Here is a 57,487-nt window from a genome sequence, read left to right as displayed (position 1 = left end):
CTGATTATATGGCGCCTCTATATGGAGGAATGGGCTATTTGCTGCTGACGATTGGCCTTGGGGCATTGTTAGTATGCTTTTGGTTTATCCATAAAATAATGAGCATTCGAGTATAGGAGCGAGCGCAAATGATAGCAATTCCGATTGTGCTCATGGCGGCATGGCTGTTCATTATTGGTGGAAAGCGTCTTCGAATAATCTTGGCTGTATCCCGCCAAAAACAACGCAAGCAGGATGCATTAAAGCATTTGCTTTTCATTGAGCCGTTCAGCGAGCTATTGGAAAGAAGCCGCTTCTATGAGTACATGGCACTTTCACTTAGCAGCTATCACGCTAAGCTCGTTATTTTACGGGGAATCCGGTGGCAGCTGCAGCAGACGAAAGAGCAGCTTGGCGGTGCTGCTGGTTACGGATATGGCGCAATGATAGGCTGCGCCTTACTGGCTTGTACAGCAGGCGAACCGCTGCTGCTGGCAATGGGGGCACTGCTTGGCTTGCTGCTGCCTGTTCGCCAGCTGCTGGAAGCAGGGAAGCTGATTAAGAAGCGGAAGCAGGAAATGATTTTAGAGCTGCCGGAAATGATCAGCAAGCTAATGCTTCTGGTCGGAGCGGGCGAAACCGTCTTGCAGGCGCTGGGGCGCTGCCTTGAAGGCAAGGATATTACGCAGCATCCGCTGTATAAAGAATGGAACAAAGTCGTATATTCGCTGCACAATGGCGAGTCGTTTAGTACAGCAGCGGAGAAATTCAATCGCAGCTGCGCAGTGCAGGAGGTTTCGATTTTTACGACAGTGCTGCTGCTGAATTATCGCCGAGGCGGGGAGCATTTTGTGCTGGCTCTGCGGGAGCTATCTTATACGTTGTGGGAGAAGCGCAAGGCTGTTGCGCGGGCGCGCGGTGAGGAGGCATCCTCGAAGCTTGTTTTCCCGCTGGTTGGCATTTTGCTCGTGTTGATGGTTTTTATCGCTGCTCCTGCCATGCTGTTAATGTCTTAAGCCTTAACAGGGCAATTGAAAATAGAGAGGAAGCTGGAACGATGACAACAGTAAAAAAAGCATGGAAAAGATTTTGGAAATCGGAGAGCGGCTTAGGTACGCTGGAAATTATTTTAATCATTGCCGTCGTTATCATTATTGCATTGCTGTTCAAGGATTGGATTATAGAACTCATTGAGCGTTTAATGGGCAAGGCCGATGACCAAGCAGACAAAATTTTCTCTTAGGTCGCTGGTTCGCAAGTGGCTGCACGGGGAGCAGGGCAGCTTTACGCTGGAATCAACGCTCGTTTTCCCGCTGCTGCTCACTGTTATTTTGTTGTTTCTCCTGCTTGGGATGTACATGTACCAGAAGACAGTGCTTTATTATTCGGCTTCCGTTACGACGGAGCGTACGGCCTTCGGTTGGGATAACAGCTTCCGTAATCCGCGGACGGGCCTATTGCCGGAAGGTGAATACGATAGCCTATACTGGCGAATGAATGAGGATCGGATGCTCAGCTCTTTGTTCGGCTTAGGCGCCGAATCAGCGGATCTGCAGTTAGTTTTGCCTTTGCAAGGGGCTGCTGGGGATAGCTTGCCTGAACAAAAAATGGCAGCGGCTGCAGGGTGGATGGATGCTGAGCGAGGGCTTCCTTTTGAGGGGAGCATTGGTTACCATCGTACGGTCCTTCAGCGCCATATTGAGACAAAGCTTTTACAGCCTGTGTCGCTTCAGCCGCTTGAGCGTATCTTAGGCATTCGGGAGCCTAAGACGGTTGCTTCCAGCCCGGTTACCGATCCTGTCGATTTTATTCGCGGCGTTGATTTGGTTAGATATTATACGGCTAAATTTGCTGGCAGCCCTCAGGGCGGCGGGAAGGAACAGGCTAGTCAGGTGCTATCCACCTATAGCAAACAAGACAGTAAGAATAACGCCAAAGGATCATGAAATGGAGGTGGAAAATGAAAGCAAGCCGATCTGAAAGGCTGAGTCAGCATTTAGCCAGAAAAAGCTGCTTACGCAAATGGCTGTGGCGGCGTGACGGTGCAGTTACTATATTTTCCGCTATGGTGCTGTCGTCGCTTTTGCTGTTCATGTCCATCCTTATTGATTACGCCAGAATAGCAGCTCTCCATAAAATAACCGAGGATGCAGCTAGAGCAGGTATACGATCCGTATTATCTGCCTTCGATAGTCAGCTTTATGAGCAATACGGTTTATTTGGGCGAGGCGGGACAAGTGCAGATACGATTTATAGCGAGGTTGTAAAAGCGAATGTGGAGCGTAGTGCATCATCCGCTGCTTTTTCTCGGCCAATTGATGCCAATGTAGTCCATTCACATACGGATCAGGCAGCGGTATTGGGCAGCCATAAGATGTTTGAAAGACAGGTGCTGGAAGAGATGAAATATAAAGCACCGATTGATTTCACACTGGAGCTGGCTTCGAAGTTTGCTCCTATGTCGGAGGCGATGAAGGAGTCGGCTGTGACAGTGGACCTGTTGGAGCAGCTGCGCAAGCTTTATGACAAACGTCAAGCAAGCCTCACTCGTATATTAGCCTTGCAAAAGCAGGCTGCTGATGCAATGGGAACAAGCGGCTTGAAGGCGCTGCTGCCGTATGGGGAGCTGGATATCTCAAGTGCAGGAGATGGGACAGCAGCATCGCTTAGTCGGCGTTATGAGGAATATGCCGGCTGGGTCATCGTTGACGAGCAATTAATAGCCGCAGGCAAAGCACCAAAATATACGCAGGAAAGAGCGGAATATAAATCAGAAGCAATTACGCTGATTAATGAGCTCAAGAAACTGAGCGCTAAGGTGATGCGTGAACATATAGAGCTGCAAAGCACGGCGAAGGACGAGCTGGAGCAAGCAAGGCTGTTGAATGAGGAAATGCGGCGGGTTGAAAGCAAGGCGAAACAGTCTCCCGCCTATAGCGGATATGACCGCGTATCTGGCAAACAAGTCGTAGGCTCGGATTTGCATTCTTTGCCGTCCAGAGCGGTCTCTGAACTGCAGGATGTACAAAAGACAGCGGACCAGCTGATTTTACCCGATGCTTGGTTTACAGAATATGGAGCTGAACTGGATGATCAGGCTCAGTCGTATACAGCTTTTCATAACGAAGCAAGTGGATTCACCTCAGCATTTACGGTGCTGCTTGATCTAATAGATCGCTACACAACCATACTCCATACTGGATTAGCGAAAATGACTATGCAGTCTGGACAATATGCAGGTCTGTATGTTCAGCCAGGTACTATTATTGCCAAGCGTCAGCAGGAGCTAGCAGATGAAGGACTCGAAAAGCAGCGCAAAGAGCAAGAAAAGCAGCTAGGCTCGTTATGGAAAAAGGCAGGCAACATGCTGGAGGGTTTTCAAAGCGTTGCTGGTTCAGAAGAACAGCAGGCAATATTTAATCAGCTGGAAGAGCGTTACAATGGAAATTTGCAATTTAATGCAGCCGCTGCGCAAGGTTCAAATGTTGAAACAAAAACGTTTGGCGACGATGCCCATGCTCAGGCTGAAGCTTCTGCGGAGCTTTCAAATGGCTTGTTCGGCGGGGTAGCCGATATGCTGGAGCAGGCTAGAGATACTGTATATTTTGGCGAGTATGTATTACAGCGATATTCGTTTTTTGCCCCGCAGCAATTGAAGATGATGCTTGAAAATGGGGATACCGCTGAGCTCACGCAGGCGCTGACCTTTCATAATCAAGAAGCCGAATATGTGATTTATGGTTTTCATAATCGCATAGGCAATGTGGCCGCAGCTTATGGCGAGCTGTTTAGCGTACGCATGGCAATACGCACTATGGAAGGGTTGTCTACTTGCCGACCTGCTGGACATCCCCTCTTGATTTTATCTTGCTCGCTTATTTATGGCTTGGAGAAGACGATGGAAGACATGCTCGCATTTGCCAATCGGGGATCGGCCCCGTTATCTAAATATGCCAATGTAGAAATTTCGTATATCGACTATTTGCGGCTTTTTATGCTTCTGCATGGCGGGGCTAACAAAGAAGCAGTTGTGTCTAGAATGATCGCGGTTATTGAGCAAAATAGCGGGGTTACTCTGTCTGGTGTTTCCACAGCTGTAACAGGAGAGGTGCGGACAACTGCACAGCTGTGGTTTTTGCCTGGTGTCATGCAGCTGCTAGGAAGCTATGGATTATTGCAGGGAAGGGTGACGAATGGCCGCTATGAAACGACGCAGACGATTGGCTGGTCATACTGATCGCCGTAAGGGGGAGCGCGGCAGCATCGTTATGGAAGCAGCGTTAGTTATGCCGATGCTCCTGCTTGTGCTGTTGGTATTCATTATTTTTATACGTGTGTGCGCACTTCAAATGGCGCTTCAAGCAGCAGCCTCGCATTCCGCCAGGCAAATTGCCGCTCATATATATCCTGTAGAGTTAACCTATCAGAAGTTTTCTGCATCTATCCCGGAATTTAGTGCTGCACAGCTGCCGCTCGCTGATTGGAGCGCTGCGACAGCTGATGCTGCCAAGTGGCTTCCTGATCCGGCAGGAACACTAGCTTCCTCTGCATTAAGCGGCGATTGGACACCGCTTATAGATATGGCAGCAACGGAACTCGGACGAGGAGCGATAGAACCGCTGCTCCGTCAACATGCAGACGAGGCTGTACTGGAGAAAGATAGAATCAGGCTTTCAAGGCTATCGCTGCCGGATTTGAAAAATAAGCAGCAGCCTTATCTGATTATCGAAGCGGAATATGAATTTCCAATGCAGCTGCCTTTCATGAGGCAAAAGCTGGTTTTAAGGGAGCAGGCTTCAGAGCGGGTATGGATAAGCGACGCTGTAGCGGCGCAAGATTCAGCAGCGCAAAATGATCCCGACCATATTCCACTGCAAATTATATCGATATCACCTGTGCCGCTCAGGCCGGGTCACAAAGCTACGGCTATTGTGTTAACAAAGCCGGGAGCAACTGCTTCATTAAAGGTAATGTACAAAAGTGGGCAAAGCCAGGCCAAGCATCTTGGTGAGGCGACAGCGGGCAGCGACGGATTTGTACAGTGGACATGGCTTGTATCGGGCAATACGACACCAGGCATGTGGGAGCTGACAGCTGGAGTGGGCAATCAGCAAGCATCCATGCATTTTCAGGTTGAGAAAAAATCAAATTAGAAATGTGCGAGCCTACAAGCATACAAGGAGAAAGGGGCAGAGTGTAATGCTCACCATACCGTTTGCAGCGGCAGCCGTGCTGCTCATCGCTGCGTTACTGACAGATTTGCGTTCCATGCTTATCCCAAATCGTTTGACCGTATCTTTTTTTGCAGCAGGCTGCCTATATCAGACTATCGTTGGCGGCTGGAGTGGATTATGGATAGGGTTAATTGGTGCTGCCGCAGGCTTTGTACCGCTGTTTATATTGCATATGGCGAGAGGAATTGGCGCAGGGGATGTTAAGCTGTTCGCTGCCCTTGGTGTATGGGTTGGCACAAGTACGGTGCTGCAAATGATGATGTATGCCATTTTATATGCAGGCATAATTGGCGTACTGCTTGTCCTGTTTAATAGGCCTTTTAGCAGAAGGGTTTTTAGCGGCTTGCTGCTGCTGTTGCACAGAGGCGCAGAGCCCAGACGCAAGGAGCTTGGAGGCTGGGCAGCGGGAGGGACTACCTTTCCATTTATGCTTGCAGTAGTACCCGGGGCATTAACTGCGTGGCTTATGCTTACATAACACTAACAGCGTGTTAGCTTTACTTAGTTGAGCTGTTCATAAAGAATCGAGCTGCAAGTAAAGGGGGAGAACCGATGGGGAACTTTATTGTAGATTATGCGATGAATCGTGGTCATGAGCTAATTATGGATCGTGAGGGAGGCATACGCAGACAGGAGCTCGACGATGTAGAGCTGCAAATGCTGCAAGGCGGCTCGATTCCACATATGCTGCCAGTGGAATGGTTTGAGCTTGATGGGCTCATTACGTTCAGATATCGAATAAGCGGCAAAAAATTGCTGCTTCATCGCTTGCAGATTCAATCACTGACAATGGAGAAGTTTTATGCCGTGCTGCTTGGTATTATAGAAGCGCTGGATGAGTGTCGCCATTATATGCTTCGCCCTGAAGGCTGCCTGCTGGAAGAGTCACATATATTTGTCGGCGAGCAGCTAAGCGATATTTTTCTGGTTTATATGCCTTTAAAACCGAGTAATTTAGGCCAGGCTGCTCCAAGCTGTACGAACTCCCTGCTAGCTCTGGCAGTACGCTGGTCCTCTTATATAGAAGAAATAAATGGCGAGGAGTTTCAGCATATATTGCGTTTGTTAAGCAGAGAAGATGCTACGGTTAGCATGATCCGTTCGCAATTGCTGGAACGCATCAGTAAAATGTATGAGGGTTCGTATCGCCGTCCTGCGTCCGCGTCCAGCACAAGCGGGCCAGATTATGCTGGCAGTACTAGTATTGCTAGCAATGCTAATGTTGCTGGCATTATGAGGCCAGACAAGCCTTCCGATGATAGCAGTTCTAAGCATCACGCAGAAGCTGGAGAGTTTGGCCACGATAGCGATGCGATCAAAAAAAGCGAAACGACTATGGATGATTCGCCAAATGAGCGTTTTTTTGCCGCAGGCAATTGGGAGATAGAAGCCGAGCCTCTGCCTCCATATAGTTTTAGTGAGGAGGAGCCTGCGCCAGCTCGAAAAGGAAAGTGGCTATTAAGCGCTTTAATCATTGTAATAGTGGCTTGTATATGGCGCTATATTTATTTGACGTCTCCTTCTAGCAGCAAGCTGTTTATATGCCTGGGTCTATCGCTTGGCGGTGTGGCTGGACTGCTAGCCATATGGCTCAAAAAAAGCGTTATTGCTGAATCGGAATTAGTAGAAGAAGAGAGAATGAAGGAAGAGAATATGGAAGAATCGTTTAGCCACTCACGTCATAAAGGAATAAATCAAAGATGGGAAGAGCTGGTTCATCCCCCTAAATCGGCTGTTGATAGGGAGGGAGCTGTGCCCGTGTTTAAAAAGACAGTTTCCTCGCAATCTGTATCAACTAGAAGAGAGGAAGCGACCGTGCTGCTAGGACAGCATAACAAAAAGCCTGCTGCCAATAGCGGACTCTCACTCCAGAGGGAGTGGGAAGGGCAAGGGCAGAGGCTCGATTGGGAGAAAGGCCGATTTACAATTGGCCGTATAGGCGAACAGGTCAGCTATGGTGACGAAGCGCAGGGAATATCTCGGCTGCACCTCGAATGTTATAGAGACGACAAAGGCTGCTTCATCAAGGATCTTGGCTCCCGAAATGGAAGCATGCTGAACGGACAAACGATGATTGCTTACAAAGCCTATCCATTTTCAGTAGGAGATATTGTCCAGCTAGCTGGAGTAAATGGTCCTAAATATGAATTGAAGCAAGGCAACTGATGGAAGGAGCAGGCTTAGGACTTTTTGTACATATGCTCCATTGCGCTCTCGACAGTCGGATATAGGAAAGTAAATCCATTGTCCAAGGCGACACGCGGAAGCGCCCGCTGTCCATCGAGCAGCAGCGTTGCAAGCTCGCCGACCGCAGCTTTCATCACAAAAGCGGGAACTGGGAACCAGTGTGGCCGATGCATTGCTTTGCCGATCGCTCTCCCAAAGCTGTCATTCGTAACAGGCTCTGGAGCAGAAGCGTTAACAGGACCATTCACATTTGGCTGATCCACGCAAAATATGATGAGGCGGACAATGTCCTCCAGATGAATCCAAGATATCCATTGCTGTCCGCTGCCCATCCGTCCACCGCCAAATAGCTTATAGGGAAGCGCCATTAATGGGAAAGCGCCGCCTGTTTTGTTCAAGACGACGCCTACTCTTAGTTTGATCAGACGTTCTACCTTAATCGCGTCAGCAGCTTTTTCCCATTGCTTGACCACCTCTGACAAAAAGTCTGTTACGGCAGTCGGGCTGTACTCATCAAAGGTTTCGGTAGTTGACAGCCCGTAGGCTGAAATGCCTGAAGCATTAACGACAACCTTTGGTTTGCCTTTTAGAGCTTGGACGATTTGGGCGATGCGTGCGGTTGCAGTCAGCCTGGAGTTAAGAATTCGCTGCTTGGCCTCGTTGCTCCATCTTTGATTGATGGATTCGCCAGCCAGGTTAATGATGGCGTCAATTCCCTCCAGCTTTTGAGGATGCTCGGCAAGCTCGCTCCATGTTATATAATGGAGGCCTTTTCCTACAGGCGAGTTTTGGCTCCGTCCAGAGCGCGAAATAATCCATACTTCATCACGCCGCTCCAGAAGAGCCTTGACCAATGCTTGTCCGACAAAACCAGTACCTCCTGCTACCGCGATCCGCATGCATCCACCAGCTTTCCATTATTGTTTCTCGATTTTCTCCGCCCACATTTGCGTGAAGCCGTCTAAATCCTTTTCAACATACTGGTATTTAATCTTACTTTTCTCTGGCAGTGTATTAATGACATCAAGCAGCTTATCATCTATTTGCAAAACAATGGTGCCGCTTGGCGTGTCTACTTCAATGGAGTGGGTGTCGATAATGCCATTGAATACACCTTCACCATTTTTTAGATCCGGGTTAGCAGTCGGCGTGTCTGTACCTGGGCTGCTTTCTGGCGACGCTTCGCCAGGCTCTGTTACGCTTCCGCCATCACTCGGTGATGGCGCAGGGCTTTCCTCTGGCGTTGGCGATACGGTAGCTGGCTGCTCGTCTGTGGCAACCGGGCTGCTGGATGCAGCGGGAGCATTATTGCTATTGCTTGAGCAAGCGGCGGTTGCGAGCATAATTGCTACTAATAGGGAGCTCGTCACCATCAAGCTGCTTTTTTTGGTTTTATTATTTTTTGTCATTGTGAAGCACCTCCTGGCAGTATAAACGAAATCTGATCGCAATAGGTTCCAAAAAAAGAGATCAGAGCGAGCCGTCGCCGTGCTCGTACATGTTCTTACACGGACGGAAGACTCATTAAACAGCCAGCGCCAGGCTAATCGTGAATGGTAAAACTAAGAAACGCTATTTGTTGAGCAGATGCTTGAAAGGGCTGTAATCAATGCCTTGCTTCTCGAGAAAGGTAACAAGTACTTTGTAGTCTCTTTTGGGTGTAGCCCGTATGTATCCTTCTACACAATGTGCTCGTGTGACCTCTTTGGCTTCATATTCAATAGCTACTTGACCGATCTTGGCAGCTATGGAGTGCTTCGCTATATCTCGGAACGCAGATGGGACAGGCGCAACCAGCTCATCGAGAAAAAGCTTCGATTCCTGGGTCCACATGCTGCGGCTTCTGTCCACCCAATAATTTTGCCAATCGAGCTTGGACTTGCCATCCCGCTGAGGGAGCACCTTCAAAAACTTGCGGAACATAAAGAAACCGCCGATTGCCATGAATACGACCATGACGATTGCCCAGAAAATGATGAAATACATAAACCAATCAGGAGCTGATTTCATATCCAATTTTCACCTCATGGATGAATTATAGCGTATTCCTAGATTTATTTCGACATTCCTTGTAAAATAGGTGTGATAAACCGAAAGGGGCGTTAAATAACGATGTTGAAAATCGGTTCCCATGTTTCATTTTCGGACAAAGGGCTGCAGACAGCGGCAACGGAGGCTATTTCTTATGGCTCCAGCACATTCATGATTTATACCGGCGCACCGCAGAATACGCGAAGAAAGCCGATTGACACGCTATATATTGAAGAAGGCAAAGCTTTAATGCAAACAGCAGGTATTGATGAGATCGTTGTTCATGCTCCGTACATTGTCAATCTCGGCTCCTACAAGGACAGCACCTATAACCTGGCTGTTGAATTTTTGCAGGAGGAAATCCGCCGTACGGCTGCTATTGGTGTGCAGAACATTGTGCTGCACCCAGGCGCTTACACTGACAAGGATGCTGAATATGGCATCGGCCGTATTGCCGAAGGGCTGAATGCAGTGCTGGAAGGCACGAAGGAAACGAATGTCAATATTGCGCTTGAGACGATGGCTGGCAAAGGCACGGAAATCGGCCGCAGCTTTGAAGAGCTGGCAGCAATTATTGATAAGGTTCAAAGCAACAACCGTCTGACGATTTGTATGGATACTTGCCATATGCATGATGCAGGCTACGATCTTGTTGATGATTTGGACGGCGTGCTGGACAAGTTTGACAAGCTCGTAGGACTTAACCGAGTTGCAGTAGTCCACGTGAATGACAGCAAAAATCCGCGTGGAGCGGCAAAGGACCGCCATACGCCGATAGGCTCGGGATATTTGGGTTATGATGCTATCCAAGCCATTGTCCATCATGAGGGACTTAAAGGTCGTCCATTTGTTTTGGAGACGCCATGGATCGGCAAGGATGCCAAAACCGAGCGTCCGATGTACGAAGTAGAAATCGCCTTGCTTCGCGGCGAAGTTCAGCAGCGGTTTGGCGACAGCTTCCTGGAGGATGTTGCGAAGCTCCAGCAGTTTTTTGCACCGCAAGGCATTGACCGTGCATTTGTACTGTCGACATGGGAGCTGCTTAAGGCGGATGCCAAAGCGAGAAAGGCTGATCCTCGCGAGCCAATGGAGCGGATTTATGACCTCGTTATTGAAGGCGGCGTATTGCCGGCGGCACTGACGGAAGAGCAAATTAATCAACGGATTACAGCATGGTTTGCAGGCAAAGCTGTGCTCTAAATATAAAGATTTATAAATGATGAATAGAATGAAGATAATAGTTGAAGGAAGGAAGTTTGAAATACATGTCATCACCATCTATATCGCAGCAGCCGTCCGCCAAGAGCGGACGGGCTCGCATGCTTATTTCCTGCCCGGACCGTTCTGGAATCGTGGCGGCCGTTTCCCATTTTCTATATGAGCATGGGGCAAATATTGTGCAGTCCGACCAGTACACAATGAACCCGGAGGGCGGAATGTTTTTTATCCGCTTTGAGTTCGATTTGACTGACCTCGACAAGGAGCTGCCTGTATTAGTGGAGGATTTTGCCCGCGTTGCCGACCGTTTCGATATGAAATGGCATACGTTCCGTGCAAGCCGCAAGAAGCGCCTGGCGATTTTCGTTTCCAAAGAAGATCATTGCCTGATGGAACTGCTGTGGCAGTGGAAAGCCGGCGATCTTGATGCCGATATTGCCATGGTCGTCAGCAATCATCCGGATATGCGCGAAATGGTGGAAGGCTTCGGTATTCCTTATCACCACATTCCGGTCACTGCGGATACGAAAGCGGAAGCGGAGCGCAAGCAGATGGAGGTTGTTGCGGATAAAGCAGACATTATCGTGCTTGCCCGTTACATGCAAATTATTTCGCCGAAATTTATCGAGCAATTCCCGAATCGCATCATTAATATCCACCACTCCTTTTTGCCTGCTTTCGTTGGCGGCAAGCCGTATGCGCAGGCTTACCAGCGCGGCGTGAAAATCATTGGCGCTACAGCGCATTATGTAACAGAGGAGCTGGACGGCGGACCAATTATCGAGCAGGACGTGCAGCGGGTCAGCCACAGGGATAATGTGGACGACTTGAAGCGGATTGGCCGCACGATTGAGCGTGTCGTTCTTGCCCGTGCAGTTAAATGGCATATTGAGGACCGGATTATCGTTCATCATAACAAGACGGTCGTATTTAATTAGGTTTTTCGCGGTTATTTATCAATATTTTTTAATAGGCAAACTGCTCTGGCGGGTGTTACAATGTTCAAAGCCATTGTGTTCATTTGCGCACGACCTATAAGCATGTTGAAAAATGCAGGCTTTCCGCCTTATATTTCATCGCAAAACGGAAGCTTTGCCATGCTTCTAAAGAGAGAGAGCAACACTTAAAACAAGAAGACCAGAATGGATTTTTAGGAGGAAACAAGCTAATGACAGTGACTCAAAAATCAGTTGACCAGCTTTCGATTGATACGATCCGTACGCTTGCGATCGATGCGATTGAGAAAGCAAAATCTGGACACCCAGGCATGCCAATGGGTGCAGCTCCAATGGGTTATCAGCTTTTCGCTAAAAGCATGGTTCACAACCCGTCTAACCCGACTTGGGTAAACCGCGACCGTTTCGTACTTTCCGCAGGACACGGCTCCATGCTGCTATACAGCCTGCTGCACCTCTCTGGCTACGATCTCCCAATTGAGGAACTGAAAAACTTCCGTCAATGGGGCTCCCTGACTCCGGGTCACCCTGAGTTTGGCCACACAGCTGGCGTTGACGCAACGACTGGTCCACTGGGACAAGGCGTGGCTATGGGCGTTGGTATGGCGCTTGCAGAAGCACAGCTTGCAGCTACTTATAATAAAGAAGGCTTTAACGTAATCGACCATTATACTTATGCGATTTGTGGCGACGGCGATTTGATGGAAGGTATTTCGCATGAAGCGGCTTCCATGGCTGGTCACATGCAGCTAGGCAAACTGGTTGTACTATATGATTCGAACGATATTTCCCTCGATGGCGAACTGAGCTTGTCCTTCTCGGAGAGCGTTCAGAAGCGTTTTGAAGGATACGGCTGGCAAGTGCTGCGCGTAGAAGACGGCAACGATCTGGATGCTTTGTCCAAAGCGGTTGCAGAAGCGCAAACAGACCATGCTAAACCGACTTTGATCGAAGTGAAGACGGTTATCGGTTACGGCAGCCCGAACAAAGGCGGCAAAGGCGGACATGCAGGTCCTCACGGATCGCCGCTGGGCGCTGAAGAAACGAAGCTGACTAAGCAGTTCTACGGATGGGAAGAAGACAATCAGTTCTTCGTGCCAGACGAAGTTCGCGCACACTTCGCAGAAGTGAAGAAGCAAGGCGAAGAGTCCAATGCGCAATGGGATGCTTTGTTTGCTGAATACAAAAAAGCAAATCCTGAGCTTGCTGCTCAATTCGAAATCGCAACTTCCGGTTCATTGCCAGCTGGCTGGGATGCAGACCTTCCTGTTTACACAACAGAAGACAAGCCTGTATCGACTCGCGTAGCTTCTGGTAATGCCCTGAACGGCCTAGCGAAAAATGTCCCTAGCCTTGTTGGTGGCTCCGCTGACCTTGAAAGCTCGACGATGACTCACCTGAAAGGCTTGCCAGTGTTCAAGCCAGGCAGCTACGATGGCCGTAATATTTATTTCGGCGTTCGCGAGTTCGGTATGGCTGCTGCAATGAACGGTATTGCTCTTCATACAGGTCTGAAAGTATTCGGCGGTACGTTCTTCGTATTTACCGACTACCTGCGTCCTGCTATTCGTCTGGCAGCGCTGATGAAGCTTCCTGTTGTATACGTACTTACCCATGACAGTATTGCAGTCGGCGAAGACGGTCCTACACATGAGCCAATCGAGCAGCTTGCTTCGATTCGCATCATCCCTGATCTGACGGTTATTCGTCCAGCTGATGGCAATGAAACTTCCGCAGCATGGGCTTATGCGCTGGAGAACACAAGCAATCCAGTAGCGCTTGTTCTGACTCGCCAAAACCTTCCGATTCTTGAAGGTTCTGTAGATAACGCACGCGAAGGCATCCGCCGCGGCGGATACGTTGTATCCGATGCGAAAGACGGCAAGCCGCAAGCGCAAATCATTGCTACAGGCTCCGAGGTTCAACTGGCTGTTGCTGCTCAGAAAGCTCTTGCAGAAGAAGGTATTCAAGTTCGCGTTGTCAGCCTTCCGAGCTGGGATCTGTTCGAAAAGCAAGACAAAGCTTACAGAGATTCTGTATTGCTTCCTGAAGTTAAAGCACGCGTTGCTATCGAAATGGCTTCCCCATTCGGTTGGGAGCGTTATGTTGGCGATCAAGGCACGATTATCGGTATCGACCGTTTCGGCGCTTCGGCTCCTGGCGACCGCGTCATCGCTGAATATGGCTTTACGGTTGAGAACGTTGTAAGCAAAGTGAAATCCGTACTTTAATTTTCGAAATAGAAGGAGATTATACCGCCATGTCTCAATTTGAAAATGTAACGGTCGTCAAAGAAGCTAACGTTTATTTTGACGGTAAAGTAACAAGCCGCGCTGTATTGTTCGCGGACGGCACGAAAAAAACGCTCGGCATTATGCTGCCAGGCGACTACGAGTTCGGTACAGACTGCGTAGAAATTATGGAAATTCTTGCTGGTGATTTGAAAGTGCTGCTTCCTGGCGAGACGGAGTGGCTGCACATTCAAGGCAAAGGCGAGTTCACTGTGCCTGCCAACACGAAATTCAAGCTTCAGGTTGCGACGGTAGCAGATTACTGCTGCTCGTACATTTACGAATAAGATTCCGAAATCAAAGGAAGGGCTGCTTCGCATATGCGAAGCAGCCCTTTTCGTCGTTCATCGAATAACCGATGTTTCCTTAACCAAACAACATAAATCCTAAAACATTGTTATATCTCCCCATGGCTTTGGAAAGCTACAATAGCTTCTGTAACCGCTAACAATAAACAAGAAGAAGGTTAAATGGAGGGGGATTTATTGAAACAAAGAGCGATGCGGAGGTGGAATTTCAAGCTCACTTGGCCGTTGCACGCCATGCTCATTCCGGGTATAGTTCTTGTTCTGATCTTTTCATATTTGCCCATGCTGGGACTCGTGATGGCCTTTCAGGATTACAAGCCCCAGCTTGGATTTTTGGATTCCGAATGGATCGGGCTGGAAAATTTCAAGCTGATGTTTGAATATCCGGATGCAAGGCAAGTCATATGGAATACGCTGCTGATCGCGGGCATCAAAATTGCAGCGCATCTCATTGTTCCATTCGTTTTTGCGCTGCTGCTCAATGAAGTGCGTAAAATGCTGTTTAAACGGTTTGTGCAAACGCTCGTCTATTTGCCCCACTTTTTGTCCTGGGTCATTCTAGGAGGCATTTTACTCGATATGCTCTCTACAGATGGCGGACTAGTCAATCAACTGCTTGGGGTATTTGGAATCGAGCCGATTTTTTTCCTTGGCGATGGGAATTGGTTTAGATTTACGATCATTGTCAGCGATGTATGGAAGGATTTCGGCTTCTCGACCATTATTTTTCTAGCGGCGCTTGCGGGCGTTAATCCCGAATATTATGAAGCGGCGCTTATTGATGGGGCGAATCGCTGGCGTCAGACGCTTTCGATAACGATCCCGTCTATTTTGCCCATTACGATTGTGGTTGCGATCTTATCGCTTGGCAACGTGCTCAATGCCGGGTTCGACCAGATTTTTAATCTATACAACCCGCTTGTTTATGAAAAGGGAGATATCATCGACACCTATGTTTACAGAGTAGGCTTGCTGGGTGGCGATTTTGGCTTCGGTACAGCCGTAGGCGTGTTCAAATCGCTAGTCAGCTTTATCTTGATTGTTATTTCATATAGGCTTGCCTACAAGCTGGCCAATTATCGCATTTTTTAAGGGGGGAGCGGCATGCATTATCGTTCAATTTCTTATCGTGTTTTCTCTACATTCAACGTTGCTTTTCTAGCCCTGTTGTCCTTCATGTGTATAGCACCGCTCCTTCATGTGCTTGCGGTATCGTTCAGTACCTCGGCGGCAGCCGATGCCAATTTGGTAAAGCTGTGGCCGGTTGGTTTTTCTCTAGACGCCTATAAATCTACATTGTCGAATGTATTTTTTATCGGCTCCTTTGGAAATTCAATCATTCGAACGGCTCTTGGCACAGCGATTGCGCTTTCCTTGTCGATTCTGATTGGCTATGCCTTGTCCAAAGAGAGCTCTGAATTCAAGGGAAGAAATATATATGCCTGGTTTTTCGTGTTTACGATGCTGTTCAGCGGCGGGCTGATTCCCGGTTATATCGTTGTACAAAAGCTGGGGCTGCTGAATTCGGTATGGGCACTCGTTCTTCCGGGAGCGGTTAGCGTTTATAATACGATTTTATTGATGAATTTTTTCCGCACATCGGTGCCGAAAGCGCTGGAGGAAGCGGCTTTTATAGATGGAGCGGGCCACTTTCGCGCATTATGGCAAATTTATTTGCCGATATCGCTCCCATCGCTGGCAACAATCGGCCTTTTTACAATGGTTGGTCACTGGAACGCTTGGTTTGATGGACTGATTTATATGACTCATGCCGAAAAATATCCTATGTCTACGCTTTTGCAGACGATTGTAGTCCAGCGGGACTTAAGCAGCATGAGCGTCAATGCAGATGAAATGAAGGAGCTGTCGAACCGGACGGTGAAAACGGCACAGATTTTTATTGCTACCCTGCCGATTATTATCGTGTATCCGTTTTTGCAACGATTTTTCGTTAAAGGGATTGTACTTGGTTCCGTAAAGGAATAGCACAATCGTCCGCTACACAGAAAGTGCGATAGCTGAGCCATTAAATAGGGGGAGTGTCTACGATGAATAAAAGCTGGATAAAAACGACCGCATTATGGAGCGCTTTAATGCTGGGTATGACAGCTGTGACGGCCTGCTCATCGCCAGGAAATGAGGAAGCGTCAAGCAATGCCCCGCAGCCGCAAGCTGTAGCCATCGCAGATGAAGCGATCAAAGCGGGCAAATACGAGGAGCCGCTAAAAATCAATATTGTTCGCCAGATGACCACTGATGTGAAGTTTCGCGCCGGGGAGGACATCAACAATAATCCTCATGTCCAATGGGCCAAGGATACGTTCAATATCGATCTCAATTATTTATGGACGGCCGACAGCAGCGCGATTGATACGAAAATCCGCTTGATTTTGTCCGCGAACGAGGATCTTCCTGATATTATTCAATATCGGGGCTCACAGGATGTTATCGACGCATTAATCGATTCAGGCAAGTTCGCAGACGTTGGCGACCTGTTCGACAAATATGCCGGCGATGCCTACAAAGCAGCGATGGCGGAGGACGAAACAGTCTGGTATCCTTATGTTCGTGATGGAAAAAAGTACGCGATTCCGATTCTCGATTACTCTAACAATAATGACACCGTTTTATGGATCAGAGATGATTGGATGAAAAAGCTGAATTTGAAGGCGCCGCAAACAATTGAAGAGCTGGAAAAGATGATGGAGCTGTTCACGAACGGCGATCCAGACGGCAATGGCAAGAAGGACACCGTAGGGCTGGCAGTAGGCTTGAAAAATGGCATGAACACATGGGGACTCGCAGATGCCGACTTCCTGTTCGGCGCTTACGGCGCAATGCCGGGGCAGTGGAATGTGGATGCCGCGACAGGCAAGCTTGTTTACGGCTCGATTGCACCGGAGGTGAAGACGGTGCTTGCGAAGCTGAAGAATTGGATGGAGAAGGGCTACATTCACAAGGAAGCGGGATTGCATGATGAAGGCAAGGCTGCTGAATTATTTTCATCAGGCAAGGCGGGAATCGTAGCTGCTCCTTACTGGGCAGGAGGCTGGCCGCTGCCAGCGGTTAAAGAGGTAGATAAAAATGCTGACTACAGCGCATATCCTCTGCCTGCGGGACCAGATGGGAAAATTGGCCGCAGCAAATCGGGAACGGGCAATGGAGTCATTTTAATCAATAAAGACTTCAAGCATCCGGAAGCTTTTTTTATGTATGCCAACCTTTTATATGAGCAGCAGGGTAATCCGCAGGCTGGAAGTCCGTTTGAATACGGCTTTAAAGAAGGCTATGATTTTATGCTTCAGGATGGGCAGCCAGTCTGGGATGAAGCTAAGTTTCCGGCAGACAAGCCGCTAATGAATGTTGAAAAGTATACCCTGCTGTTTGATGGCGCCCGCATCCCTTCCCTCGTTATGCAGACGATGAACGATTTGGCAAGTGGCAAGGAGCCGGCTACGGCGTTCGAGCAGAAGCAGTCCAGAGGGTTGGATAAAAATATTACAGCTGGTGCAGTCAACTACAGCCAGCGGGAATATGCGATGCCAAATTTGTATATTGGCTCTCCGACCAAAACCTACAAGAAGCGCTGGGATTTCCTCAGCAAAAGCGAAAAGGAAACGTTTAATAAAATCATTTACGGCGGCAGTCCGATTGACGCCTTTGACGCGTTCGTCACACAGTGGAAAGCTTCTGCTGGGGACACCATTACCGAAGAGGTTAATGAATGGTATGCTGCTGTTCAAAAATAAGTAATCGGGCAACCTAACATCGGATAAACAATAGAAGCGCCCAATCCCTTAGGAGGGGAATACGGCGCTTTTTTTGCTCAGGAAGGAAGGCTCTGTAATGGAGAAATCAAATATTTTCAAAAAAATATTAGCCATTATGGGGCTGCTGCTCATCCCTGTTATCGGTTTGTATTCCTATTCAAATCAAATAAGCATTCATGTCGTAGAGGACCAAATCAGGCAAAACAGCGGGGACAAGCTTTCTTTCTTTGTTCAACAGATTGATGCTGAATTTGATCAATATATGATTTCAGTAAATAATTTAGCCATTGAGCCGCTAGTACGCGCTTTTACAACGCTGCCCTCCTCCAGCACGAATTCCGAGCTGTTTGAGACGAAGCTGAGACTGCAGGATGATTTGGACATCAAAGGGAAGGCCGGTATTCTGGAGCGTGCTTATACGTTATATGCGCCGCTTTCAGGGGAAGTAGTCAGTACACACGGTTCTATTTCCTATAAGCAAATGTTCGTCAATACGGTGCATAAAGGCGAGCTTAAGCCGTTCATATGGACTTACTCGGTAGAGGACAACAGCCGAATACCGAACGCTTTCGTTTATCGGATTGTGGAGCCGCTGTTCGTTTACGAGGATCTGGAGCAGGCTGATCTGGTGGGCGAGATTCGGGTCGATACGAGAGATATTTCGGATATGCTGACCCGGTTTAAGGCGGACAGTCCCGGCGACCCTTTTTTATATCATGAAAATGCTGCCCCCATCGTTGCGCGTACAGCAGACATGCAGCGAATTAATGAACTGCTGCCTTTGTTTGAGAAATATAAGGAAGATGTAAAGCAAGGGACGTTCCTGGCATCGCTGCAAAATGAAGAATATATGATCCTTTATGCCAAGTCGGAGGCTACAGGCTGGTATTTAATCGAATATATGCCGCTTGAAAGCATTCTTTCTCCGATAACCTCCAGCCGCAATTGGTTTTGGATATCACTTTGTCTAATTTTGCTCATAAGCGTGTTATCCGCATTTTTGCTTTATCGCAATGTGCAGGTCCCGATTAGGGAGCTGTATTTGGCCGCCAAGCGGCTGCGCAGGGGCGATTATGCCGTACGTGTTGGCAGCCGCAAGCATGACGAATTCGGTTATTTATTTGAGCAGTTCAATTTGATGAGCGAGCAAATCCAGCATTTAATCAATAGTATCTATGCGGAGAAGCTGCATGCCAGAGAAGCTACGCTGAAGCAGCTGCAATCGCAGATTAATCCACACTTTCTGTACAATTGCTTATTTTTCATTAAAAATATGACGCGCATAGGCGAGCGGGACGCCGTAATGGCGATGGCGGTCAAGCTGGGCGACTATTATCGCTATACGACCCATGTAGATCAGCAGGAAACGACGCTGCGCGAGGAAATCAAGCTGACCCACAACTATTTGTCGATTCAAAATATGAGGATGGACCGCATCCACTTTCAAATTATAATTCCGGATGCCATGCTGGAGCTCAAGCTGCCGAGGCTGATCGTGCAGCCAATTATTGAGAATGCCATTATTCATGGCTTGGAGCCAAGAGAAGGGATAGGCATGATTAAAGTTACGGGCCTTATCGGCGAGCATGGATATGAAATAGTATGTGAAGATGATGGTGTGGGCCTCAGTGATCAGGAGCTGCTGCGGCTGCGGCAGAAAATCAGCGCTAATGCAGGGCTGGACGAGAGCTGCGGCCTGCGCAATGTCCATCAGCGGCTTGTTCATAAATACGGCGGAGCGTCTGGCCTCACGCTGGAGCATTCGTCTAAAGGTGGCCTTCGCGCAACGATTCGGTGGAGGGCACTCTCAAGCGGACGTGAGAGTGAGTGAGTGAGTGAGTGAGTGCGTAAGTGCGTGCGCGAAGGCTGCACGGAGCGCTGCAATCATGTCAGGAAAAAAGGAGACTTGGCCATGTATCAGCTCATGATCGTTGATGATGAACGTTCGGTAGTTGAAGGGGTTGCGGCGACGCTGCTTGAATATGGAATGGCTGACGTTGAAATTCATAAAGCTTTTTCCGCTTCGGATGCGCTGGCGATTATGCGCAAATGCCCTATGGATCTAATCATTACGGATATCCGGATGCCGGGCATTTCCGGTATAGAGCTCATGGAGCGCGTGCGAAAATCGTCAGATTCGACTGCTATTATTTTGCTCACAGGCTATGCCGAATTTGAATATGCCAAGCAGGCGCTGACTAGCGGCGCCTCTGATTATTTGCTCAAGCCGGTCAATGACGAGGACCTGATTAGCGCGGTAAATAAGGCGCTGCAAGCTGTACAGAAGGAATGGGAAGCAGCCGTTTTACGTGATAACACACAGCGGGCAATGCGGGAAAACTTGCCGCTGCTGCAGCAAGACTTGCTGATTGATTTGCTTCAAGATCGGGAGATCTCATCCGCTGCCTTAGAACAGAGGCTTCAGCAGCTCTCGCTTCCTTTTTCGCTGGAGCATTCTGTCAGTCTGCTGCTGATTCGGCTGGAGGAGCCTTTTTTTCAATATGGGCACAATGATCGGGCTTTGCTTGAATATGCGGTCGGCAATATTGCCGAGGAGGTGCTGAACGATTTTTATCAATTGTGGATGTGCAAGGATTCCCGTGATTATTTGGCCTTTGTGGTTCGCGCATTGGATGGGAAGGGCGGAATGGCAGGCGAATTGGTGGAGCAGGAGCTTGCGCGTCGGTGCCTCTATTTGCAGCAGCAGGTGCAGCGGTATTTGAATGGGTCGATATCGGTTGTCATCAGTGCTTGGGGGCGGTTTCCCGAGCATTTGGCCGCCTCCTATCGTCATGCGCTTACGGCTTATCTCAAGCATGTCGGCTCAGGAAGGGGATTGCTGCTTCCGCTCGGCGAGCAGTTGAGGATGAATTCCATCCGTACATTCAAGCATTTGTATGAGCCGCCGCTGCTGTCTGATCTGCTGGAGTCGGGAAGATGGGATTCCTTTATGGAAAAGCTGAGCTTGATTTTCGATGAGCTTGAGACCGATTTTGACGGCTCCGCCGAGCATTCATTGGAGGTCTATTGTGCCGTAACAGGTACACTTAGCTTTATTGCCCATAAAAGCGGGTACGGCTTGTTTGATTTTTTGGAATTAGGTGACCAGCAAATGATGACATTCGAGTCTTTAAGGCAGCAGCGACTGCTGCGGGATAAGCTGGTTCGATTGGCGGAGAACATACGCAGCCAGCTTGAGACCGAGGCAATGGGCAGCCAATCTAGACTAATCAAGAAGGTGCAGCGCTTCATTGACGAGCAACTTGCTCATACGATTTCCCTGACGATGATTGCCGAGCATGTTTTCCTTCATCCCGTGTATCTCTCCCAGATGTATAAAGCGGCAACCGATGAAAGCTTGAGCGACTATATGCAGCGAATGCGGATGGAGAAATCGGCCTATTGGCTTCGAAACTCAAAGTTGAAAATTTATGAAATCGGCAGTAAAGTCGGCTACCACAATGCGCCTTATTTTATCAAAGTATTCAAGAAGGTGCATGGGATGACACCGCAGGACTATCGGGAGCTTCATTCGGTATAAGCTGACGCGGGTCCGGCTGGCGCTTCATTTGTGTCAACTTTTCTAATTCATGCTTAGAATTCGATTTTTTGTGACATAAACGTCTGAAATAGGCGTCTTTGGCATGGCATAATCGGGAAGGAAGCTTTTGTTTTCTGCTTGAAATATAGAGAAAGTATATGATTTCGCCAACCTTTCTCTATATTTCTCGGACTTAGAGAAGCATATTTGTAGGAGGAAGAAGCGATGAGTAAAAGGGAACAGGAGCAGAGCCTTAAGCTGCTGCCGGACAAAAACTATACGCCGCTGATTGCGATTTTGACCGTTGTGATCGTAGGGCTAGTGACGGTGCTGTTTTTTCTGCCGGCCTATGACGGGGAGCTTGGCTTCAATGTGAAATTGCTGCCGCTGCTCAATGCGGTATTTAACTGCTTTACGTTTATTGCTCTGGTCGTAGCTTTAGTTGCGATTATCAAAAAGAACATCAAGCTGCATCGCCGTTTTATTGGAGCGGCATTCGTCTCGACGACCTTATTTCTCGTGTCCTATGTGACCTATCACTATTTGACGGAATCGACGAAATATGGCGGCGAAGGGGCATTGAAGAGCATTTATTTCTTCGTGCTGATTACGCATATTTTGCTGGCAATCGTCGTTGTGCCGCTGGCGCTGCTATCTGTGGCAAGAGGCCTCTCCATGCAGGTCGAACGCCACCGCAAAATCGCGAGATGGACGATGCCGATCTGGCTCTATGTCAGCTTCACGGGCGTTGTCGTCTACTTGATGATTTCGCCGTACTATTAAGGAGGAGCGGATTTCCGCTTCGCCATGCAAAAATAAAACCGGGTACAGCCTGTCACTTTAAAGGACAAGCTGTACCCGGTTTTATAATCAGAGGAGCATTCGAATGGCCTTCGCTATCTATGCTCTTCCATTCCTATCGTGTCGCGCTTAAACATTGCTTCTTAGCAAGGCAGGTCTAGCACGTACGGCAAGCCTAGCACACAAGGCAAGCTTAGCGCACTTACCGCAAGCCTACAAGCTTCCACCGCCGAGCTTGCGCCCGATATACTGCTCGTAAGCTTGCGCTACGGCGCACATATCCAGCTCGCTTAGTCCCATTGACTCCCCGACCTGGAACATGCTCTTCGCCGACTCTAGCAGCGGTGTGGGCACGCGCAGGCTGTCTGACAGTACGGAGGACAGCTTAAGGTCCTTGAGCATCAGCTCTAGCGAAAACTGCACATCATAATTGGCATTGATCAGCTTAGGGCCCTTCAGCTCAGCCGATTTGCTCGATGCGCTGCCGGCCTGCACCAGCTCTAGAAAGGCGCTGCTGTCGAGCCCGCCGCTTGCGGCAATCGCCATGCCTTCCGTCAGCGCAACAACGTTGATGCCGACGATTGTATTATGGGCCAGCTTGGCAATGGAGCCGCTGCCGTTCTGGCCCATATAGATGAGCTTGCCGCCCATTGCTAGCAAAATGTCGTCATTGGCGTCGAGCACCGCCTTGCTGCCGCCAATCATAAATACAAGCGTTCCGGCATCGGCTGCCGGCTTGCTGCCTGTAACCGGTGCATCGAGGAACGAGGCACCCTTCTGCTCGGCTGTTGCCGCTAGCTCGCGCGCCAGACTTGGCGAGATGGTGCTGCTGTCAATAAGCACAGTGCCGGAACGGACGGCGCCGAAAATCCCATTTTCACCATAATAAACGTCCCGTATTGCTTGATCATTGCTGATCATTGTAATCACGACATCGCTGCCAGCGGCCGCTTCGGCCGGAGTTAATGCTTCAGTCGCTCCAAGCTCGATTAGCGCTGCCGCTTTTCCGGGCGTGCGGTTGTACACCGTGACGCTATAGCCTTTGCGCAGCAGGTTCGCCGCCATTCCCATACCCATTACACCAAGTCCGATAAATGCTGCTGTTTTCATCAAAAGGTTCCTCCCATGGCTAGCGTTTTCCTTTCATTATACGGCTTCTTCATCAAGATTTCATTGTTATAAGCTTGTTTTTATAGTTTAAATCCGATATTGTAGATTTGACGCTATACATGATGTTGATTATCAGTGGGGGGAAGCATGAGCCCCGCCGTTAATCGTACGATATTTTAAAAACGGCAGCGATGCCGTTTATATTCCTAAGGAGGCTTATTTGTTTATGAGTAAAACGGTACATTTCGATTACAGCAAAGCACTAACGTTTATTGGGCAAAATGAGATCGACAACTTGACACAGCAAGTTCGTCTTGCGCATGACCAACTACATAACGGCACGGGTACAGGCTCTGACTACCTGGGCTGGATTGACCTTCCTGAAAACTATGACAAAGAAGAATTCGCCCGCATCAAGCAGGCGGCTGAAAAAATTAAATCGGACTCCGAGGTGCTGATCGTAATCGGCATCGGCGGTTCTTACCTGGGCGCGCGCGCAGCGATCGAAATGCTGTCGCATTCCTTCTATAACCTGCTGCCGCATGAGCAGCGCAAGACGCCGCAAGTACTTTTTGCCGGCAACAACATCAGCTCCACTTACGTGACGCATTTGACGCAGCTGCTTGAAGGCCGCGACTGGTCGATCAACGTTATTTCCAAATCCGGCACAACGACTGAGCCAGCGATCGCTTTCCGTCTGTTCCGTGAGCTGTTGGAGAAAAAATACGGCAAGGAAGCTGCACGCAAGCGTATTTATGCAACGACGGACAAACAGCAAGGCGCGCTCAAAAAGCTCGCATCCGAAGAAGGCTACGAGTCGTTCATCATCCCTGATGACGTTGGCGGCCGCTATTCCGTATTGACAGCTGTAGGCTTGCTGCCAATCGCAGCAGCTGGCGTTGATATTGATGCGATCATGAAAGGCGCGGCTGACGCTGCCAAAGAATACAGCAATCCGAATCTGGCTGAAAATGAAGCCTACCAATATGCGGCTGCCCGCAACTCGTTGTACCGCAAAGGCAAAACAACTGAAATTCTCGTTAACTACGAGCCTTCGCTTCACTTCGTATCGGAGTGGTGGAAGCAGCTGTTTGGCGAGAGCGAAGGCAAGGACTACAAAGGGATATATCCTTCCTCCGTTGATTTCTCGACAGACCTTCACTCGATGGGCCAGTTCATCCAAGAGGGCAACCGCAACATTTTCGAAACCGTTATTCAAGTGAAGGAAGTGTCCGAGCACATTTCCATCGGTCATGACGATGCGGATTTGGATGGTCTGAACTTCCTGACGGGCAAAACGATGGACTTCGTCAACAAAAAAGCATTTGAAGGCACTTTGCTTGCGCATACAGACGGCCAAGTTCCTAACTTTATCGTCAACATTGCGGATTTCTCGCCATACACCTTCGGCTACCTCGTGTATTTCTTCGAGAAGGCTTGCGGCATCAGCGGCTACTTGCTCGGCGTAAATCCATTTGACCAACCGGGCGTAGAAGCATACAAGAAAAACATGTTCGCGCTGCTTGGCAAACCGGGCTACGAGAAGGAGAAAGCGGAGCTGGAAGCGCGCCTGTAGGCGTCGTTTCCGACTTCCTTCCTGATGAAGCTTGAACGTTACCGAACGGTTAGGCAGCAGGCCCATGCCGAAATCGTCATCAAGCGCTCCCGATTTATTGGCTATGCAAAGCCAGTAGAGACTGAGGAGGAAGCGGTGCAGTTTATTGACGAGATCAAGCGGCTGCACAAAACCGCGACGCATAACTGCTCCGCCTATATGGTGGGGGAGCGCGACCAATTCCAGAAGCAGTCTGACGACGGCGAGCCAAGCGGCACGGCGGGCAAGCCGATTTTGGAGGTCATTAAGCACAAGGGTCTCAAAAATATCGCCGTCGTCGTCACCCGCTATTTTGGCGGCACGATGCTGGGCGCCGGAGGACTCGTCCGGGCCTACACAGACGGCGCGGTAGCCGGAATCGAAGCGGCAGGCGAGATTGTCAACGTCCTGCACCTCGAGGTGCGGGTTTCCGTTGACTATACTTGGTATGGCAAGCTGGAGAACGAGCTGCACGGCCGTGGCATACGCGTAGGCGGCACGGAGTTTACGGACCGCGTCATCGTCAGCTGTTTGCCGGCGGAGCCGGAGGCGGAAGCTTTTATCGCGTGGATGACGGATTTCACGCAGGGCCAAGCCGAGATAGAAGCAGGCGAGAGCGTCTATTATATTGAGGGCGAATAACAAGCCCATCCTATGCTTTTCAAAGATTAACAAAAAGCGCCTTATTCATAAACCCATTGGGGATAATGAATAAGGCGCTTTTTGTATTATTTTGTATTTGTTTTTTGTATTTCGCTTTTTTACTGAGCGGTTTTGGCGATTTTGTTCTGTGGTTTTTCAACAGTAGCCGGAAAAGGGGTGGAGCGGAGTGAAAGGTTTGAGCTGGAGAAGCGGAGCGCTCGCCTTTGCCTGCGGAATTCTACCATGAACATGGTACAATCGAAGAATTCCGCGGGCAACAGCGATCGTAAGCCAAACCTTTCACGCAGCGCAGACCTCATTTCCAGCAATCAGTTGAACTCCACAAATAAAAGGCCAATTTAGCATTGACTTGGACTAATATGATCTGCTAAATTGATAATACCAAGTTTGTTAATAGGGATTATCTTTTTTGCTTTATCTTTTCGTATTTGTACTTTTCTATTTTCGTCTGTGGTTTCACCTACGACACGAGTCGATGGTCTGGAGGGTAACGTCAACGTGAATGCTATGTTTCGAAACAAATGGTGGAGCTTCGGCTTCCGAAGTACGGTTATGCTTTATTTTATTATCCTGATTATTATTCCGATTTTCGGCATTTACACGCAATCGCTGTCGCTTGGCTGGCAGCCGTTCTGGGAAAGCGTAAGCGATCCTCTCGCGTGGAAAGCGGTGCTGCTCACCGTCAGGCTCGCCGTTATTGCGACGATAATCAACATTTTTCTTGGAACGATGATTGGCTGGGTGCTTATTCGCTACAAATTTCCCGGGAAAAGATTTCTCAACTCGCTCGTCGATTTGCCTTTTGCTTTGCCGACAGCGGTTGCTGGGCTGATGATTTTGCTGCTGCTGGGCCCACGCAGCTTTGTTGGCGGTTTGGCGACGAAGCTTGGCTTCGATATCGTATTCCATGAACCGGCGATTATTATCGCGATGGTGTTCGTCACCTTCCCATTCGTTATCCGCGCTGTACAGCCTTTGCTGGAGGAGCTGGATCGCTCAGAGGAAGAAGCGGCGTATACGATGGGTGCTTCAAGAGCGCTGACGTTTTTTCGCATTATTTTACCGTCGATGCTTCCAGGTATTATAAGCGGAGCGATGCTGGCATTCTCGCGCGGCATAGCCGAGTTTGGTGCAGTTGTGCTAGTAGCGGGCAACATTCCTGGCAAAACGCTCATTGCATCGGTTTATATTTTTGGGGAAATCGAAAGCGATAATCCGCAGGGAGCAGCGGCGGTTTCCGTTATTTTGCTCACCTTATCCTTCGTCATCTTGTGGACGGTTAACCTGATTCAATCCAGGAGGCCGGGCCAATGAGAAAACTATGGATTACGCTCACTTACGTCGTATTTATACTTCTACTTATCATACCGCTTGTCGAAATCGTGCGCGGGTCCTGGGCAGAAGGCTGGAGCGGTTTTACTGAAGGGCTGCTAAGGCAGCAATCGCTTCATGCCCTCAAGATGACCGCATTAATCGTCGTTATTGTAACCGCATTAAACACACTTTTTGGGGTCATGCTTGCGCTTTATCTGGTACGGGCAAAATGGATCGGGCCGCGTATCAAGCGCCTGCTGAACAGCTTGGTAGACCTGCCGTTTGCGGTGTCTCCGGTTATCGGCGGTTTGATGATTGTTCTTATTCTTGGACCAAGTACCGTTATTGGAACCTTTTTCGAAGCGTCGGGCTTTAAAATCGTCTACGCCTTGCCAGGCATGGTGCTTGCAACGCTATTCGTCACTTTCCCGCTCATGGTGCGCGAGGTACTGCCCGTATTGCAGGAAATCGGGGCCCAGCAGGAGGAAGCGGCGTCTACGCTTGGCGCATACTCGTGGTATACGTTCTGGCAGGTGACATGGCCGTCGATTCGTTGGGGTGTCATTTACGGTGTTGTGCTGACGGTTGCCCGCTCGCTTGGCGAGTTTGGCGCTGTGCTCGTCGTATCCGGCAATATTATGAATAAGACGCAGACGGCAACGACGCTCGTGTATCAGGATGTGGAAAATTTTAATGTTGTGGCTGCGAACGGGGTTGCGCTCGTGCTTGCGGCGTTCTCCGTAGGATTGCTGCTATTAATGGAATGGGCCAAGAAACGAAAGGAAGTGCATTAAGCCATGCATATTGAAGTCCGTAATTTAAACAAAAGCTTCGGGGATTTTCATGCGGTGCAGGATGTCAGCTTCGATATTAAGAAAGGCCAGCTTATTGGCCTGCTAGGGCCGAGCGGCGGCGGCAAAACGTCAATTCTCCGCATGCTGGCAGGGCTTGAATCGCCTTCCTCTGGCGATATCGTATTCCATGGCAAGCGCGTCAATGATTTGCCGCCGCAGGAGCGTGGAATCGGCTTTGTATTCCAGAACTATGCGCTGTTCAAGCATATGACCGTTTATGATAATATCGCTTTTGGACTTAAGGTGAAAAAGCAAACCAAAGAACAAATCCGCGAGCGTGTTATGACGCTTGTTGAGCTTACAGGGCTGAAAGGCTTTGAGCATCGTTATGCTCACCAGCTATCGGGAGGCCAGCGTCAGCGTGTCGCCTTCGCTAGAGCGCTCGCTCCTGAGCCGCAGCTGCTGCTGCTCGATGAGCCATTTGCGGCGATTGATGCGAAAATCCGCACGGAGCTGCGCACTTGGCTCAAGGAAATGATTGAGCGCGTTGGCATTACGTCGATTTTCGTCACGCATGACCAGGATGAGGCCATTGAGGTTGCTGATGAAATTATGATTATCAGCAAGGGCAGGCTGGAGCAGAAGGGCTCGCCATGGGCGATTTACAAGGACCCGCAGACGCCGTTCGTAGCGAGCTTTATCGGGGAATCGACAATTGTCGAGGATGTTGGCGCATTGAAAGGCTTTGACTCTGCTGCTGGCAAACCGGGAACGAAGGCGCTCATCCGCCCCGAGTATATTGAAATCGGCAAGCCGGGGGAAATTCGCCTTGCATCTGCGACGCTTGCAGCAAACGTTAAGCATATTCATTTCCGCGGCAGCGAGTGGCTGGTTGAGCTTGAGGTAGGTTCGGTTAAGCTTGTCACCTACCGTTCGCTGGAGAAGGATGTGCTGCAGCCGGGCGACCGCGTTCAAGTGCTGGTGCACCGGGCGTATTTGTTTAATGATCAAGAAAGCTGGATTCAGGAAAACAGCCTGAAGGAAGATCCAATGCCAATTCATATCTAATAGCTTGGGTTTGAAAACATCGAGCAGAAAGAGTTGTATGCCATTATGAATGCTATTCAGACAACAAGCCGCCGTATACTTGCCCTGCTGCTTGCGACCGCCCTGCTGCTTGTTGCAGCGGGCTGCGGCGAAGCGCAAGACAATGATCCGGCGGTGGAATCTTCCGTTCCAAACGGCGATGTCACGCTTGTCATTGGTGCATACTCCATAGTGAAGGATGCTTTCGCCGAAATTTTGCCGCAGTTCCAGACGTACTGGCTGCAGCAAACGGGACAAAAGGTTGTATTTCAGGAATCCTATGAAGCCTCTGGGACACAGGCGCGGGCCATTATAGGCGGATTTAATGCCGACGTTGCCGTGCTGGCGATGGAGGGCGACGTCAACAAAATTGCTGATGCGGGACTCATCAACCCGAATTGGAAGGAGCAAGCGGACGGAGAATTCGTGACCAAGTCGATTGTTGTGCTTGGCACACGTGAAGGCAATCCGCTGAACATTCAAGATTGGTCCGATCTTACTCGCAGCGGAGTGAAGGTCGTCTATCCGAATCCAAAAACATCTGGCGGCGCCCAGTGGGATATTAATGCAATTTACGGCGCGGGATTGAAGCAGTCGGAGGAAGAGACAGGTGCCAAGGACCCTACATTTGCGAAAAACTTCCTCAAGGCGATCCATGCCAACGTGGAATCGCTCGATAAAAGCGGGCGTGCTTCTATGGCGGCGTTCGAATACGGTGTCGGCGACGTGATCGTGACGTATGAGAACGAACTGCTCGCCCGCATTAAGCAGGGCAAGGACTATCATATCGTCGTGCCGAAAAGCACGATTCTGATTGAAAACCCAGCGACGGTAGTAGACAAAAATGCAGACAAGCACGGCACCCGCGAGGTGGCCGAAGCGTTCATTCAATATTTGCACAGCGATGAAGCGCAGCGTGTGCTTGTCGATTACGGTTTCCGTTCTGTAAATGAGACGGTAGCCAAGGAATCGGCGAGCAAATACGTAGTTCCTGAGCAGCTGTTCGACATCAGCTATCTCGGCGGCTGGCCCGAGGTAAAGAAGTCGCTCTATTCCAAAAAGGGCATTTGGTACCAAGTGCTTGCAGGTATTTAATTGCAGTCAAATGTGCAGTTGCACTTAACAATGTAATGAGATATTGTAATAAATCTTGTAACAACAAACAAACCGTGTATTTGGCTATTAAATAAGCCAGATCCACGGTTTGTTTTATTGCCTCAAAAAATCGGTAAACGCTTTAAGGTTGTATAGGTGAGCGGGTCGTAGCGGAGTGAAAAGGTGGGGGTGGAGAAACGAAGTGCTCGCTTTTGCTGTGGAACTTCAGCCGTTCACGGCTAATTCGAGGAAATTCAACAGCAATGGCGATCGTAACCCCCACCTTTTCGCGCAGCACAGAATCCCATCTCACCTAAACCTATCCCTTACGAGTTTAAAACGAATTTTTCAAATACGTGACGAACGCCCTCATCATTATTGCTAAGCGTCACATAATTAGCAACCTCTTTCAGCGCTGGAATCGCATTAGCCATTGCTACGCCAAGTCCAGCCGCTTCGATCATCTCGTGATCATTCCATGCATCGCCGATTGCAATCGTTTGGTCCATCGTGCAGCCAAGATGCTCAGCCATAAAACGCAGCGCATGTCCTTTTGTTCCTTCTTTATGCATAAACTCTAAATAATGAGCTTTGGATTTCGTAATATGCACACGGTCGCCGATAAGCGCCTTGAGCTGCTCAGCAATTTCATCGAGATAGTCCGGCTCATCGATAATGAGCATTTTCGTATTCGGCTGCTCCAGCAGCTCCTCGAAATCTGGTGCTACCGTGTAAGGGATTTTGGATAGGCGCGAATACATAAGTGCCTTATCATTCGCTTCCTTCACAAACAACTGGTCATCGACATAAAGCTGCAAATGCAGGCCATGTTTTTCTGTAAAAGCATACAGCTCCTTGGCCGCATCGGTAGGCACGCTGCGCTCATACAGCACCTTGCCGTCCAGCAGCGTTTTTACTAGCGAGCCCTGATACGTAATGATGGGTACATTGAGCTGGATTTGCTCAGCGATTTGTCTGGCCGAAGCGTACATTCTTCCGGTAGCCAGCGTCACCGTTACGCCTTTCGCGATCGCTTCCTCCATGGCGCATTTCGTTCCTTCAGTTACAACCAATTCATCGTTCAACAGTGTATCGTCAACATCAATTGCAATTAGTTTATACATAATGACAATATGTTCCCCTCTCCAAGCATCTTTATCGTGTACATAAGCTAGGTTGATTGTAGCGAAAAATCGGCGTTCGTACAAGCGATCATCCGCTTTTCCTGTATAATAGAAAAGGCTGTTAAAGAATGGACAGAGAGAGGATGGGCAAGGATGAAGCTAAGATGGGGGATTTTAAGCGGTGCGAGCATTGCTATACATACGATGATTCCAGCCATTCAGCAGGCAGAGCGGGGCGAGGCGGTTGCAATTGCGAGCCGCAGCATCGAACGTGCTGTTGAAGCAGCAGAGCGGTTAGGTATTGAAAAAGCGTACGGCTCCTACGAGGAGCTTCTCGCTGATCCAGATATTGATGCGGTCTATATTCCGCTGCCGAATCATTTACATAAGGAATGGGCGATTAAAGCGGCTGAGGCTGGCAAGCATGTGCTTTGCGAGAAGCCATTTGCAATCACGGCAGCGGATGCGGGGGAAATGGCAAAGGCGGCACAGACGGCAGGCATCGTCATGGCGGAAGCTTTCATGTATCGCCATCATCCACGCTTTGAGCAGATAAAGGCGATTATCGCGTCTGGCGAAATTGGTGAGCTTCGCGTCATAACAGGCTCGTTTACGTTCAATAACGCAGCGGATGCGGGCAATGTTCGCTACAACGCGGAATGGGGCGGCGGCTCCTTGTATGACATCGGCTGCTACCTCATAAGTGCAGCACGGCTTATATTTGGCGGGGAGCCGGTGGCAGCGAGCGTCCATGGTTTATTTTCCAAGGAGCATGGCGGGGTAGACATGATGGCTTCTGGCATTCTGGAGTTCGCAAATGATGTATGCCTCGTATTCGACTGCGGCATGTGGGCAGCTTACCGCAACCGCATGGAAATTCTCGGGACGAAGGGGCGGGTTGAGCTGCCGAACGCTTTTGGCCCGGGCGAAGAGGATTATTTTATTGTACATACGGAGGATGGCCAGCGTAAGGAAGGGCCTTTCAACCTGAACACTTATGTGATGCAAATCAACCGAATTGCACAGATTGCCGCTGGTGAGGAACAGCCGCTGTTTGGTCCTGAGGATGCGATAGCGGGGACTGCGGTAATTGAGGCCTGTCTCACCTCGGCACGAGAGCAGCGGCGGGTTCTTTTGTGAAAATTTGCTCCATCCCCCTTCAATAAGATACAGTAAAGAAAGCGGATGAGAGTTGAACCTGGGGAGATGACGAGTTGAGGTATTTTACACATGCTGCTGCACGGCGCAGAGTGCTGTTAATTGGCCTGGTTGGGGCTATATTATTTATGGTTGCCGGGTTCGCAGTGGGGTGGCTCTGGATGGGGCATCGTTATCCGATGCTGAAAGAGCCTGCATTCCAGAACTTTGCGGTATCCTACAATACCATTATGGATAAATATTTAAATGGAGCGGATGGCGAGGATTTGATCAATGGCGCCTCCGAGGGAATGGTAGCATCGCTGGAAGATCCGTATTCCCGCTATTTAATCGAGGAACAGGGCGATGCCTATACGCAAGGCTATGAGGGCGAGTTTTCTGGAGTTGGGGCGGAGGTGCGTGAGCAGGATGGGCAGTTCATCATTCATGCGCTGACCCCCAAAGCACCGGCAGAACGCGGAGGCGTGCAGTCCGGCGATATTATTGCGGCGGTTGACGGCCAGGATACGAAGGCGATTAAGTTTCAGGATCTGATTGCACTTATGCGCGGCAAGTCCGGTACCGAGGTGACGCTGACGCTGCAGCGCTTGGGAGAGACGGAGCCAATCGAGATCACGCTTAAGCGTGAGGCGATTCCAGTGTATACCGTAACCTCAGAGATGCTGGAGGATGGCATCGGACATATTACAATTAGCCGCTTCGCCCAGAAGACGGCTACAGAATTTGATGAAGCGGTAGCGAAAATGAAGGAGCAGGGCATGACGAAGCTGCTGCTGGATCTTCGCTCTAATCCAGGCGGACTGCTGCAGCCGACGATTGCGATTGGCAGCAAGCTGATTCCGAAGGGAAAAGTGATTCTGGAGGTCGTCTATAAAGAAGAAAGCAACCCGATTGTTTACAAATCGACCCAAAAGGAAGAGTGGACGATTCCAATCGTTGTACTAGTGAACGGCCAGTCGGCAAGTGCAAGCGAGGTGTTGACAGCCGCGCTTAAGGAGTCGGCGGGAGCAACGGTCATTGGCGAGAAAACGTATGGCAAAGGCGTCGTTCAGGCGTTTGAGCAATTTAAGGATGGCTCGGTGCTCAGCTTGACCGAGGCACAGTGGAAAACACCTGCTGGCACGTGGATTCACAAGGTTGGCGTCATGCCTAATGAGGTTGTCGGCCTGCCTGCATTTGCAAGCTTACGTCCGCTTCCGGTCGGCAGCGAGCTGAAAAACGGCAGCTACGGCGAAGACGTCAAGACGCTGCAATCGATGCTGAAGGAGCTCGGTTATGCGTCCGTGGGCAAAGACGGCTTGTTCGATGATGCGACGGAGGCGGCGATGCGCGCTTTTCAGAAGGCAGAGAAGCTGGACGTTACCGGATCGCTTAATGACAAGACGGCGTACAAAATTGTCGAGCTGCTCAAGGAAAAGCTGGATAAGGAAGATACTCAGCTGCAGCGAGGCATAGAACTATTGAAAAAATAAGGTTGGTCGCCGCCCCGTGGCTATTGACAACGGTAATGATTATTACTATCATTTGATAGGGAGCCTTTTGGATCGAGCAGACGATTGCCTGATCATACAATAGCGCCAACCATAATCAGACAGCCGTTGCGGCAGCGGGGTGACACACCTATTGAAGATCAAATATTGCACCAAAAATTTCAAAAACGGGACGAAGCCGGTCTATAAGGCGATGAAGGATAAGTTTCCCGACATCAAGATGAAGAAGTCCGATTGTCTCGGAAATTGCAAAACATGCAGGCATGAATGTTTTGCCGTGGTGAAGTCCAAGGTGGTCAGCGCTCCGTCAGCCGAGAAGCTTTATAAGGAATTAAAAAAATTAATTGGATAAATATAGGGTGGGCGGCTTTTGCCGTCCTCCTTTTTTGTGTTAAGATAGAGGCAACTCCGAAAAAGAAGAGGTGCATAAGTAATGAATGATCAATTAGCTGAAGCTTTAAACGAACAAATGAACTTTGAATTTTATTCGGCGCATGTGTATCTTGCAATGGCAGCCTATTGTTCTGGTGAAAGTCTGGACGGGTTTGCGAATTTCTTTATTATCCAGGCTGAGGAAGAGCGTTTCCATGGCATGAAAATATATAAATTCCTAAACGACCGCAACCGTCGTGCTACCTTGTCTGCTCTGCACGAGCCTAAGAACGAATATGCATCGATGCTGGATGCGTTCGAGCGTGCTTACGCGCATGAACAGCAAAACACTCGCAAGTTCTACAACCTTGCTGACCTTGCGCTCAGCGAGCGCGAGCACGCGACGATCTACTTCCTGAAATGGTTCATCGATGAGCAGGTAGAAGAGGAGTCCTTGTTCGACGGCATCATTTCGAAGCTGAAACGCATTGATAAAGACAGCAACGCGTTTTATATGCTGGATGCTGAATTTGCACAGCGCACGTTCACGCCTCCTGCGGAATAGCGGAATAAATGAGAAAGAGGGATTGGCACTTACGCCAATCCCTCTTTTTGTCCAAATATAGGGAAGGATATCATTTCGTTATCCATTCTCTATATTTCTCGGAATGAAACGCGCCACGCCGTTAAAGGACGGCAACAGCCGTTTACGCTTGTCCATACAGCTGAATAAATGAATCGACTAAGTCCGGGTCAAACTGGGTGCCGCGCATCTCTTTAATGTAAGCGAGCGCCTGCTCCTCCGACCATTTTTCCTTGTAGGGGCGTTTGCTGGTAAGGGCGTCGAAAACATCAACGATGCTTACGATGCGCGCTTCAATGGGGATAGCTTCTCCAGCAAGCTTATGCGGATAGCCCTTGCCATCCCACCGTTCATGATGGTGCAAAATAATATGCCTGCTCGCCGTCAGCTCGCTAGTAAACAGCTCGTCATTAAACTCGTTGAAAATCTTCTCAATAATGTCGACGCCAATAAACGTGTGCATTTCAATAATGGTGCGTTCATAGTCAGCGAGCGGACCTGGCTTATACAAAATTCCCTCGGGAATGCCTGATTTTCCGATATCATGCAAAATGCTCGCTGAGGCGATGCGGCTAAGCCGTTCTTCTTTCCATCCCAGCTGCATGCGCTCATTATGATAACGCACAAGCTCCTCCGTAAGATCCCTCACCCGCACAAGATGCGACTCAATGCCAGGATCGCGAATTTCACAGGAAATGGCGAGCACCTTGAGCAGCGAGCCTTGAATATGCCCAATCCGTTCCTGAGGCATATAGAAGCCGCTAGGGAGCTGCTCCAATTCACGGAAAATACCGATATAATACCAGCTCTCATCCACACATAAAGGTGTGATCGTAATGGAGGAATGCCACAGCTGTCCATCCTTGCGGCGGTTAATGAATACGCCAGACCATGGCCGCTTTGCCTTTAACGCTTCCTTCATGCTCTCATGAATATGTCCAGGAGTAAGGCTGGTGCGAACAATACCGGCCGTTTTACCTAAAATTTCTCTGCGGCTGTAGCCGGTTATCACTTCATAGCTCGAATTGATTTCTAATATTTGATGCTGATCATCCGTAATAATAACGGCATCACCTAATTGTAAAAAGGTTCTAAGCTGATCGTTCATCCAGTAGCCACCCCACTTATAGGCATTTATTTATTTAAAAGCGTTGAGTAAAAAAGAAGAAACGGCCGCCGGTTTGCCGCGATAATAACCAGGCGAGCTGATGTACAGCTCTTCCTTGGCACGCGTAACGGCGACGTAAGCGAGCCGGCGTTCTTCCTCCAGTGCAGCCTCGGCAACGTCATCCCCCGTCTGAATAGCGCTGCGGTCACTATTTTTGCTCGCGGACAGCGCGGAGCTGTGCGGCAAAATGCCATCGGATGCCCCGCTGACGAACACAACGGGAAACTCCAGACCCTTTGATTTGTGGATCGTCATAAAATGGACGGCGTCAGCGCCCCGGCTCGCCAGCTTGAGCTGTCTCATTTCCTGCAGCTTCACTGCAATTTCGTCCACGAATGCCAAAAACTCGGCAATCGTGGCAAAACGTTTGGAAGCGGTTTCCAGCTCGTCCAGCGTTTCCTTCAAGGCGTCCTTGTGCTCGGTAAGCGTCTGGCTTTTATCGGCTTGGATGTAATTGTCATAAAAGCCATCGCGCAGTAGGCGAATAGCCTGCTCAGGCTTAAGCTTAGGCAAGGAGCGAATGAGCCGCAGCCGCTCTTTGATTTTTTCCTGATGAAATTCCTTAATGCCGGGGAAGCGGACGAGGTGGATCAGCGGCCATTTCTTGGCTTGCTGCTTCTCTTCGTTCCAAATGAAAGCCATCGCCTGCTCCGGCTTGACATAAAGCGTCGCCAGTATATTTTGCATCGCATCAAAATGACGCCGATCGATCGCCAGCCGCAAATGGGCAATGATCGGCTTTACGACCCATTGCTCATAAAAGGACTCGCCTCCGCCGTAATCAATAAACGGAATTTGCCGTATGACCAGCTGGTCGAAGATGGCGCGGCTGCTGCTTGCCGTACGAAACAAAATGGCGAAATCCTGATAGCTGCGCTTTCCCAGGCTCTGCGTCTCCGTGATTTTATTGACAATCAGCTGGGCCTCATCGTCGGTATTGCCGGGCCTTGCAAATGTTGGGGAGTGACTTTGCGTCTTCGCCACTTTGAGCGACTTGGGACGGCGCTGCTTGTTGCTGCTAATAATCACATTGCCCAGCCCGACAATGGCAGCCCCGGAGCGATAGTTAATGTCGAGCACAACATTTTTGCTGGTCGGATATTGCTGTTCAAAATTCAAAATATAATCGTTGCGCGCCCCGTTAAACGAATAAATCGTCTGATCATCATCGCCAACGACCATCAAATTGCCATGCTGCTTAACAAGCAGCTTAATTAGCTCATATTGCACCTTATTCGTATCCTGAAACTCATCGATCATCACGTAGCGGAAGCGGCGCTGGAGCATCTCGAGCAAGTTCTGATCGGTCGTCAGCAGCCGATAAGCGGCCAGCAGCATATCATCATAGTCGATCAGCTGCTGCTCCGACTTCCACTGCTCGTAGCATTCAAACAGAATTTTCAGCTGCTTGTCCTCTTCTGTTTTGGCGGGAAGCTCATGGAGCTCCAGCATTTCCAGTTTGTAGGCTGAAAATAACGTAATGAGCGTCTCCGGCTGATACGTCTCATGCAAATTGCGTTCGCGAAGCAGTCGCTTGAAAAAAATCTGCTTCCGGCCGCTGTCGCCTAGAATCGCTTGTCTCATGCCACGCCTTCGCAGCAGCTGCAAGCAGAAAGAATGGAAGGTCCTTGCTTCCACCGCAGCGGCAGCACTTTCAGCAATGCCGGGCAGCGTGGCGATGCGCGACTTCATTTCCTCCGCTGCTTTTTTGGAAAACGTCATGAGCAGCAGCTGGGAAGCCATTACGCTGCGGACAGACAGCAAATAAGCCGTTCGGCAGACGAGAACGGAGGTTTTGCCTGAGCCAGCTCCAGCAAGCGTGAGCAGCGGCCCCTCGGTATGGCGAACAGCGGCAATTTGCGCCTCATTCAGCTGGATGCCGTGCTGCTCCAGCGAGCGGAAAAAAGCGGCATCGGCTTCCCCGCTTCTGACAAGCTGTTTGCTCGTATCAGCTGTCGCCTGATTTGCCCGTGGCATTATGTTTGTTGTTACACCGTAAGGTCTGGGATAATATTTTGTACGTGTTTGTTCCATATGTATAATCACCTGTGCTTGATTATAGCATGGCTTAATGGATTAGGATAAACTAATTGAAGAATAACAATAGGAGATGAGCGAAATGATTGTTCCAGCGAAAAAAGAGGATGTGCAGCAAATTATGCCGCTTCTGCATGCTGCCATTGGCGATATCGCCTGTACGCTAACGGGCGTTCAAGACGAGCAGGAGGCTATGAATATACTGGCAGATTTTTATGTGGAAAAAGGAAATAGGCTCAGCTACGAGCATGTGCTTGTCGCCTGGGAGGGGGATGCCATCGCTGGCATGGCGCTCGGTTACGGCGGTGACGCTGCTGAGAAGCTGGACGCTCCGCTGCTGTCGCGAATCCGCCAGAAGCCAGCCCATGCTGGCTATCAGATTATGACGGAGGCAAGGCCCGGGGAATATTATTTGGATTCCGTGGCGGTAAATCCCGCCTATCAAGGAAAGGGGATAGCGCGGGCTTTGATCGGCGCGCTGGAGAAGAAGGCCAAGGATGCGGGCTGGCCCCGCCTATCGCTCATTGCGCTGGATGATAACGAGAAGGCGACGGCGCTCTATATTCGGATGGGCTATGTCGAGGATGGTGAGCTGGAGCTGGCAGGACACCGCTACATTCGAATGGTAAAGCAGCTGACGCAATAATGGATTGCGAAGTGGAGAGCAAACAGGTACGATAGCCATATGGCAAATATTCCATTCATTTACTAACTTGCTAGAAGCAGCTTTGGAGGCATAACAGATGAAAGACATAAGCATTCATATCGTAGATCCATTGGATGAAACGTTGCACCAACTCATTCAATTATTAGACGAGGAACTGCTGGTGCGCTATCCAGCGGAAGAGGTGCATGGGCTTGATTTCACCGATCCGGGCATCAAAGACACTACATTTATTGTCGCTTTTTCCGGGGACGAGCCTGTGGGCTGCGGTGCCATTCGGCCGCTCGATGCCCAATATACGGAGCTGAAACGCTTTTTCGTGCGCAAAGAAAGCCGGAAGCTCGGCATCGCGGCTGCTATGCTTTCCTTTTTGGAGGATCAGGCGCTGCTGCTCGGCTTTGCGGGCATTCGTCTGGAGACGGGGCCCGAGCAGCCTGAGTCGTTGAAATTTTATGAAAAGCATGGCTATGTATTTATCGGGAAATTTGGCGAATATGTCGACTATGAGCTGAGCATGTGTTATGAGAAGCGTTTTGGCGCATAAAGAAGGGGAGAACACGATGAATGTATTTGAAGGATGCAGCAAGCAAAGCCTAGGCAAGGAACTGTTATGGATTAATGAGCCGAAGAGCTGGGAAGTGAATGAGCACAAGCAGCTGGTTGTGCAAGCACCGCCGATGGGCGATTTTTTTATCGATCCGGCAGGAGGAAATACGAAAAATTCTGCTCCTTTCCTATATACATTAGTTGAAGGCGATTTCTATGCCGTCACTCGCGTTGCGGTCGATATGAAGCAGACGTACGATTCCGGCTGCCTGATGATCATGGCGGATGAAGATCACTGGGCAAAGCTTTGCTCGGAGTTTTTTGACGATATGCCGTCCATTCTCAGCGTTGTAACGCGTGGAGCCTCTGATGATTGTGTTTCCAGCGATGCCCAGATCGTTCGTCCTTTTTTGCGTATTGCCCGGGCATGCAATTGCTTTGCATTCCATTATTCGCATGATGGCGTCAAATGGAAAATGGTTCGTTATTTTGGGATGGATGCTCCCGCAACGATTAAAGTGGGCGTCGTAGCCCAATCACCGATTGGCGAAGGCAGCGTCGCAACGTTTGATTATTTAAAAATCAGCACAAACGTAATTGGCGATATCCGCAGCGTTAATTAAGAACGTATTGCAGCTGCAATAGGAGCAGCGGAGAGCAGCTACTTCATGCCAATGGTGCTGAACAGGAAGGCAATGAGCTCGGTTGGGCCAGGCATGTCGGGGAAAAAAACGAGCAAAATCGCCAAAGCTGCCGTTATGGCGGTTATGGTGACGGCCGTATTGATTTCCCGGCGGCTGCTCCGCCCCCCGTGAGCTTCTCCATATACAATCATGACGGAGACGAGCACAATACCTGTAATAAATAGTGCCTTCATCGCGAGCCCTCCTGCATGTTTATGCTGCATTTATTCATTGGATTGGCCCGGTATCCCTTGCGGATCACCGGATTTTCCTGTGCGTAAAATGCGAGCCTCTACTTGGATTTTCGTTTTTATTTTTGGAAAATCGCTTTCCCACTGGGCCTTTTTTGCCTTCCATTTATGTGGGAAATGATTGCGGTACGCATTCGCATAGCCGAAAAAATCCGTTTTCAGCTTATGCTGGGTTAATTGCAGTGCAGCTTCCGCTCGCTGCTTAAACTGTTCTTGAAACAAAGCCTGAATTTTTTCCACATTCGGCGGTGGCAGGAGCGACAGATCGGTTGTATTCAAGATGACATCGCCCTTTGTTTTAATGTTGACCTCCATCGTCCAGTTTCCGTCAGCAAAGCCGGGAATAAACTCGGTGCGAATGAATTGCGGTTTTATGGTGACAGCCGCTTGTTTGTTCGCTTCGTCTGGATTAACCGTTAAAACGATATTGTCCAGCTGATTAAGCAGCATAAGCACGCCAAGGCTCATCGGCTCAGTCACGACGTGAATTTCCCGGTCATTGCGAATCATGGCAAGCCCGAATATAAACGGCATCGTAGCTTTCTTGTTTTGTCCAGACTCGGGCCGAGGAATTTTCAGTCTGGAAAGAACAGCTGATTTGCCTAGACCCTCCAGCGCTTGGGCCAAATCAAGCACCGTCATTTTGGTGCCCAGCTTCATGTTGCCCATTTCACGCAAAGCTTCCGCAGAGCTTCGCTCAAGAGGAGGCAGCAGGGAGAGGATATCCTGTGCTTTAGGCTCACTAATATAAACATAGGCATGCTCGCGAAATTGGGAGAAGCGCAGCAGAAAGTCCATATACTCGCGAATGCCGAGCTTTGCTGTCTTTTCTCCTATGACAATGGCCTCGCAATGTCCCCAGAAAACATGTCGGGAAATTTTGCGCTGCAGCCGCGCCATTGCATCCGCAATATTGATCCCTTCAGCGGTTTGCACCATCGTAACGCCGCTCGGAGACCCTTCACTGCCACCGGTCCCACCAGTTGCGCTGCTGCCGCTTTGACGTGGAATGAAAATTTGAATCGATAGATGGACTTTGCCGTTTTTGGTTCGATCAATGCCGGTTGCCAACACCATTGCCAAATCATTAATTTCCACGCGATCCCAGCAGCCCTGCAAGAGCATCGCGCTGCATGCCGCCAGAAGCAGGAGCGCGATTTTGCGTCGCAGATTGTGCAGCTTTCTGCCCATCATGGGGAAGCCTTCTTTTTGCGGGTCAGCTTATTTTTAAGGAGCATGAGCAGCAGAAGCAGCATAGGCAGCACGAACAGGCTTATGAGTGTATACGTGTTTCCGGATATGCTGATCAAATTGGCGATATCGCCCTGGCTTCTGGCTGACCAGTAGGCAAAAACCGTACATAGAAAGGCAAGTGGCATAACGATAGAACGGTAATGCTTCAATTTAAGCCATTCCGCCACAGTAATCGAATAGACATATAGAAATACCGATATTTTCACAAAAATGCCTGAAATCCATATGGCAATAACGAGCGATTCCAAATGCTGCATAAAGTCGGCAATTGTAATATAACGGGCTGCAACCATCACCGGATAAATAAAGCTGGTAGTCAAATCCCCCATGAGAAACAAGCATACGAGATTGGTGACAATCATTGTAATGGTGACAAGCAGCACCGATAGCATGCTTTTGCGCATCGATTTCTCACGGTCGTTAACAAAGGGAAGCAGAAACGCGATTAAAATATATTCACTGAACCAGGCAGCTGGCGCCAGCGCACCTTTAATCGATGGAGCTATGCCATTTTCGGCAATCGGCAGCAGCTCGGAAGGATGAAGCTCGCCGATTAGCAAAATAAATAGAAAGGCCGAAAGAAAGATAAATACAGCTGTGAATATTTGAGAAGTTCTGCCAATAACCTCAATGCCGAGCCGCGCATTAATGGCACATACGAGCACCATTGATCCGGTTACCACGAACTGCGGCGTCATCGGTAATGCATTGCTAATAATAAACTCGCCATATTGGCGAATAATGATGCCTGTTAGATGGGGCAAATAAAAAATATAAAACAAGCCTACCAGAAAGCCCGGAACAGCTCCAAGCAGGCTGAAGCTCGTTCGTATCAGGGTGCTGTCCGGCTTCAGCCGATTGAGCTTGATGGCCACCCATACGGTCAGCATGCCAAACAAGCCTGCCCAAATCGGAGAGAGCCACATATCTTGATGGGCATGGGTCATCGTAATGCTGGGCACAGACAAAAACGACGTAGCGAGAATCGAAGGATAAAGCAAAATAGCCATTTGAGACGATGATATTTTTCCAGTTTCAAGCATTGGAGCTTCAGCCTCCTCCGTTATCATTTTTGGAAGGTTTTGGATGATGCGAGTTATTTTTTGTTCCCGCTTCGACTGCTGCGTCTAGGATGCCCTTCTTTACGGGCTTTGTTCATCCATGCGGGAGCACGCCAGATGACATCGCGAAGGGTCCCCATCGATGCTGGCGTAACGGGTGACAAATAGGGAACGCCGAAGGAACGCAGACTCGATAAATGGATGACGATTAAAATCAGCCCCAGCATCATGCCGATCAGCCCGAGCGTGCCCGCCATCAGCATAATGGGAAACCGCAGCAGACGTGAGGCAATACCTGCTGCATATCGCGGAATCATAAACGAGGCGATGCCCGTTGTCGCTACAACAATGACCATAGGCGCGGAGACGATGCCTGCCGAAGTAGCGGCTTGTCCAATGATCAGTGCCCCCACAATGCTGACCGCAGCACCGACCTGCCTCGGCAGCCGCACCCCGGCTTCACGCAGCGCTTCAAAGGCAATTTCCATAATCAGGGCTTCGACGAGTGCTGGAAAAGGAATTTCCTCCCGCGCCTTGGCGATGCTGAGCAGCAGCACTGTTGGAATCATTTCCTGATGAAAGGTCGTAATCGCGACATAGGCTGATGGAAGAAGCAGTGACAGCAGGAAAAAAACATAGCGCAGCCAGCGTACAAAGGTACTCATAATAAAGTGCTGATAGTAGTCCTCGACAGACTGCAGCATGGAAAACAAGGTCACGGGTGCGACGAGGGCAAAGGGTGTCCCATCCATTAATATGGCGAATCGCCCTTCAAGCAAATTTGCGCATACAACGTCTGGCCTCTCGGTTGCGATCATTTGTGGAAATGGCGAATAAGGCGAATCGGCAATCCACTCCTCGATATATTCGCTTTCCAAAATACCATCGGTGTCAATAGCGGCAAGCCGCTTCAGCGCCTCATCGACGGTAGCAGGATTTGCCGCTCCCTCCAAGTAGAGAATACCGATATCGGTACGCGTATATTCGCCAATGGTCATCGTGAGCAGCTTCATCTTCGGGCTTTTCATTTTGCGGCGCAGCAGCGACAGATTAATGGACAGCACTTCATTAAACGATTCGCGAGGGCCACGAACGGTAGATTCCGCCGAAGGCTCCTCAATGCTGCGATGCTCGATTTTCTGCAGGCCAAACGATAGCGCCTCCTCGCTCCCGTCGATGAAAAGCAGCGGCATGCCGTTGCTGATGGCATCGATAGCGTCCTCCAGCGTGCGCACTGTATTGGCAGCGGCGATGGGCAGCAAGCCCAGCAGCTGTGCGGGAGTAGCAGCAGTCAAGCTGCCGGCATTGCTCGCAAGCGGACGCAAAACGAAGAGATTCAGCTGCTCGTCATCGCACATGCTAATATGAAACACGAGCATGGCGTCCGCGAGCTCGCCGATTCGCAAGGAATGGAAGGAGAGGTCATCGCAGTCCGCATACACACGCCGCAGCTCTGCCATATTTTCATCTAATCGCTGGGAAAGAGGCCGCTGCTCTTCAGACGGATGATCGTCTGGCTGCTGCCAATCTGCCTTTGCTGTTTTGTGCTTCCAATTGCTGCGTTTGAATCCGAGCATGGCAGTCCCTCGCTTCCAGATGATAGAACAACTCCGTGCCCTTAGCGTTTCCAGGGAGTTCCTTTCCTATGTAAGGAAGTAGATATTTTCAGAAGTGGTGAATTATTGTGACAGGGTGTTGAAAAAAAAGCACGCTTGAATTATAATTGATAATGATAATCATTATATATGGATGAGCGATCATTCAGCTGTGCCAATAGGCCGGGAAGGTGGGAAATGATAAAGCATATGAGAAACTCGATACGGATGGGCTTTCAAGAAGAGGATACACACTTTAGGCATAACACCGAATCTGTTGCAGGAGGAAGAAGCAAGCTTGGACAGACGGTTGAATATATGAAACGCCATTATCAAAAACCTATTACAAGGGATATGCTTGCCAGCATGGTTGGCATTACGCCGGAGCATTATTCCCGCGCCTTCAAGAAACATATGGGCATCAGCCCAATTGATTATTTGATTGCCATTCGCATTGACCGGGCTAAGGGACTATTGAAGGAGACGAATGCGACGGTGCGCAGCATCGCTCGTCAGGTTGGATACGAAGACCCGTATTATTTCAGCCGCCGCTTCAAGCAGGAGGTCGGTGTAGCACCTTCCGCTTATGCGGTGCCTGGGTATAGTGCTGGATTATAAATAAAGGATGAAGCATGTCGGAGCTCAATAGACCCGGCATGTTTTTTTTATACTGGATATTAAGACACAGCAGGTTTAGACTGAATGGGTAGAGATAATGAGAGCCTTGTTTGATTACATAGTAGACAGGAGGAATTAGAATGGATTTGGGTATGCAAGGGAAACGTGCCATTGTGACGGGAGGAAGCAAGGGAATTGGACTTGCCACCGCGCTGCGGCTGGCGGCTGAGGGAGCGGAAGTGGCGATCGTTGCCAGACAGGAGGGGCCGCTGCAAGAAGCAGCAGAACGAATTGAGCAGGCGACAGGCAAAAGGCCGCTTATCATCTCCGCCGATGTATCGGTCGAGGCCGAGGTACAGCGTGCTGTTGCCGAGGTGGTCCAGCAGCTTGGCGGTGTCGACATTCTCGTAAACAATGCCGGAACGTCAGCAGCGCTGCCATTCGATAAGGTAGAGCCTGATGCGTGGGCAGCCGATCTTGACCTCAAGCTGTATGCGGCCATTCATTTCACGCGTGCGGCGCTTCCCTATCTCCGTAAGGCGGGGGGCGGCGCCATCGTAAATGTAACGGCTATCGGCGGCAAGACGCCGGCAGGCTCCTCGCTGCCCACTTCGGTAAGCCGTGCAGCTGGTCTTGCGCTGACGAAAGCAATGAGCAAGGATTTGGCTGGCGATGGCATTCGTGTGAATGCTGTCTGCATCGGCCTTATTCGCAGCGATCAAATAGAGCGCATGTGGAAACAGAGCGCTTCCGATCTATCGTGGGAGGAGTTTGCGGCAAGCCCTAGGCATGATATACCGCTTGGACGCATCGGCAATCCTGAGGAAGCGGCGAATGTCATCGCTTTTCTCGTCTCGGAAGCAGCTTCCTTCGTTACGGGAACTTCCGTCAATATTGACGGCGGCAAGGCAGCGGTGCTGTAGCTCCATTTGAAAAATAAACCCGGCATCAGCACTCATCTTTCCTTATGTATGCAAGCAGAGCAGCTAGCTGCGACTTCATTCTTCGCAGCTAGCTGCTCTAAAACTCCGCTTCCGCTGCAATCGTCTGGTTGCGGCCCGCATTTTTTGCTTGATACAGCGCTTGATCCGCTTTCTGGAGCAGCTCCTCGGGGCTTGTGCCATGCAGCGGATATTGCGCGACTCCCTGTGAGATCGTTACGCGTCCTACAACGGGATCTACTCCCTCCTCCACAGCCATTCGCAGCTGTTCGGCAACTAAGTAAGCTTCCGCAAGCGCCGTCTGCTGAAGCAAAATAACAAGCTCCTCCCCGCCATAGCGGTAGCCGATATCTTCTGGCCGAATGGCATGAATGACGGTCTGCGCCAGTTGCTTAAGCACTGCATCTCCTGCTTGATGGCCATACTTATCATTGACTCGCTTGAAACGGTCAATATCGATAATAATAATGGAGAAGGGCAGCTTCTCTTCCATCCATAACGTCAAAAACTTGATTAAGGTGCGCCTGTTCATGAGCCCCGTCAGCGGGTCCGTTTCCGCATCTTTCGTTAATTGATGATGCTGGGCCTGAATAAGCGATCCTACATTAATGGTTGATTTGATCAGCAGATCCGTTTCCCTAATCCAGTGGTTTTTGCGCCAGGAGCTAAGCTCGCCTGGATCCCCAAGCTGACTGACAAACTGCGAAAGTCTTAGAAACGGATTGGCAATGCTTCGCGCCAATATGACGACAGCGAATATAAGCAGCAGCAGTGGTATGGCAACCGTGATGGCAACATTTTTGAAATGATAAAAGAGCTGATCCTTTATGCTTTGCACAGGAGTAGCTACTACGATACCCCAGCCATTTTCCTTGACGCTGGCGTATCCGAGGAGCAGCTCGCTGCCGTCCAAATTAGTGACGGTTTCGCTGCCGCTTTGCCCAGCCATCAGCTTTTTCACAACCATATTTTCGCTGATGTTTCTGCCGACAAGCATCGGGTCAGGATGAAACAGCAGATTGCCCTGCTGATCCACAAGATATAAATAAGACTCCAAAAAATCATTCGTATTTTTCTCGAAAATCGTATTCATAACATTATTTTTCTTCAAATAAATGCTGCCGCCAATAAAGCCCTTGTATTGCTGGTTTTTGTCATACAGCGGCTCGCTTACCATAATAAATAAATTACCCGTTCGTTCATCGAAAAAAGGGTCCGATATGCTCGACCGTCTCGATGCCAGTGCTTGCTTCAAGGAATCCGGCGTAATCGGCTCATTAATCAAGTAATTTATTTCCTTAGTAGCTCCTTTTATAATCCCATATTTATCCACAACTACGATAGAATTGAAAAAATTGCTGCTCTGCTTCATTAAGTTTAAATCCTCATTCATCCGTTGGACTTGATTAGGCCCGTCCCACATGCCCTCATGGTCTCTGTGCACACTGTATTTCAGGCTTAACCGTATTGTCTTGGTTAGGGCGTTCAGCGTATCGCTCATTTTGCTCGCTTTGGAGAAATTGGTGGAAAGGGCCGTACGTTCCATTAATTGCTTGCTCGATTGGAAGGCTGAAAACATCACGAGGATAATCGTAACCAGGACGCATAAAGAAACGAGTCCGCTAAGTACGGTTGCCAAGCTGATTTTACTCTTTTTATACGCTGGATGTGGGGCTTTCATCGTAATGACTTCCTTTCGTTTCGCGTAAAGTGCTAATCCAATGGTCCTATATCTGCTGAAATGTTGATTCTACTGTTTTTTTTGGATTTGTGATAAAATTGAATTTGTAAAATGATGAACCGATACTGTCAGATGTACGAGTTTGAAAGCGTAATAATGAATTGGGGAGCCTGATTTGAATAGATTCTGAATGGAAGAGAAAACGGGAGAAATAGCTTGTACCGTCGCAGGCGTGCTGCTGGTGATTTATATTATACAGCCTGCATGGCGATTCAGACAGTAGCTGTGCTAAAGAAAACGATGCTTAATGCTACAACCTATTGGCTGTGAAAAGCTAGGAGGCTTGCTTTTTTGATATATCTATAATAAAATTAAGATGATAATGATTACAAATTGAGAAATTGCAAGCCGCATGCAAAGGAGGCTCATGAGCGATGAGTGAACTGGAAAATCATATAGATAGAATCAACCAGCAGCTGAAAGCGAAGGGCTACAAGCTGACGCATCAGCGCGCGATGACTTTAAGAGTGCTGCTGGAGAACGAGCAGGATCATCTCAGCGCAGAGGACGTATATATGCTGGTCAAGAAGTCATACCCAGAAATCGGGCTGGCGACCGTTTACCGGACGCTTGAGCTGCTGACCGAGCTGCATATTGTAGAAAAAATGAACTTTGGCGATGGCGTTGCCCGCTTCGACTTGCGTGACGACAACCAAGAGCATATGCATCATCATCTGATCTGCGCCAAGTGCGGCGTGCTGAAGGAAATTCAAGAGGATTGGCTGCTTGAGCTGGAGCAGCGCGTACAGCGCGAATTCGGCTTCACCGTTACCGACCACCGATTGGATTTCACTGGCATGTTTCAAGGCTGCAATGCCGGAGATTGCAAGCGAGGCAAAGATACGAAAGCTAGCTAATTGTTAATTTTATGGAGAAATGCATGCATATAAGCCAGCCAATGGCCTGAAAAACGCTGAATCCACCAAATAATGGGGATTCAGCGTTTTTTTTTACGGCATATTTATATTTGGTATTGATAATAAGGCTCGGTAAACCGTTATATAAGTATAGGACTTGCGGCTTAAACTACCAGTTAAGAAGGTGACAAAACATGAAGACTATATTGGTAGATAACGAGCCTCTAACGCTTAAGCTTCTGGAAGAGGAGCTGGGCAAAATTGGAGGCATCGATATTGTGGGAATCTTTTCTAATCCTGAGCTGGCGTTCCAGCATATTTTAGCTGATCCTCCGATCGCTTTATTTTTAGATATCGATACGCAGGAGCTTGGCGGAATACAGCTTGCTGAGCAAGTGCTGCAGCAATTTCCGGAAGTTATGCTTATTTTCCTAACTGAGCAAGAGAAATATGCGGTGAAAGCATTTGAGCTTAGCGCTCATGACTATATTATAAAGCCGTTCAACCATGAGCGGTTGTGCATAACGGTTGAACGGCTATTAAAGCGGGCCCGAATTGCTCCTCCTGCTGCACAACTAGTATCTGGCCCAGCTAAAATGATCCATTGCTTTCGATCACTGCGTATTGGGCCGAAGGGCGATGAGAGCGCAACGCTCAAATGGAAAACCTTGAAGGCGCAGGAGCTTTTCGCCTATTTGCTGGAGCATCGCGGGAAGCTGAACCGCAAAGAAGATTTGCTTGATCAGCTGTGGCCGGAAATCGAATGGCGGAAAGGTACCTCCCAGCTGTATACGGCGATTTATCAAATTCGGCGAATTATGCACAAAGAGGGTGTTGACATTCGGATCGTTAACCGTGATGAGGGCTACACGCTGGATTTGAATGGCGTGCTTCTGGATACGGAGGAGTGGGAGCGGAAAATCAAGAGAATCCCTCCGCTAACAGAAGAAACATTAGAGCAGCATCAGCAGATGCTGGAAATGTACCCAGGCGACTATTTGCTGGAATATGCGTATGAATGGGCCGAAACGGAGCGTCGTCGGCTTCGCACCTTATGGCTGCGTCATGCCCAGCGCATTGCCCAGCATTATGATTCGATTGGCAATGAGGCAAAGGCAGTCCAGCAATATTTGCTCATTCAAAAACAGCTGCCCTCCGAGGAGCAGATTTATTTTGAACTGATGCGTTTGTATGACCGGATGAATGAACGGTTTGCTGTACAGCGGCAGTACGACCAGCTCATACAAATGCTAAGGCAGGAGTTTGATGCCGAGCCGCTGACGCTGGTGCAGCAATGGTACGATCAATGGCAATACAAGCATAGCCAGCGTTTGTCCGCGCAATAAGCGAGATACAATGGCATAGCTGCTTTAGTCTATGCGAGCATTTTTGCAACATTTATTATAATGGGTTAAATTTACTGAAAATTTAAATATTTACCAACTGAAAAGAGGGAAAGAAATGGGGCATCTCCATGGCACCTATGATAGCTCACTAATTATTTTCTCCTACATTATTGCAGTACTTGCGTCTTTTGCAGCTTTGGATCTAGCCGAGAAGGTCGGTATTTCCTATGGCCGCAAACGCTGGATCGGCATTACGCTGGGCGCCGTTATTTTGGGAATGGGCATTTGGTCGATGCATTTTGTCGGCATGATGGCCTTCTCCCTGCCGGTCGTAGTAGCCTATGACCTGATCGTTGTACTGCTGTCGCTTCTCGCCGTCATCGTGGCCGCATTCGCTGCGCTCTATGTCATTGGAAGGGATGAATTGAAAACCGGCAGGCTGCTGGCAGGAGGATTGCTGCTGGCAACCGGTGTGTCGGTTATGCATTATGTAGGCATGGAGGCTATGCTGATTCAGATCCATTATGATCCGCTGCTGTTTTCACTTTCTATTTTTATTGCCTTTGCCGCATCTGTTGCTGCTTTATGGCTCGTATTTTATTTTCGCAAGACCAGCAAGCAGGTTATGTTTTGGAAAAAGCTAGGCGCAGGCATGATTATGGGAGCGGCTATCGCAGGCATGCATTATACAGGAATGATAGCGGCGACATTCAGCTCGAAAACTAAAACGGCGATCTTTTTTGAAATGGTACTGGAAAATAAGCTGCTTGCTTACGTCATTACAGCTGGAACGCTAATTACATGCTTGATGTCGCTGCTGGTCCTATTTGTCTCCAAACGGCTGGAGAGCAAGGAAACGCAGCTGGACGAGCATGAGAAGTGGTACAAGTCGTTGTTCGACAACAATTTAGATGGCATTATTACCGTTAATATTCAAGGCCAGATTATAGGCTTTAATCCAATCGCATTGGAAATTACAGGCTTAAAAAGCGAGCAGCTGCTCCATCAGCCTATAAATCTGTTTTTGCCATATATTGTGCCAGACCAGCTGGATCATACAGTAGCGATGTTTACGAAAGCTTTTCAAGGTGAAGCCCAGCGGTATACATCTGCCATATTGCGAAATGGTGAGGAGCGCGTTGATATTAGCGTTGTAAGCGCTCCGGTTGTTGTGGGCGGTGCTGTTGTAGGTATTTACGTCATAGCTAAAGATATTTCAGAGGAGAAGCAGGCCGAGGAAAAGGTGAAGTATCTCGCCTTTCACGATGAGCTGACGGGCCTGCCGAACCGCAGGATGTTCAATCAAGTGCTGGAAGAAGAAATTGAGAAAACAAAACCGGCAGAGGAGGAAACGGGCGAAGACGACCCTGTTTTTGCCATCATGGTGCTGGATATCGACCGGTTCAAAATGATTAACGACTCGCTAGGCCATTCTTATGGCGACCTGTTCCTTCAAGAAATGGGCAACCGAATCCTCAGAAGTGTAGACGGCTATAATGTGCTGCTTGCTCGAATGGGCGGTGATGAATTTACCCTGCTGGTGCCTCATTCAGATGCAGGCATTGTGACGGAAATTGCCGAGAAAATTATTCATGCCATCCAGCTTCCTTATCGTCTCAAGGAAAGCGACTTTTATGTTTCGGCCAGCATCGGCATTGCTTTATATCCGCAGCATGGGATGGATACGAGCCAATTGCTTAAAAATGCAGATACGGCAATGTACGAGGTGAAGAAAAAAGGGAAAAATGGTTTTCAGTATTATTCGGCTGAGCTCAATGACAAGCTGATCAATAAAATTGAGCTCGAAGGCGACTTGCGAAAAGCGGTGGAGCAGGGTGAGCTTGAGCTTTACTACCAGCCCCAAATTAGAGCCGAGGATGAGCAAATGATTGGAATTGAGGCGCTTGTCCGCTGGAACCATCCAACGAAAGGCGTACTGTCGCCAGGCATTTTTATTCCGATTGCGGAGGAAACGGGCATTATTTATGAGCTTGGAACTTGGGTGCTCCGGGAAGCCTGCCGTCAAATGCGAAAATGGCATTTAGCGGGCGGACCGCTCATTCCTGTTTCAGTCAATTTATCCTCGCAGCAATTTCATCAGCCGTATTTGGCCGATTACGTGAAGGATATTTTGCGGGAGACGGGGCTAGAGCCGCATTTTTTAGAGCTGGAAATTACCGAAAGCATGATGATGGACGCATCGGTATCGACACCTATTTTGAACCAGCTCAATGAATTTGGCGTTCGGATTAGTCTCGATGATTTTGGAACGGGCTACAGCTCGCTTAGCTATTTGAAGATGTTCCCGATTCACAAGGTGAAAATCGATCGTTCCTTTATTCGCGATATTACGGAAAATGACAACGATAAGGCCATTGTATCCACCATTATTTCCATGGCCCAGCATTTAAATATGGAGGTTATTGCCGAGGGCATTGAAACGAAAGCCCAACTGGACATTTTAACTGATAAAGACTGTGAGAAGATACAAGGCTATTATTTCAGCCGTCCTTTGTCCGCTATTGATGTAGAAGAGGGATTTTTCATACCTAGTCGCCAAGAGAAAACAGCATTTCATTCCTGATTCAGCAGACAGCGGAGGTGGTAAGGTGGACTATTGGAAGAAATCTTTGCCAAATATGTATAAGCAGTTTCCTGAGCCGATTATAACAATAGGAGAAAACGGCTTCATTCTTCATATGAATGAGGCTGCTAAAAAATATCAGCGGGAGGCTATCCGCGATTTGCTTCCGGGAGCCAGATTGTCAAAGCTGAGACGAATAACGGAGGAGGAGGGCACAAGGCTTGAGCAATTTTTGAGCCGGCCAGATGGCACCTGTTCCGAGCGCCATTTTTTATATTTTGACGATTTAGATGGGGAAGTTATCAGTTGGGAGCTGTATAAGCTCCCTTATGATGCCAGCAGCCGCAGCTTAGGCAGCCATCTTCTCATTCGGGATCGTTCGGAATCGGTTAGGCAGCAGAAGGAAAGTGAAGCTATTAGGGCGCGTTACAACGAGCTGCTGGGCTTGTACATAGATCCTATTGTCATTCATCAGGACTCCAAAATTGTGTTTATTAACGATGTGGCTGAGCAAACGATTGGCGGGACCAGCGAACAGTTGATTGGCCAGGATGTTTTTCGCTTTATTCATCCGAGTGATTGGGATATCGTAGCCGAGCGCGTGAAAATGATGCATCAGACGAAGCAGCGCTCCAATATAGAGGAAATTAGGCTGATCAGCTTTCGCAATGAGGTTTTTGAGGTTGAGACGATGAGTAAAATGATTGACCATAACGGCCGTCCAGCGGTTTTGACGATCATTCGAGATAATAGCGCCCGTAAAAAAGCGGAGCGCGAAATGATTCACCAGACTTTTCATGATTCTTTAAGCGGTCTGCCGAACCGTCTCCAGTTCAATCAGCAGCTGTCGAAAATGATTGAGCGCAGTAGTGCAGGTCTTAACGATGGGAGCAAGCAGGTTTCCCGTTTTGCCGTCATGGTGCTCGATCTTGACCGTTTCAAAAATATTAACGATTCACTTGGACATGCCTACGGGGATGTGTTCCTGAAGGAGATGGGCAGTCGTATTCAATCTTGTGTTAGAGAAAGTGAAACATTAGTAGCCCGTATGGGAGGAGATGAATTTACGTTATTAATTAATCGCTTTCAGGATGAGCAGCAGCTTGGGCTGCTGGCAGGAAGGATTACGGCTGCCATTCAGCAGCCCTACCGCCTGAAGGACACCGATTTTTATACGACGGTCAGCATTGGAATTGCCGTCTATCCGGACAATGGACAGGATACGGTACAATTGCTTAAAAATGCCGACACCGCGATGTATGAAGTGAAGCGCAACGGTAAAAACGGATATCAGTTTTATTCGTATGAATTTAATGAGCAGCTGCAGCTTAGGCTGGAGCTGGAAAGCGAGCTGCGCAAGGCGATGGAGCGCGAGGAATTTAGATTGTACTACCAGCCGCAAATCAGCTCCGCCGACAATCGGATGATTGGCGTTGAAGCGCTGATCAGGTGGGAGCATCCTACCAAAGGCATTATATCGCCTGGTATATTTATTCCGGTGGCTGAAGAAAGCGACTTGATTTACAGTATTGGCGAGTGGACGATGCGCGAGGCTTGCAGGCAAATGAAAAAGTGGCATGATGAGGGTGTTTTTTTCGCATCGGTATCCGTCAATTTATCGGCAAGACAGTTTCTTCAGCCGAATCTGGTTCAGCAAATTCATGTCATTTTAGAAGAGACGGGGCTTGATCCGAGCTTTCTAGTGCTGGAAATTACCGAGAGCATGATGATGGACGCCTCGCATTCCATTGGGATATTAAATGAATTAAATAGCACCGGCGTTAAGATCAGTCTCGATGATTTCGGGACGGGCTACAGCTCGCTCAGCTACTTAAAGCATTATCCAATATATAAGCTGAAAATAGACCGTTCCTTCATCATCGATATTACAACGGATGAGAGCGATCAAGCGATTGTCGCCACGATTATTTCCATGGCCAAGCATTTAAAGATGGAGGTCATAGCGGAAGGCATTGAAACGAAGGAACAGCTCGATTTTCTGACCAGTCATGACTGCAAGGAAATTCAAGGCTACTATTATTGCCGTCCGCTGCCGGCCCAAGTGCTGGAGGAAAAGTATTTAATGATTCAAGCGGAAAATGATGGCATATGGGGCGATTTGAAGCATTGAGATAGCCGTGTGATATGGAAAGCTGTTACTCCAAATGAAGATTCGCTTTGGCTTCACGTATAGGAAAGGATATGAATGTTCTCATCCTTTCTCTATATTTCTACGCGAAACGTTAGATTGTTTGACGCAGTTTTGGCAGACGCACGATTGGTTGCGCTGTTCAGGCGGTATTTGTTCAAGCAGGCTTTGCGGAACGCGCTCCCGGAAGCACCAGCAGGAGTGGGGCACCAGCCCTGCTTCTATGGCGCAGCCGTTTGGCCCGCCGCATAATGGACATTTTTTCATGGAGGAAAGCCCCTTTCTTCTAAGGGTCAAAAAAAATTAATAAAATGCTTGATAATAATAATCATTATTGGTAAAATACATAAAGAAAGAAGGGACCGCAACATCCCTTCCATCAGATCAGTTATTTAATTTCGAAAGTTCGGCAATCTGTTTCGCTCGCTTCGTGCGCCATATCTGCGCTATTGCTGACGATATAGATTGATGAAGCGCTGCATTTGTTGTCATCTACCCAATGACGGCAAGAGTCGACTTCGCACAATACGTCTTTAGCCATTACTATCACCTCCCATGGTTAGTAGTCGGTGCACAAATATAAAGCTTATTGACCTCTTATTGGCGTAAGGGGTTATTTGTGCTTTGTAGATAGTTACCCGTCCATCTTACCAAATGAAACCATCATTTACAACCTGTCCAATCAAGCAGCAGGCATGTTCTATCAGGTGCTATACGGCTTGCCCTCTATATAATAAGCATTCTCTCTATAGGTCCGAAATGCGATCTCTGCTTCCCCCGACTCAAGCTTCTCCATATAACGGTGTACAATAGCGGCAAAGCGGTCCCGAACCTCCTGTCCGCGCTCAAACCAGCCAATTTCAATAAAAGGGAATGAACGATCATGGGCAAGCCCCCCGTAAATAGAAGTGGTTGCAAGGCACTCTATTGTGAAATTGTCTACTCCGCAATCACAGAGGACGGCGAGCTCTTGAACGAGCTCAGGAGCGAGGCTGCGCAAGCCAGGGGCAGGCACACCGCGAAATAATAAATGAGGCATATGATAAGTTCTCCTTTCAGTTATAAAAGCTTAAGCTTTTCATTCTGCTGCACCTTATTTACCAGCCTACAAGCTTATCAGTTAAAAGTGCGTAACTTGCAGTCTACTATAAAGCAAGTTATCTTTATCTTAACAGAAATTTCTATTTAGCAGGGTTCATTGCACGGAAAGGATGTAAGATGATGAAAACAATAACGATGGCTGAAGTCGTTGCGGGGCAGCGAAAATGGTTTGAAAGCGGCAAGACACGCTCGGTTGCTGCGCGTATTCAGAAGCTGGAAAAGCTGCGCGAGGTGATGCAAAAGCATGAGCAGAAGCTGCTGGCAGCTTTAAAGGCGGATTTAAATAAATCAGAGTTTGATGCGTATGCGATGGAGCTTGGCCTCATTTATACGGAATTTAGGCATACCATTAAGCATATAAGGGGCTGGGCGAAGCCGAGGCGCATCAAAACAGCGATGACGCATATGGGCAGCACCAGCAAAGTTATTTCTGAGCCCTATGGCGTAACAGCTGTTATTGCACCGTGGAACTATCCGGTCCAGCTTGCGCTTGTTCCACTAATTGGAGCAATTGCAGCCGGTAATACCGTCGTTTTGAAGCCATCAGAGCTTGCACCGAATGTAGCAGGCACATTGGCGGCGATCATAGCGGAAGCCTTTGAGCCGGAGTGGGCAACGACGGTATTGGGTGATGCAGCGGTAAGCACGGAGCTGCTGGCTGAGAAGCTCGATTATATCTTTTTTACCGGGAGCGTTGGCGTAGGCAAAATCGTAATGACGGCAGCAGCTCAGCATTTGACGCCGGTTACGCTGGAGCTCGGGGGAAAGAGTCCCTGTATCGTGCATAAGGATGCGAATTTGGCACTCGCAGCGAAGCGAATTGCATTTGGCAAGTTTACAAACGCTGGACAAACCTGCGTTGCACCGGATTATTTATACGTTCACCGTGAGGTGAAGGAGCGCTTCGTCAAGCTGCTGAAGGCTGCGATTGAAGAGCTGTACGGCAGCGAGCCGCTCCATAATGACAGCTACACGCATATTATTAGCGATCGGCACTTTGCAAGGCTTGCCAACTTTATGAATGACGGACGCATTATCATTGGCGGGGAGAAGGATGCTGGGCGCCGGGTCATTGCACCAACGGTGCTGGAGGGCTTGGACTGGCAGGCGCCAGTTATGCAGGAGGAGATTTTTGGCCCGCTGCTTCCGCTCCTTGAGTTTGATTCGATTGAGGAGGTCATGTCGGCTGTTGCCGCTCGTTCGCACCCGCTTGCGCTGTATTTGTTTACGGAAAGTACAGCTATTCAGCAGCAGGTTACAAGGGGATTGTCCTTTGGAGGCGGCTGCATTAACGATACATTAATGCATATGGCGTCGCCGCATTTGCCTATTGGCGGAGTAGGGGATAGCGGCATGGGCAGCTATCATGGGGAGAAGACCTTTTACACCTTCTCTCACCAGAAAAGCTTGCTTAAGCAAACAACGCGCTTTGACATGCCATTCCGTTATCCGACGTCCAAGTGGGGCAAGAAGCTGATTCGCAAGCTGCTCCGATAATTGCAATCGTAAAACCTCCTGAATTTTAGGAGGTTTTTTTAATGCAAAGAAGACTTTACTGCTTAGGCATCTGCTATATGAAATTAATGGAAAACGAGGTAGAATATATGGGCGAACGATAGGACGGAATAGAGAATAGAAAGGAATGTAGCTCTTGAAGAAGCTAGGGCAGTTGAATACGCTGCGCAATCAGATATTAATTGGATTTATGCTTGTTATGGTTATTGTGCTGGCATCGGTCGGCTACTTTACGTATGGCCAGGTATCCGTGCTCTTGCGAAACAGCGCGGAGAAGCATATTCAACAGACTGCCGTTCAAGCTATGGGGAAGCTTGACGTGCTTCTGGGACAAATCGATACGCTTACCGCGCAGGTGGCTACGAATGCGTCTATCCAGCGATTATTGACGCTGGAAATCGCTGGAAAGCCGATCCGCTTTGAGGAGCGTCAGTCGCTGCAGCAGGAAGCCCGAAAATATGAAGCGTATGTCACGGGAATCCGAGCACTTGAAATGTACAGCAGCGATTATAGAAGGCTGTTTCCGCTAGATGATATTAGTCTGGAAAGCCGGGTGCCGAAGGAGTGGATTGAACAAGCAGATAGCGGCAAAGGACGCTTGGTTTGGCTTGGCTTTGACCCACAGGATCCAAACGTTGTCATTGCTATTCGCCATATTCGTTTAGTGGACCGTTCTT

54 protein-coding genes (2 of these 54 only partly in view) are annotated in these 57,487 nt (G+C 49.0%); 39 read left to right on the top strand and 15 right to left on the bottom strand.

Features of this window, described 5'->3' with window-relative positions:
- The 8 genes from ACSR9A_RS26275 to ACSR9A_RS26240 all read left to right on the top strand — a co-directional run.
- Window positions 1-116: the end of a type II secretion system F family protein gene (locus ACSR9A_RS26275; protein WP_473760868.1), read on the top strand. 829 nt of this gene lie to the left of the window's left edge; 116 of the gene's 945 nt are visible here — the last part of the coding sequence; its start codon lies beyond the left edge, outside the window; the stop codon is at window positions 114-116.
- A gap of 12 nt (window positions 117-128) precedes the next feature.
- Window positions 129-995 carry a type II secretion system F family protein gene (locus ACSR9A_RS26270; protein WP_473760865.1) on the top strand — a complete coding sequence of 289 codons (867 nt, stop codon included), beginning with the start codon at window positions 129-131 and terminating at the stop codon, window positions 993-995.
- A 41-nt stretch (window positions 996-1,036) separates the two neighbouring features.
- On the top strand, window positions 1,037-1,222 hold the full coding sequence (locus ACSR9A_RS26265; protein ID WP_341279067.1) for a Flp1 family type IVb pilin: 186 nt from the start codon (window positions 1,037-1,039) through the stop codon (window positions 1,220-1,222).
- Window positions 1,194-1,925: a pilus assembly protein gene (locus tag ACSR9A_RS26260; protein WP_473760862.1), complete on the top strand. Its 732-nt coding sequence runs from the start codon at window positions 1,194-1,196 to the stop codon at window positions 1,923-1,925. The genes ACSR9A_RS26265 and ACSR9A_RS26260 overlap by 29 nt, the downstream gene beginning before the upstream one ends.
- Before the next feature lie 14 nt (window positions 1,926-1,939).
- Entirely contained in the window at window positions 1,940-4,216 is a 2,277-nt protein-coding gene (locus ACSR9A_RS26255; RefSeq protein WP_473760860.1) for a TadE/TadG family type IV pilus assembly protein, read from the top strand.
- A complete protein-coding gene (locus tag ACSR9A_RS26250; protein WP_473760857.1) occupies window positions 4,173-5,132 on the top strand; it encodes a TadE/TadG family type IV pilus assembly protein in 960 nt (319 codons plus the stop codon). Before ACSR9A_RS26255 ends, ACSR9A_RS26250 begins: the two co-directional genes overlap by 44 nt.
- Window positions 5,133-5,178: 46 nt before the next feature.
- Window positions 5,179-5,691, top strand: a complete 513-nt coding sequence (locus ACSR9A_RS26245; RefSeq protein ID WP_473760854.1) for an A24 family peptidase — start codon at window positions 5,179-5,181, stop codon at window positions 5,689-5,691.
- A 74-nt stretch (window positions 5,692-5,765) separates the two neighbouring features.
- Window positions 5,766-7,379, top strand: coding sequence for a DUF6382 and FHA domain-containing protein (locus ACSR9A_RS26240; RefSeq protein WP_473760852.1), 1,614 nt, complete (start codon window positions 5,766-5,768; stop codon window positions 7,377-7,379).
- Between the two features lie 14 nt (window positions 7,380-7,393).
- Here ACSR9A_RS26240 and ACSR9A_RS26235 read toward each other — a convergent pair whose 3' ends face one another.
- From ACSR9A_RS26235 to ACSR9A_RS26225, 3 genes are all read right to left on the bottom strand, one after another.
- The gene (locus ACSR9A_RS26235) at window positions 7,394-8,299 is read right to left on the bottom strand and encodes a TIGR01777 family oxidoreductase (RefSeq protein WP_473760849.1); all 906 of its coding nucleotides are present in this window, start codon (window positions 8,297-8,299) and stop codon (window positions 7,394-7,396) included.
- Window positions 8,300-8,317: 18 nt separating this feature from the next.
- Window positions 8,318-8,809 carry an RAD23 family protein gene (locus ACSR9A_RS26230; RefSeq protein ID WP_473760847.1) on the bottom strand — a complete coding sequence of 164 codons (492 nt, stop codon included), beginning with the start codon at window positions 8,807-8,809 and terminating at the stop codon, window positions 8,318-8,320.
- Between the two features lie 163 nt (window positions 8,810-8,972).
- Entirely contained in the window at window positions 8,973-9,410 is a 438-nt protein-coding gene (locus ACSR9A_RS26225; protein ID WP_056041344.1) for a DUF2621 family protein, read from the bottom strand.
- 102 nt (window positions 9,411-9,512) lie between these two features.
- Between ACSR9A_RS26225 and ACSR9A_RS26220 the strand changes: the two genes are divergently transcribed.
- The 10 genes from ACSR9A_RS26220 (at window position 9,513) to ACSR9A_RS26175 (ending at window position 22,298) form a co-directional block, all read left to right on the top strand.
- Window positions 9,513-10,631 (top strand): deoxyribonuclease IV, encoded by a 1,119-nt coding sequence (locus tag ACSR9A_RS26220; protein ID WP_473760845.1) that lies wholly within the window; start codon window positions 9,513-9,515, stop codon window positions 10,629-10,631.
- Between the two features lie 65 nt (window positions 10,632-10,696).
- The gene (gene purU, locus ACSR9A_RS26215) at window positions 10,697-11,587 is read left to right on the top strand and encodes a formyltetrahydrofolate deformylase (protein ID WP_341279058.1); all 891 of its coding nucleotides are present in this window, start codon (window positions 10,697-10,699) and stop codon (window positions 11,585-11,587) included.
- A 230-nt stretch (window positions 11,588-11,817) separates the two neighbouring features.
- Window positions 11,818-13,836 carry a transketolase gene (gene tkt / locus ACSR9A_RS26210; RefSeq protein WP_473760842.1) on the top strand — a complete coding sequence of 673 codons (2,019 nt, stop codon included), beginning with the start codon at window positions 11,818-11,820 and terminating at the stop codon, window positions 13,834-13,836.
- A gap of 29 nt (window positions 13,837-13,865) precedes the next feature.
- Window positions 13,866-14,183, top strand: a complete 318-nt coding sequence (gene ppnP / locus ACSR9A_RS26205) for a pyrimidine/purine nucleoside phosphorylase (protein WP_046233271.1) — start codon at window positions 13,866-13,868, stop codon at window positions 14,181-14,183.
- 183 nt (window positions 14,184-14,366) lie between these two features.
- On the top strand, window positions 14,367-15,296 hold the full coding sequence (locus ACSR9A_RS26200; RefSeq protein ID WP_473760839.1) for an ABC transporter permease: 930 nt from the start codon (window positions 14,367-14,369) through the stop codon (window positions 15,294-15,296).
- Between the two features lie 12 nt (window positions 15,297-15,308).
- Window positions 15,309-16,190, top strand: coding sequence for a carbohydrate ABC transporter permease (locus ACSR9A_RS26195; RefSeq protein WP_473760836.1), 882 nt, complete (start codon window positions 15,309-15,311; stop codon window positions 16,188-16,190).
- Between the two features lie 62 nt (window positions 16,191-16,252).
- A complete protein-coding gene (locus ACSR9A_RS26190) occupies window positions 16,253-17,953 on the top strand; it encodes an extracellular solute-binding protein (RefSeq protein WP_473760835.1) in 1,701 nt (566 codons plus the stop codon).
- Window positions 17,954-18,050: 97 nt separating this feature from the next.
- Window positions 18,051-19,805: a sensor histidine kinase gene (locus ACSR9A_RS26185; protein ID WP_473760833.1), complete on the top strand. Its 1,755-nt coding sequence runs from the start codon at window positions 18,051-18,053 to the stop codon at window positions 19,803-19,805.
- Window positions 19,806-19,886: 81 nt separating this feature from the next.
- Window positions 19,887-21,515 carry a response regulator gene (locus ACSR9A_RS26180; protein ID WP_473760830.1) on the top strand — a complete coding sequence of 543 codons (1,629 nt, stop codon included), beginning with the start codon at window positions 19,887-19,889 and terminating at the stop codon, window positions 21,513-21,515.
- Window positions 21,516-21,740: 225 nt separating this feature from the next.
- Window positions 21,741-22,298 (top strand): DUF420 domain-containing protein, encoded by a 558-nt coding sequence (locus ACSR9A_RS26175; RefSeq protein WP_341279055.1) that lies wholly within the window; start codon window positions 21,741-21,743, stop codon window positions 22,296-22,298.
- Between the two features lie 231 nt (window positions 22,299-22,529).
- Here the strand turns inward: ACSR9A_RS26175 and ACSR9A_RS26170 are convergent, their stop codons facing one another.
- A complete protein-coding gene (locus tag ACSR9A_RS26170; RefSeq protein ID WP_473760827.1) occupies window positions 22,530-23,426 on the bottom strand; it encodes an NAD(P)-dependent oxidoreductase in 897 nt (298 codons plus the stop codon).
- Between the two features lie 226 nt (window positions 23,427-23,652).
- Here ACSR9A_RS26170 and ACSR9A_RS26165 point away from each other — a divergent pair, with 226 nt between their 5' ends.
- The 6 genes from ACSR9A_RS26165 to ACSR9A_RS26140 all read left to right on the top strand — a co-directional run bounded on the left by ACSR9A_RS26165 (window position 23,653) and on the right by ACSR9A_RS26140 (window position 29,972).
- Window positions 23,653-25,002 (top strand): glucose-6-phosphate isomerase, encoded by a 1,350-nt coding sequence (locus tag ACSR9A_RS26165; RefSeq protein ID WP_430161594.1) that lies wholly within the window; start codon window positions 23,653-23,655, stop codon window positions 25,000-25,002.
- A 24-nt stretch (window positions 25,003-25,026) separates the two neighbouring features.
- The gene (locus ACSR9A_RS26160; RefSeq protein ID WP_473760824.1) at window positions 25,027-25,662 is read left to right on the top strand and encodes a YigZ family protein; all 636 of its coding nucleotides are present in this window, start codon (window positions 25,027-25,029) and stop codon (window positions 25,660-25,662) included.
- A gap of 519 nt (window positions 25,663-26,181) precedes the next feature.
- Complete coding sequence (cysT, locus tag ACSR9A_RS26155; protein ID WP_473760821.1) at window positions 26,182-26,997, top strand: sulfate ABC transporter permease subunit CysT; 816 nt, start codon at window positions 26,182-26,184, stop codon at window positions 26,995-26,997.
- Window positions 26,994-27,791, top strand: coding sequence for a sulfate ABC transporter permease subunit (locus tag ACSR9A_RS26150; protein ID WP_056041368.1), 798 nt, complete (start codon window positions 26,994-26,996; stop codon window positions 27,789-27,791). Before cysT ends, ACSR9A_RS26150 begins: the two co-directional genes overlap by 4 nt.
- Window positions 27,792-27,794: 3 nt before the next feature.
- Window positions 27,795-28,859 (top strand): sulfate/molybdate ABC transporter ATP-binding protein, encoded by a 1,065-nt coding sequence (locus ACSR9A_RS26145; protein ID WP_341279050.1) that lies wholly within the window; start codon window positions 27,795-27,797, stop codon window positions 28,857-28,859.
- 45 nt (window positions 28,860-28,904) lie between these two features.
- Window positions 28,905-29,972, top strand: coding sequence for a sulfate ABC transporter substrate-binding protein (locus ACSR9A_RS26140; protein ID WP_473760818.1), 1,068 nt, complete (start codon window positions 28,905-28,907; stop codon window positions 29,970-29,972).
- Between the two features lie 326 nt (window positions 29,973-30,298).
- Here ACSR9A_RS26140 and ACSR9A_RS26135 read toward each other — a convergent pair whose 3' ends face one another.
- Entirely contained in the window at window positions 30,299-31,096 is a 798-nt protein-coding gene (locus tag ACSR9A_RS26135) for a Cof-type HAD-IIB family hydrolase (protein ID WP_473760814.1), read from the bottom strand.
- Between the two features lie 153 nt (window positions 31,097-31,249).
- On the opposite strand from ACSR9A_RS26135, the gene ACSR9A_RS26130 reads away from it, so the two are divergent.
- From ACSR9A_RS26130 to ACSR9A_RS26115, 4 genes are all read left to right on the top strand, one after another.
- The gene (locus ACSR9A_RS26130; protein ID WP_473760811.1) at window positions 31,250-32,236 is read left to right on the top strand and encodes a Gfo/Idh/MocA family protein; all 987 of its coding nucleotides are present in this window, start codon (window positions 31,250-31,252) and stop codon (window positions 32,234-32,236) included.
- A gap of 74 nt (window positions 32,237-32,310) precedes the next feature.
- The gene (locus ACSR9A_RS26125) at window positions 32,311-33,726 is read left to right on the top strand and encodes a S41 family peptidase (RefSeq protein WP_473760808.1); all 1,416 of its coding nucleotides are present in this window, start codon (window positions 32,311-32,313) and stop codon (window positions 33,724-33,726) included.
- 139 nt (window positions 33,727-33,865) lie between these two features.
- Window positions 33,866-34,096 carry a DUF1450 domain-containing protein gene (locus ACSR9A_RS26120; RefSeq protein WP_056041378.1) on the top strand — a complete coding sequence of 77 codons (231 nt, stop codon included), beginning with the start codon at window positions 33,866-33,868 and terminating at the stop codon, window positions 34,094-34,096.
- 81 nt (window positions 34,097-34,177) lie between these two features.
- Entirely contained in the window at window positions 34,178-34,681 is a 504-nt protein-coding gene (locus tag ACSR9A_RS26115; protein ID WP_056041379.1) for a ferritin, read from the top strand.
- A gap of 142 nt (window positions 34,682-34,823) precedes the next feature.
- On the opposite strand, the gene ACSR9A_RS26110 is transcribed toward ACSR9A_RS26115, so the two are convergent.
- Complete coding sequence (locus ACSR9A_RS26110) at window positions 34,824-35,807, bottom strand: HD-GYP domain-containing protein (RefSeq protein WP_473760805.1); 984 nt, start codon at window positions 35,805-35,807, stop codon at window positions 34,824-34,826.
- A 30-nt stretch (window positions 35,808-35,837) separates the two neighbouring features.
- The gene (locus tag ACSR9A_RS26105; RefSeq protein WP_473760802.1) at window positions 35,838-37,901 is read right to left on the bottom strand and encodes an ATP-dependent helicase; all 2,064 of its coding nucleotides are present in this window, start codon (window positions 37,899-37,901) and stop codon (window positions 35,838-35,840) included.
- An 85-nt stretch (window positions 37,902-37,986) separates the two neighbouring features.
- Here ACSR9A_RS26105 and ACSR9A_RS26100 point away from each other — a divergent pair, with 85 nt between their 5' ends.
- The 3 genes from ACSR9A_RS26100 to ACSR9A_RS26090 all read left to right on the top strand — a co-directional run bounded on the left by ACSR9A_RS26100 (window position 37,987) and on the right by ACSR9A_RS26090 (window position 39,737).
- Window positions 37,987-38,550, top strand: coding sequence for a GNAT family N-acetyltransferase (locus ACSR9A_RS26100; protein WP_473760800.1), 564 nt, complete (start codon window positions 37,987-37,989; stop codon window positions 38,548-38,550).
- 97 nt (window positions 38,551-38,647) lie between these two features.
- On the top strand, window positions 38,648-39,112 hold the full coding sequence (locus ACSR9A_RS26095; protein ID WP_473760797.1) for a GNAT family N-acetyltransferase: 465 nt from the start codon (window positions 38,648-38,650) through the stop codon (window positions 39,110-39,112).
- A gap of 16 nt (window positions 39,113-39,128) precedes the next feature.
- Window positions 39,129-39,737, top strand: a complete 609-nt coding sequence (locus ACSR9A_RS26090; protein ID WP_473760794.1) for a DUF1349 domain-containing protein — start codon at window positions 39,129-39,131, stop codon at window positions 39,735-39,737.
- Window positions 39,738-39,775: 38 nt separating this feature from the next.
- On the opposite strand, the gene ACSR9A_RS26085 is transcribed toward ACSR9A_RS26090, so the two are convergent.
- Genes ACSR9A_RS26085 through ACSR9A_RS26070 form a run of 4 tightly spaced genes read right to left on the bottom strand, consistent with a single transcriptional unit; the run spans window position 39,776 to window position 43,940 of the window.
- Entirely contained in the window at window positions 39,776-39,991 is a 216-nt protein-coding gene (locus ACSR9A_RS26085) for a hypothetical protein (protein ID WP_473760792.1), read from the bottom strand.
- A gap of 30 nt (window positions 39,992-40,021) precedes the next feature.
- A complete protein-coding gene (locus ACSR9A_RS26080; RefSeq protein ID WP_473760789.1) occupies window positions 40,022-41,242 on the bottom strand; it encodes a Ger(x)C family spore germination protein in 1,221 nt (406 codons plus the stop codon).
- Window positions 41,239-42,345, bottom strand: a complete 1,107-nt coding sequence (locus ACSR9A_RS26075) for a GerAB/ArcD/ProY family transporter (RefSeq protein ID WP_473760787.1) — start codon at window positions 42,343-42,345, stop codon at window positions 41,239-41,241. The genes ACSR9A_RS26080 and ACSR9A_RS26075 overlap by 4 nt, the downstream gene beginning before the upstream one ends.
- A 53-nt stretch (window positions 42,346-42,398) precedes the next feature.
- A complete protein-coding gene (locus ACSR9A_RS26070) occupies window positions 42,399-43,940 on the bottom strand; it encodes a spore germination protein (RefSeq protein ID WP_473760785.1) in 1,542 nt (513 codons plus the stop codon).
- A gap of 216 nt (window positions 43,941-44,156) precedes the next feature.
- On the opposite strand from ACSR9A_RS26070, the gene ACSR9A_RS26065 reads away from it, so the two are divergent.
- Window positions 44,157-44,576, top strand: a complete 420-nt coding sequence (locus ACSR9A_RS26065; protein WP_473760782.1) for a helix-turn-helix domain-containing protein — start codon at window positions 44,157-44,159, stop codon at window positions 44,574-44,576.
- Window positions 44,577-44,716: 140 nt separating this feature from the next.
- Entirely contained in the window at window positions 44,717-45,499 is a 783-nt protein-coding gene (locus ACSR9A_RS26060) for an SDR family NAD(P)-dependent oxidoreductase (RefSeq protein WP_473760780.1), read from the top strand.
- A 97-nt stretch (window positions 45,500-45,596) separates the two neighbouring features.
- On the opposite strand, the gene ACSR9A_RS26055 is transcribed toward ACSR9A_RS26060, so the two are convergent.
- The gene (locus tag ACSR9A_RS26055) at window positions 45,597-47,198 is read right to left on the bottom strand and encodes a sensor domain-containing diguanylate cyclase (protein ID WP_473760778.1); all 1,602 of its coding nucleotides are present in this window, start codon (window positions 47,196-47,198) and stop codon (window positions 45,597-45,599) included.
- A 434-nt stretch (window positions 47,199-47,632) separates the two neighbouring features.
- Here ACSR9A_RS26055 and fur point away from each other — a divergent pair, with 434 nt between their 5' ends.
- The 4 genes from fur (at window position 47,633) to ACSR9A_RS26035 (ending at window position 54,176) form a co-directional block, all read left to right on the top strand.
- Window positions 47,633-48,115 (top strand): ferric iron uptake transcriptional regulator, encoded by a 483-nt coding sequence (fur, locus tag ACSR9A_RS26050; RefSeq protein WP_341279033.1) that lies wholly within the window; start codon window positions 47,633-47,635, stop codon window positions 48,113-48,115.
- 194 nt (window positions 48,116-48,309) lie between these two features.
- Window positions 48,310-49,461 (top strand): response regulator, encoded by a 1,152-nt coding sequence (locus ACSR9A_RS26045; RefSeq protein ID WP_473760775.1) that lies wholly within the window; start codon window positions 48,310-48,312, stop codon window positions 49,459-49,461.
- A gap of 115 nt (window positions 49,462-49,576) precedes the next feature.
- Window positions 49,577-52,045, top strand: coding sequence for a putative bifunctional diguanylate cyclase/phosphodiesterase (locus ACSR9A_RS26040; RefSeq protein WP_473760772.1), 2,469 nt, complete (start codon window positions 49,577-49,579; stop codon window positions 52,043-52,045).
- Between the two features lie 25 nt (window positions 52,046-52,070).
- Window positions 52,071-54,176 (top strand): putative bifunctional diguanylate cyclase/phosphodiesterase, encoded by a 2,106-nt coding sequence (locus ACSR9A_RS26035; protein WP_473760770.1) that lies wholly within the window; start codon window positions 52,071-52,073, stop codon window positions 54,174-54,176.
- An 81-nt stretch (window positions 54,177-54,257) separates the two neighbouring features.
- Here the strand turns inward: ACSR9A_RS26035 and ACSR9A_RS26030 are convergent, their stop codons facing one another.
- The 3 genes from ACSR9A_RS26030 to ACSR9A_RS26020 form a co-directional block, all read right to left on the bottom strand.
- Complete coding sequence (locus tag ACSR9A_RS26030) at window positions 54,258-54,461, bottom strand: cysteine-rich CWC family protein (RefSeq protein ID WP_473760769.1); 204 nt, start codon at window positions 54,459-54,461, stop codon at window positions 54,258-54,260.
- A gap of 121 nt (window positions 54,462-54,582) precedes the next feature.
- Window positions 54,583-54,735: a DUF1540 domain-containing protein gene (locus tag ACSR9A_RS26025; protein WP_341279028.1), complete on the bottom strand. Its 153-nt coding sequence runs from the start codon at window positions 54,733-54,735 to the stop codon at window positions 54,583-54,585.
- A gap of 162 nt (window positions 54,736-54,897) precedes the next feature.
- Window positions 54,898-55,233: a DUF1904 family protein gene (locus ACSR9A_RS26020; protein WP_473760767.1), complete on the bottom strand. Its 336-nt coding sequence runs from the start codon at window positions 55,231-55,233 to the stop codon at window positions 54,898-54,900.
- A gap of 179 nt (window positions 55,234-55,412) precedes the next feature.
- Here ACSR9A_RS26020 and ACSR9A_RS26015 point away from each other — a divergent pair, with 179 nt between their 5' ends.
- Window positions 55,413-56,792 carry an aldehyde dehydrogenase gene (locus ACSR9A_RS26015; protein WP_473760766.1) on the top strand — a complete coding sequence of 460 codons (1,380 nt, stop codon included), beginning with the start codon at window positions 55,413-55,415 and terminating at the stop codon, window positions 56,790-56,792.
- A gap of 154 nt (window positions 56,793-56,946) precedes the next feature.
- Window positions 56,947-57,487: the start of a cache domain-containing sensor histidine kinase gene (locus ACSR9A_RS26010; protein ID WP_473760764.1), read on the top strand. 1,241 nt of this gene lie beyond the right edge of the window; the window shows 541 of its 1,782 coding nt (coding positions 1-541); the start codon lies at window positions 56,947-56,949; its stop codon lies beyond the right edge, outside the window.

The organism is Paenibacillus sp. R-74696 (assembly GCF_055814915.1).
This window is presented reverse-complemented; position numbering and strand designations above follow the sequence as displayed.

Excerpts from the sequence above, each read along its gene's own strand:
- ACSR9A_RS26245 (WP_473760854.1), top strand. The coding sequence starts at position 5,179 with ATGCTCACCATACCGTTTGCAGCGGCAGCCGTGCTGCTCATCGCTGCG.
- ppnP (WP_046233271.1), top strand. The coding sequence starts at position 13,866 with ATGTCTCAATTTGAAAATGTAACGGTCGTCAAAGAAGCTAACGTTTAT.
- ACSR9A_RS26145 (WP_341279050.1), top strand. The coding sequence starts at position 27,795 with ATGCATATTGAAGTCCGTAATTTAAACAAAAGCTTCGGGGATTTTCAT.
- ACSR9A_RS26060 (WP_473760780.1), top strand. The coding sequence starts at position 44,717 with ATGGATTTGGGTATGCAAGGGAAACGTGCCATTGTGACGGGAGGAAGC.
- ACSR9A_RS26100 (WP_473760800.1), top strand. The coding sequence starts at position 37,987 with ATGATTGTTCCAGCGAAAAAAGAGGATGTGCAGCAAATTATGCCGCTT.
- ACSR9A_RS26230 (WP_473760847.1), bottom strand. The coding sequence starts at position 8,809 with ATGACAAAAAATAATAAAACCAAAAAAAGCAGCTTGATGGTGACGAGC.
- ACSR9A_RS26030 (WP_473760769.1), bottom strand. The coding sequence starts at position 54,461 with ATGAAAAAATGTCCATTATGCGGCGGGCCAAACGGCTGCGCCATAGAA.
- ACSR9A_RS26080 (WP_473760789.1), bottom strand. The coding sequence starts at position 41,242 with ATGATGGGCAGAAAGCTGCACAATCTGCGACGCAAAATCGCGCTCCTG.
- ACSR9A_RS26235 (WP_473760849.1), bottom strand. The coding sequence starts at position 8,299 with ATGCGGATCGCGGTAGCAGGAGGTACTGGTTTTGTCGGACAAGCATTG.
- ACSR9A_RS26160 (WP_473760824.1), top strand. The coding sequence starts at position 25,027 with ATGAAGCTTGAACGTTACCGAACGGTTAGGCAGCAGGCCCATGCCGAA.
- ACSR9A_RS26270 (WP_473760865.1), top strand. The coding sequence starts at position 129 with ATGATAGCAATTCCGATTGTGCTCATGGCGGCATGGCTGTTCATTATT.
- ACSR9A_RS26140 (WP_473760818.1), top strand. The coding sequence starts at position 28,905 with ATGAATGCTATTCAGACAACAAGCCGCCGTATACTTGCCCTGCTGCTT.
- ACSR9A_RS26020 (WP_473760767.1), bottom strand. The coding sequence starts at position 55,233 with ATGCCTCATTTATTATTTCGCGGTGTGCCTGCCCCTGGCTTGCGCAGC.
- ACSR9A_RS26265 (WP_341279067.1), top strand. The coding sequence starts at position 1,037 with ATGACAACAGTAAAAAAAGCATGGAAAAGATTTTGGAAATCGGAGAGC.
- ACSR9A_RS26065 (WP_473760782.1), top strand. The coding sequence starts at position 44,157 with ATGATAAAGCATATGAGAAACTCGATACGGATGGGCTTTCAAGAAGAG.
- ACSR9A_RS26255 (WP_473760860.1), top strand. The coding sequence starts at position 1,940 with ATGAAAGCAAGCCGATCTGAAAGGCTGAGTCAGCATTTAGCCAGAAAA.
- purU (WP_341279058.1), top strand. The coding sequence starts at position 10,697 with ATGTCATCACCATCTATATCGCAGCAGCCGTCCGCCAAGAGCGGACGG.
- ACSR9A_RS26150 (WP_056041368.1), top strand. The coding sequence starts at position 26,994 with ATGAGAAAACTATGGATTACGCTCACTTACGTCGTATTTATACTTCTA.
- ACSR9A_RS26195 (WP_473760836.1), top strand. The coding sequence starts at position 15,309 with ATGCATTATCGTTCAATTTCTTATCGTGTTTTCTCTACATTCAACGTT.
- ACSR9A_RS26085 (WP_473760792.1), bottom strand. The coding sequence starts at position 39,991 with ATGAAGGCACTATTTATTACAGGTATTGTGCTCGTCTCCGTCATGATT.
- ACSR9A_RS26260 (WP_473760862.1), top strand. The coding sequence starts at position 1,194 with ATGACCAAGCAGACAAAATTTTCTCTTAGGTCGCTGGTTCGCAAGTGG.
- tkt (WP_473760842.1), top strand. The coding sequence starts at position 11,818 with ATGACAGTGACTCAAAAATCAGTTGACCAGCTTTCGATTGATACGATC.
- ACSR9A_RS26055 (WP_473760778.1), bottom strand. The coding sequence starts at position 47,198 with ATGAAAGCCCCACATCCAGCGTATAAAAAGAGTAAAATCAGCTTGGCA.
- ACSR9A_RS26025 (WP_341279028.1), bottom strand. The coding sequence starts at position 54,735 with ATGGCTAAAGACGTATTGTGCGAAGTCGACTCTTGCCGTCATTGGGTA.
- ACSR9A_RS26165 (WP_430161594.1), top strand. The coding sequence starts at position 23,653 with ATGAGTAAAACGGTACATTTCGATTACAGCAAAGCACTAACGTTTATT.
- ACSR9A_RS26220 (WP_473760845.1), top strand. The coding sequence starts at position 9,513 with ATGTTGAAAATCGGTTCCCATGTTTCATTTTCGGACAAAGGGCTGCAG.
- ACSR9A_RS26185 (WP_473760833.1), top strand. The coding sequence starts at position 18,051 with ATGGAGAAATCAAATATTTTCAAAAAAATATTAGCCATTATGGGGCTG.
- ACSR9A_RS26015 (WP_473760766.1), top strand. The coding sequence starts at position 55,413 with ATGATGAAAACAATAACGATGGCTGAAGTCGTTGCGGGGCAGCGAAAA.
- ACSR9A_RS26170 (WP_473760827.1), bottom strand. The coding sequence starts at position 23,426 with ATGAAAACAGCAGCATTTATCGGACTTGGTGTAATGGGTATGGGAATG.
- ACSR9A_RS26040 (WP_473760772.1), top strand. The coding sequence starts at position 49,577 with ATGGGGCATCTCCATGGCACCTATGATAGCTCACTAATTATTTTCTCC.
- ACSR9A_RS26250 (WP_473760857.1), top strand. The coding sequence starts at position 4,173 with ATGGCCGCTATGAAACGACGCAGACGATTGGCTGGTCATACTGATCGC.
- ACSR9A_RS26045 (WP_473760775.1), top strand. The coding sequence starts at position 48,310 with ATGAAGACTATATTGGTAGATAACGAGCCTCTAACGCTTAAGCTTCTG.
- ACSR9A_RS26090 (WP_473760794.1), top strand. The coding sequence starts at position 39,129 with ATGAATGTATTTGAAGGATGCAGCAAGCAAAGCCTAGGCAAGGAACTG.
- ACSR9A_RS26105 (WP_473760802.1), bottom strand. The coding sequence starts at position 37,901 with ATGGAACAAACACGTACAAAATATTATCCCAGACCTTACGGTGTAACA.
- ACSR9A_RS26240 (WP_473760852.1), top strand. The coding sequence starts at position 5,766 with ATGGGGAACTTTATTGTAGATTATGCGATGAATCGTGGTCATGAGCTA.
- ACSR9A_RS26200 (WP_473760839.1), top strand. The coding sequence starts at position 14,367 with ATGGAGGGGGATTTATTGAAACAAAGAGCGATGCGGAGGTGGAATTTC.
- ACSR9A_RS26070 (WP_473760785.1), bottom strand. The coding sequence starts at position 43,940 with ATGCTCGGATTCAAACGCAGCAATTGGAAGCACAAAACAGCAAAGGCA.
- ACSR9A_RS26075 (WP_473760787.1), bottom strand. The coding sequence starts at position 42,345 with ATGCTTGAAACTGGAAAAATATCATCGTCTCAAATGGCTATTTTGCTT.
- ACSR9A_RS26135 (WP_473760814.1), bottom strand. The coding sequence starts at position 31,096 with ATGTATAAACTAATTGCAATTGATGTTGACGATACACTGTTGAACGAT.
- ACSR9A_RS26095 (WP_473760797.1), top strand. The coding sequence starts at position 38,648 with ATGAAAGACATAAGCATTCATATCGTAGATCCATTGGATGAAACGTTG.
- ACSR9A_RS26130 (WP_473760811.1), top strand. The coding sequence starts at position 31,250 with ATGAAGCTAAGATGGGGGATTTTAAGCGGTGCGAGCATTGCTATACAT.
- fur (WP_341279033.1), top strand. The coding sequence starts at position 47,633 with ATGAGTGAACTGGAAAATCATATAGATAGAATCAACCAGCAGCTGAAA.
- ACSR9A_RS26225 (WP_056041344.1), bottom strand. The coding sequence starts at position 9,410 with ATGAAATCAGCTCCTGATTGGTTTATGTATTTCATCATTTTCTGGGCA.
- ACSR9A_RS26180 (WP_473760830.1), top strand. The coding sequence starts at position 19,887 with ATGTATCAGCTCATGATCGTTGATGATGAACGTTCGGTAGTTGAAGGG.
- ACSR9A_RS26110 (WP_473760805.1), bottom strand. The coding sequence starts at position 35,807 with ATGAACGATCAGCTTAGAACCTTTTTACAATTAGGTGATGCCGTTATT.
- ACSR9A_RS26190 (WP_473760835.1), top strand. The coding sequence starts at position 16,253 with ATGAATAAAAGCTGGATAAAAACGACCGCATTATGGAGCGCTTTAATG.
- ACSR9A_RS26175 (WP_341279055.1), top strand. The coding sequence starts at position 21,741 with ATGAGTAAAAGGGAACAGGAGCAGAGCCTTAAGCTGCTGCCGGACAAA.
- ACSR9A_RS26115 (WP_056041379.1), top strand. The coding sequence starts at position 34,178 with ATGAATGATCAATTAGCTGAAGCTTTAAACGAACAAATGAACTTTGAA.